This is a genomic window from Centipeda infelix ATCC 43532 (assembly GCF_000234095.1).
Lineage (GTDB): Bacteria > Bacillota > Negativicutes > Selenomonadales > Selenomonadaceae > Centipeda > Centipeda infelix.
Window position 1 is genome coordinate 469,960 of record NZ_JH376800.1, and the last position, 57,671, is coordinate 527,630.

Annotated in this window: 55 protein-coding genes, 1 tRNA gene, 1 pseudogene and 1 CRISPR repeat array (1 of these 58 running past the window's edge); of the genes and pseudogenes, 54 read left to right on the forward strand and 3 right to left on the reverse strand. The window is 55.9% G+C overall.

The annotated features are described in order from the left end of the window. The 16 genes from rsmB to HMPREF9334_RS11015 form a co-directional block, all read left to right on the forward strand. Positions 1–1,039: the 3' portion of a 16S rRNA (cytosine(967)-C(5))-methyltransferase RsmB gene (gene rsmB / locus HMPREF9334_RS10945; protein WP_006693532.1), read on the forward strand. 308 nt of this gene lie to the left of the window's left edge; only the last 1,039 of its 1,347 coding nucleotides appear in the window; the start codon falls outside the window, past its left edge; its stop codon occupies positions 1,037–1,039. Then, a complete protein-coding gene (rlmN, locus tag HMPREF9334_RS10950) occupies positions 1,036–2,076 on the forward strand; it encodes a dual-specificity RNA methyltransferase RlmN (RefSeq protein ID WP_006693533.1) in 1,041 nt (346 codons plus the stop codon). The genes rsmB and rlmN overlap by 4 nt, the downstream gene beginning before the upstream one ends. 76 nt (positions 2,077–2,152) lie before the next feature. Next, positions 2,153–2,899 carry an FHA domain-containing protein gene (locus HMPREF9334_RS10955; protein ID WP_006693534.1) on the forward strand — a complete coding sequence of 249 codons (747 nt, stop codon included), beginning with the start codon at positions 2,153–2,155 and terminating at the stop codon, positions 2,897–2,899. Then, entirely contained in the window at positions 2,899–3,342 is a 444-nt protein-coding gene (locus HMPREF9334_RS10960; protein WP_006693535.1) for an FHA domain-containing protein, read from the forward strand. The genes HMPREF9334_RS10955 and HMPREF9334_RS10960 overlap by 1 nt, the downstream gene beginning before the upstream one ends. Before the next feature lie 4 nt (positions 3,343–3,346). Further along, positions 3,347–4,060 (forward strand): Stp1/IreP family PP2C-type Ser/Thr phosphatase, encoded by a 714-nt coding sequence (locus tag HMPREF9334_RS10965; RefSeq protein WP_006693536.1) that lies wholly within the window; start codon positions 3,347–3,349, stop codon positions 4,058–4,060. Next, complete coding sequence (locus tag HMPREF9334_RS10970; RefSeq protein WP_006693537.1) at positions 4,057–5,328, forward strand: FtsW/RodA/SpoVE family cell cycle protein; 1,272 nt, start codon at positions 4,057–4,059, stop codon at positions 5,326–5,328. Before HMPREF9334_RS10965 ends, HMPREF9334_RS10970 begins: the two co-directional genes overlap by 4 nt. Then, a complete protein-coding gene (locus HMPREF9334_RS10975) occupies positions 5,321–6,730 on the forward strand; it encodes a peptidoglycan D,D-transpeptidase FtsI family protein (RefSeq protein WP_006693538.1) in 1,410 nt (469 codons plus the stop codon). Before HMPREF9334_RS10970 ends, HMPREF9334_RS10975 begins: the two co-directional genes overlap by 8 nt. Positions 6,731–6,798: 68 nt before the next feature. Then, on the forward strand, positions 6,799–8,553 hold the full coding sequence (gene pknB, locus HMPREF9334_RS10980) for a Stk1 family PASTA domain-containing Ser/Thr kinase (protein ID WP_039957543.1): 1,755 nt from the start codon (positions 6,799–6,801) through the stop codon (positions 8,551–8,553). Between the two features lie 10 nt (positions 8,554–8,563). Further along, the gene (rsgA, locus tag HMPREF9334_RS10985) at positions 8,564–9,436 is read left to right on the forward strand and encodes a ribosome small subunit-dependent GTPase A (RefSeq protein WP_006693540.1); all 873 of its coding nucleotides are present in this window, start codon (positions 8,564–8,566) and stop codon (positions 9,434–9,436) included. A 9-nt stretch (positions 9,437–9,445) separates the two neighbouring features. Then, positions 9,446–10,159 carry a ribulose-phosphate 3-epimerase gene (rpe, locus tag HMPREF9334_RS10990; protein ID WP_006693541.1) on the forward strand — a complete coding sequence of 238 codons (714 nt, stop codon included), beginning with the start codon at positions 9,446–9,448 and terminating at the stop codon, positions 10,157–10,159. A gap of 11 nt (positions 10,160–10,170) precedes the next feature. Continuing rightward, positions 10,171–10,857 carry a 7-cyano-7-deazaguanine synthase QueC gene (gene queC / locus HMPREF9334_RS10995; protein ID WP_006693542.1) on the forward strand — a complete coding sequence of 229 codons (687 nt, stop codon included), beginning with the start codon at positions 10,171–10,173 and terminating at the stop codon, positions 10,855–10,857. Continuing rightward, positions 10,857–11,648 (forward strand): GTP cyclohydrolase FolE2, encoded by a 792-nt coding sequence (gene folE2, locus HMPREF9334_RS11000; RefSeq protein ID WP_006693543.1) that lies wholly within the window; start codon positions 10,857–10,859, stop codon positions 11,646–11,648. The genes queC and folE2 overlap by 1 nt, the downstream gene beginning before the upstream one ends. Before the next feature lie 23 nt (positions 11,649–11,671). Next, positions 11,672–12,652 carry a lysylphosphatidylglycerol synthase transmembrane domain-containing protein gene (locus tag HMPREF9334_RS11005; protein WP_006693544.1) on the forward strand — a complete coding sequence of 327 codons (981 nt, stop codon included), beginning with the start codon at positions 11,672–11,674 and terminating at the stop codon, positions 12,650–12,652. A gap of 203 nt (positions 12,653–12,855) precedes the next feature. After that, entirely contained in the window at positions 12,856–14,961 is a 2,106-nt protein-coding gene (locus HMPREF9334_RS11010; protein WP_006693545.1) for a TonB-dependent receptor, read from the forward strand. 85 nt (positions 14,962–15,046) lie between these two features. After that, on the forward strand, positions 15,047–15,262 hold the full coding sequence (locus HMPREF9334_RS12735; RefSeq protein WP_245535268.1) for a hypothetical protein: 216 nt from the start codon (positions 15,047–15,049) through the stop codon (positions 15,260–15,262). Positions 15,263–15,279: 17 nt separating this feature from the next. After that, the gene (locus HMPREF9334_RS11015) at positions 15,280–16,794 is read left to right on the forward strand and encodes an ABC transporter ATP-binding protein/permease (protein WP_342626175.1); all 1,515 of its coding nucleotides are present in this window, start codon (positions 15,280–15,282) and stop codon (positions 16,792–16,794) included. Positions 16,795–16,830: 36 nt separating this feature from the next. Here HMPREF9334_RS11015 and HMPREF9334_RS11020 read toward each other — a convergent pair whose 3' ends face one another. Then, positions 16,831–17,052 (reverse strand): hypothetical protein, encoded by a 222-nt coding sequence (locus HMPREF9334_RS11020; RefSeq protein WP_006693547.1) that lies wholly within the window; start codon positions 17,050–17,052, stop codon positions 16,831–16,833. 229 nt (positions 17,053–17,281) lie between these two features. On the opposite strand from HMPREF9334_RS11020, the gene HMPREF9334_RS11025 reads away from it, so the two are divergent. The 8 genes from HMPREF9334_RS11025 (at position 17,282) to HMPREF9334_RS11060 (ending at position 26,352) form a co-directional block, all read left to right on the forward strand. Then, positions 17,282–17,734 (forward strand): CtsR family transcriptional regulator, encoded by a 453-nt coding sequence (locus HMPREF9334_RS11025; protein WP_006693548.1) that lies wholly within the window; start codon positions 17,282–17,284, stop codon positions 17,732–17,734. A gap of 50 nt (positions 17,735–17,784) precedes the next feature. Then, positions 17,785–18,315 carry a UvrB/UvrC motif-containing protein gene (locus HMPREF9334_RS11030; RefSeq protein ID WP_006693549.1) on the forward strand — a complete coding sequence of 177 codons (531 nt, stop codon included), beginning with the start codon at positions 17,785–17,787 and terminating at the stop codon, positions 18,313–18,315. Beyond that, positions 18,305–19,375: an ATP--guanido phosphotransferase gene (locus tag HMPREF9334_RS11035; RefSeq protein WP_006693550.1), complete on the forward strand. Its 1,071-nt coding sequence runs from the start codon at positions 18,305–18,307 to the stop codon at positions 19,373–19,375. The genes HMPREF9334_RS11030 and HMPREF9334_RS11035 overlap by 11 nt, the downstream gene beginning before the upstream one ends. Positions 19,376–19,388: 13 nt before the next feature. Next, the gene (locus HMPREF9334_RS11040; RefSeq protein ID WP_006693551.1) at positions 19,389–21,893 is read left to right on the forward strand and encodes an ATP-dependent Clp protease ATP-binding subunit; all 2,505 of its coding nucleotides are present in this window, start codon (positions 19,389–19,391) and stop codon (positions 21,891–21,893) included. 170 nt (positions 21,894–22,063) lie between these two features. Beyond that, positions 22,064–23,440 (forward strand): DNA repair protein RadA, encoded by a 1,377-nt coding sequence (gene radA, locus HMPREF9334_RS11045; RefSeq protein WP_006693552.1) that lies wholly within the window; start codon positions 22,064–22,066, stop codon positions 23,438–23,440. A gap of 48 nt (positions 23,441–23,488) precedes the next feature. After that, positions 23,489–25,237: a flagellar hook-length control protein FliK gene (locus HMPREF9334_RS11050; protein WP_006693553.1), complete on the forward strand. Its 1,749-nt coding sequence runs from the start codon at positions 23,489–23,491 to the stop codon at positions 25,235–25,237. A 20-nt stretch (positions 25,238–25,257) separates the two neighbouring features. Continuing rightward, on the forward strand, positions 25,258–25,803 hold the full coding sequence (locus HMPREF9334_RS11055; protein WP_006693554.1) for a flagellar hook assembly protein FlgD: 546 nt from the start codon (positions 25,258–25,260) through the stop codon (positions 25,801–25,803). 135 nt (positions 25,804–25,938) lie between these two features. Continuing rightward, positions 25,939–26,352 carry a hypothetical protein gene (locus tag HMPREF9334_RS11060; protein WP_245535257.1) on the forward strand — a complete coding sequence of 138 codons (414 nt, stop codon included), beginning with the start codon at positions 25,939–25,941 and terminating at the stop codon, positions 26,350–26,352. 59 nt (positions 26,353–26,411) lie between these two features. Here the strand turns inward: HMPREF9334_RS11060 and HMPREF9334_RS11065 are convergent, their stop codons facing one another. Then, complete coding sequence (locus HMPREF9334_RS11065; protein ID WP_006693556.1) at positions 26,412–27,314, reverse strand: LysR family transcriptional regulator; 903 nt, start codon at positions 27,312–27,314, stop codon at positions 26,412–26,414. Positions 27,315–27,564: 250 nt separating this feature from the next. On the opposite strand from HMPREF9334_RS11065, the gene HMPREF9334_RS11070 reads away from it, so the two are divergent. The 14 genes from HMPREF9334_RS11070 to ahbB all read left to right on the forward strand — a co-directional run bounded on the left by HMPREF9334_RS11070 (position 27,565) and on the right by ahbB (position 40,044). After that, positions 27,565–28,131, forward strand: a complete 567-nt coding sequence (locus HMPREF9334_RS11070) for a hypothetical protein (protein WP_006693557.1) — start codon at positions 27,565–27,567, stop codon at positions 28,129–28,131. 144 nt (positions 28,132–28,275) lie between these two features. Continuing rightward, positions 28,276–28,366 (forward strand) — tRNA-Ser (locus HMPREF9334_RS11075). A gap of 51 nt (positions 28,367–28,417) precedes the next feature. Continuing rightward, on the forward strand, positions 28,418–29,752 hold the full coding sequence (locus HMPREF9334_RS11080) for an NCS2 family permease (protein WP_006693558.1): 1,335 nt from the start codon (positions 28,418–28,420) through the stop codon (positions 29,750–29,752). A gap of 21 nt (positions 29,753–29,773) precedes the next feature. Then, positions 29,774–30,685: a ComEC/Rec2 family competence protein gene (locus HMPREF9334_RS11085; RefSeq protein ID WP_006693559.1), complete on the forward strand. Its 912-nt coding sequence runs from the start codon at positions 29,774–29,776 to the stop codon at positions 30,683–30,685. Next, the gene (locus HMPREF9334_RS11090; protein ID WP_006693560.1) at positions 30,682–30,882 is read left to right on the forward strand and encodes a DUF3006 domain-containing protein; all 201 of its coding nucleotides are present in this window, start codon (positions 30,682–30,684) and stop codon (positions 30,880–30,882) included. The genes HMPREF9334_RS11085 and HMPREF9334_RS11090 overlap by 4 nt, the downstream gene beginning before the upstream one ends. Before the next feature lie 10 nt (positions 30,883–30,892). Next, positions 30,893–31,963, forward strand: a complete 1,071-nt coding sequence (locus HMPREF9334_RS11095; RefSeq protein ID WP_006693561.1) for an N-acetylmuramoyl-L-alanine amidase family protein — start codon at positions 30,893–30,895, stop codon at positions 31,961–31,963. 17 nt (positions 31,964–31,980) lie between these two features. Then, on the forward strand, positions 31,981–32,562 hold the full coding sequence (locus tag HMPREF9334_RS11100; RefSeq protein ID WP_006693562.1) for a GerMN domain-containing protein: 582 nt from the start codon (positions 31,981–31,983) through the stop codon (positions 32,560–32,562). A gap of 148 nt (positions 32,563–32,710) precedes the next feature. Next, on the forward strand, positions 32,711–34,000 hold the full coding sequence (tig, locus tag HMPREF9334_RS11105) for a trigger factor (protein WP_006693563.1): 1,290 nt from the start codon (positions 32,711–32,713) through the stop codon (positions 33,998–34,000). Positions 34,001–34,023: 23 nt separating this feature from the next. Next, a complete protein-coding gene (gene clpP, locus HMPREF9334_RS11110) occupies positions 34,024–34,635 on the forward strand; it encodes an ATP-dependent Clp endopeptidase proteolytic subunit ClpP (protein ID WP_006693564.1) in 612 nt (203 codons plus the stop codon). A 14-nt stretch (positions 34,636–34,649) separates the two neighbouring features. Continuing rightward, positions 34,650–35,915 carry an ATP-dependent Clp protease ATP-binding subunit ClpX gene (clpX, locus tag HMPREF9334_RS11115; protein ID WP_006693565.1) on the forward strand — a complete coding sequence of 422 codons (1,266 nt, stop codon included), beginning with the start codon at positions 34,650–34,652 and terminating at the stop codon, positions 35,913–35,915. Between the two features lie 92 nt (positions 35,916–36,007). After that, positions 36,008–38,323, forward strand: coding sequence for an endopeptidase La (lon, locus tag HMPREF9334_RS11120; protein ID WP_006693566.1), 2,316 nt, complete (start codon positions 36,008–36,010; stop codon positions 38,321–38,323). Between the two features lie 11 nt (positions 38,324–38,334). Further along, entirely contained in the window at positions 38,335–38,958 is a 624-nt protein-coding gene (yihA, locus tag HMPREF9334_RS11125) for a ribosome biogenesis GTP-binding protein YihA/YsxC (RefSeq protein ID WP_006693567.1), read from the forward strand. 117 nt (positions 38,959–39,075) lie between these two features. Further along, positions 39,076–39,534: a siroheme decarboxylase subunit alpha gene (gene ahbA / locus HMPREF9334_RS11130; protein ID WP_039957548.1), complete on the forward strand. Its 459-nt coding sequence runs from the start codon at positions 39,076–39,078 to the stop codon at positions 39,532–39,534. 21 nt (positions 39,535–39,555) lie between these two features. Next, entirely contained in the window at positions 39,556–40,044 is a 489-nt protein-coding gene (ahbB, locus tag HMPREF9334_RS11135) for a siroheme decarboxylase subunit beta (RefSeq protein ID WP_006693569.1), read from the forward strand. Positions 40,045–40,353: 309 nt separating this feature from the next. On the opposite strand, the gene HMPREF9334_RS11140 is transcribed toward ahbB, so the two are convergent. Continuing rightward, positions 40,354–41,514, reverse strand: coding sequence for an FprA family A-type flavoprotein (locus tag HMPREF9334_RS11140; protein WP_006693570.1), 1,161 nt, complete (start codon positions 41,512–41,514; stop codon positions 40,354–40,356). Between the two features lie 247 nt (positions 41,515–41,761). Here HMPREF9334_RS11140 and HMPREF9334_RS11145 point away from each other — a divergent pair, with 247 nt between their 5' ends. From HMPREF9334_RS11145 to rpsF, 16 genes and pseudogenes are all read left to right on the forward strand, one after another. After that, entirely contained in the window at positions 41,762–42,301 is a 540-nt protein-coding gene (locus HMPREF9334_RS11145; protein WP_006693571.1) for a 3'-5' exonuclease, read from the forward strand. 44 nt (positions 42,302–42,345) lie between these two features. Continuing rightward, complete coding sequence (locus HMPREF9334_RS12740; protein ID WP_071985998.1) at positions 42,346–42,471, forward strand: secretion protein HlyD; 126 nt, start codon at positions 42,346–42,348, stop codon at positions 42,469–42,471. A 43-nt stretch (positions 42,472–42,514) separates the two neighbouring features. Then, positions 42,515–42,793 carry a hypothetical protein gene (locus HMPREF9334_RS11150; RefSeq protein ID WP_006693572.1) on the forward strand — a complete coding sequence of 93 codons (279 nt, stop codon included), beginning with the start codon at positions 42,515–42,517 and terminating at the stop codon, positions 42,791–42,793. A gap of 71 nt (positions 42,794–42,864) precedes the next feature. After that, on the forward strand, positions 42,865–43,746 hold the full coding sequence (glyQ, locus tag HMPREF9334_RS11155; protein WP_006693573.1) for a glycine--tRNA ligase subunit alpha: 882 nt from the start codon (positions 42,865–42,867) through the stop codon (positions 43,744–43,746). Beyond that, a complete protein-coding gene (glyS, locus tag HMPREF9334_RS11160; protein ID WP_006693574.1) occupies positions 43,743–45,794 on the forward strand; it encodes a glycine--tRNA ligase subunit beta in 2,052 nt (683 codons plus the stop codon). The genes glyQ and glyS overlap by 4 nt, the downstream gene beginning before the upstream one ends. A 177-nt stretch (positions 45,795–45,971) precedes the next feature. After that, positions 45,972–48,386: a CRISPR-associated helicase/endonuclease Cas3 gene (locus HMPREF9334_RS11165; RefSeq protein ID WP_006693575.1), complete on the forward strand. Its 2,415-nt coding sequence runs from the start codon at positions 45,972–45,974 to the stop codon at positions 48,384–48,386. 12 nt (positions 48,387–48,398) lie between these two features. Further along, a complete protein-coding gene (gene cas5c / locus HMPREF9334_RS11170) occupies positions 48,399–49,121 on the forward strand; it encodes a type I-C CRISPR-associated protein Cas5c (RefSeq protein ID WP_006693576.1) in 723 nt (240 codons plus the stop codon). Beyond that, positions 49,118–50,989, forward strand: coding sequence for a type I-C CRISPR-associated protein Cas8c/Csd1 (cas8c, locus tag HMPREF9334_RS11175; protein WP_006693577.1), 1,872 nt, complete (start codon positions 49,118–49,120; stop codon positions 50,987–50,989). The genes cas5c and cas8c overlap by 4 nt, the downstream gene beginning before the upstream one ends. Continuing rightward, entirely contained in the window at positions 50,989–51,966 is a 978-nt protein-coding gene (gene cas7c, locus HMPREF9334_RS11180; RefSeq protein WP_039957551.1) for a type I-C CRISPR-associated protein Cas7/Csd2, read from the forward strand. The genes cas8c and cas7c overlap by 1 nt, the downstream gene beginning before the upstream one ends. Position 51,967: 1 nt before the next feature. Then, entirely contained in the window at positions 51,968–52,627 is a 660-nt protein-coding gene (gene cas4, locus HMPREF9334_RS11185) for a CRISPR-associated protein Cas4 (protein ID WP_006693579.1), read from the forward strand. Further along, positions 52,624–53,652: a type I-C CRISPR-associated endonuclease Cas1c gene (gene cas1c, locus HMPREF9334_RS11190; protein WP_006693580.1), complete on the forward strand. Its 1,029-nt coding sequence runs from the start codon at positions 52,624–52,626 to the stop codon at positions 53,650–53,652. The genes cas4 and cas1c overlap by 4 nt, the downstream gene beginning before the upstream one ends. Before the next feature lie 9 nt (positions 53,653–53,661). Beyond that, positions 53,662–53,952, forward strand: coding sequence for a CRISPR-associated endonuclease Cas2 (gene cas2 / locus HMPREF9334_RS11195; RefSeq protein ID WP_006693581.1), 291 nt, complete (start codon positions 53,662–53,664; stop codon positions 53,950–53,952). Positions 53,953–54,123: 171 nt separating this feature from the next. Further along, positions 54,124–54,692: direct repeats of the CRISPR family, unit length 33 nt; unit sequence GTCGCGCCCCGCACGGGGCGCGTGGATTGAAAC. 9 nt (positions 54,693–54,701) lie between these two features. Continuing rightward, positions 54,702–55,662 (forward strand): annotated as a pseudogene (locus HMPREF9334_RS12895) (glycine--tRNA ligase subunit beta); the annotation flags it as partial. A 237-nt stretch (positions 55,663–55,899) separates the two neighbouring features. Continuing rightward, on the forward strand, positions 55,900–56,604 hold the full coding sequence (locus HMPREF9334_RS11210; RefSeq protein WP_006693584.1) for an energy transducer TonB: 705 nt from the start codon (positions 55,900–55,902) through the stop codon (positions 56,602–56,604). A 67-nt stretch (positions 56,605–56,671) separates the two neighbouring features. Further along, complete coding sequence (locus tag HMPREF9334_RS11215; protein ID WP_006693585.1) at positions 56,672–57,238, forward strand: TonB-dependent receptor plug domain-containing protein; 567 nt, start codon at positions 56,672–56,674, stop codon at positions 57,236–57,238. A 107-nt stretch (positions 57,239–57,345) separates the two neighbouring features. Further along, positions 57,346–57,639, forward strand: coding sequence for a 30S ribosomal protein S6 (rpsF, locus tag HMPREF9334_RS11220; protein ID WP_006693586.1), 294 nt, complete (start codon positions 57,346–57,348; stop codon positions 57,637–57,639). Positions 57,640–57,671: the final 32 nt, after the last annotated feature.

The window sequence follows — 57,671 nt, forward strand, 5'->3', positions numbered from 1 at the left end:
TGCTGCGTGCAATACGGCGGTGGAGCTGGCAAAAAAACATGGGCGCAGGGGGGCGGACGCGTTCGTCAACGGGGTTCTCCGCGCAGCACTGCGCGAGCCGGAGCGTGCGGCATTCCCCGAGGGGCGGGATGCGTACGCACTTGCCCTGCGTACATGGCATCCGAAGTGGATGGTGGAACGATGGATGCGTACTTATGGATACGAGCGGACGGAGGAGCTCTGTCGCTGCAACAATACGAGTGCGCCGCTCTCCGTGCGCGTGAACACACTGCGTACGAATCGGGATGCTCTGATGGAGCAGCTCACGGCGGCGGGGGCGCAGGTGCGTGCCTCTGCATGGGTGCCGGATGGCATTGTGCTCGCCGCGCATGGTGCACTCGATGAGCTTGCACCTCTGCGCGAGGGGCTGGCACAGGTACAGGACGAGAGTTCGATGCTTGTCGCGCATATACTTGGCGCAGAGCCGGGCATGACGGTGATCGATGCCTGTGCCGCACCCGGCGGCAAGACGACACACATTGCACAGCGCATGGAAAATCGCGGGCGCATCCTCGCGTTTGACATCTACGAGGAGAAGATGCGCCGCATCGAGCGCAACGCGAAGCGTCTCGGTATTTCCATGATCGAGACGCAGATGCGCGACGCACGCGAGATCGGTGCGGCATATGCGGAACAGGCGGATCGTGTGCTCGTCGATGCGCCCTGTTCGGGGCTCGGCGTTCTCAGGCGTAAGCCCGACGCACGCTGGAAGAAAAGCGTACGGGATGCAAAGACGCTGCCGTCTCTGCAGCGCGACATCCTAGCGAGCGCGGCACGGGCGGTGAAACACGGCGGAATACTGGTCTACAGCACCTGTACCATGGAGGAGTGCGAAAATGCCGCCGTCGTCCGCGCCTTTTTGGAGACGCACGCAGATTTTGCGCTTGAGGAGACGGGGGCGTTTCTTCCGATGCAGAAAACGACGGAGCGCATGGTACAGATCATGCCCGAGACGGACGGCCCTGACGGCTTCTTTATCGCACGCATGAGGCGACTATGAATATCTTTGGATGGACAAAGGAACGGCTTGCCGAAGCCCTCAAAGAGCATGACATTCCCCGTTTCCGCGCAGATCAGATTATTCGATGGATGTATCAGCGCGGTGCGGTTTCTTTTCATGCGATGGATAATTTGTCTAAGTCTCTGCGTGCACAGCTCGCGGAACAGTTCTCCATCGAACGACCAAAGGTTGTCTCGCGTCTCCACTCCGCTGACGGTGCGACGATCAAGCTGCTCTATGAGTTCGCGGACGGACAGACGGCGGAGACGGTGCTGATGCGCCATTCGTACGGCAACAGCGTCTGTGTTTCGACACAGGCGGGCTGCCGCATGGGCTGCGCATTTTGCGCGTCAACACTGCACGGGCTGCAGCGCAATCTGACGGCGGGGGAGATCGCGGCGCAGGTGATCGGTATTGCGGACTTCCTGCGGCAGGAGGGGGCGCGTGTCGATACGATTGTCGTCATGGGCTCGGGCGAACCGCTCGAGAACTACGACAATGTGATTGCGGCACTGCGTCTTCTGCACGAGGACTATACCATCGGACTGAGCTATCGCAGTGTGACGCTCTCGACCTCGGGCATTGTACCCGGCATCGAGCGGCTGGCGGAGGAGGGCATCCCCATCTCGCTCTCCATCTCCCTGCACGCGCCGACGGATGCACTGCGCTCTGAGATCATGCCCGTCAATCGTATGTACCCGCTTGCGGATGTACTGCGTGCAGCCTGTATGTATGCGGAGCGGACGAAGCGGCGCGTCACCTACGAGTACATTCTGATCCGTGATCTAAATGACGGCGTACGTGAGGCGGAGCAGCTTGCAAAACTCCTGCGGGGACAGCTTGCAAGCGTGAATCTCATCCCCATCAATCCCGTTGCGGAGCGCAATCTCTTTCGCCCCGACAAGGCAGTCATCCGTCGTTTTCAAAAAACTTTGGAAGAGCGGCACATCACAGCGACGCTGCGGCGCGAGATGGGAACGGACATCCAGGCGGCGTGCGGACAGCTGCGCAACCGTCTCATGGAAGCGGGACTATAAAAATTTGTACTTTTATGGTATGATATAGAAGTTCGCGAAAACGATTTAGTTTGTAACCAAAGGAGAGTATTGCACGATGATGGATCGCGTGGAATCTTTTCTGGGAGATCATATCGAAGGTTTTTTCAACCGTAAGTTCAGCAGTCATCTCGAGCCGGTTGAGCTCATCAAGGGGCTTGAGAAGGAGGCAAAGAGGCAGGGCGCGGGCAAGGGCCTCGCGAACTCCTATGTCATCTCGCTCGGGACGGAGGATTACCAACGGCTCTGCTCGCATCGTGTGGCGGATGAGCTGGGGGTGGCACTCAAGAAATACATCATCCGTTCGGATCTCACGATGGACGGTAAACTCAGCATCTGCTTCGCACTGGATGAACGTCTGCGCGCGGGCTCTTATCATATGGAGGCACGGATGCAGCACGCGTGCGTTCCCGTGCCGGAGACACCGGTCTCCCATGATACGATGGCGCAGACGATCGTGCTTGAACGTCCGTCGCTGATGGATGCGCGCTGTCTGAACCTCCCTCCTGTGCATGAAATCGCGACGCTCACAGTGCTCAGCGGTGCTGATGAGGGGATTGCCATGTGCCTCGGTGAGCGCAAGATCTATATGGGACGTATGGCGCAGAACGAGTTTATCCTGACGGATACGAATGTCTCGCGCGTTCATGCGTGGATTGCGTACGAGCAGCACCGCCATGTACTCTACGATGCCGAGAGCCGTAACGGCAGCTTTGTGAACGGCGTGCGTATCACGGCGCAGCGGCTGCGTGACGGCGACGAGATTCGTCTCGGTACGACTGCTCTGCGCTACGGGGTGCTCTGATGCCTGCACTTGCATTGAAAGTCCTGCGCGTGCTGCTCGAATACGGTGCGCTTCTCTGGCTCGCCTACGTTGTCGTGCGGCTCGGGCGTATGATGTTCGGCACGCTGCATGCGGATCTCAGGGCGGCGGCACGTCCGCCGCAGCCGTCTGCCGGAGCGGCGTCTCTCGTCGCCGTTGCAGGCGAGGGGCTGGTCGGCCGGCGTTTTCCTGTGGGGCATGGGCTTTCCATCGGACGCAGTGCAGACAACGATATTGTACTTGCGGATAATTTTGTATCTCATCATCATCTATCCATCTATCAGAGAGAAGATGCGTATATTGCGGAGGATCTGGACAGCCGCAACCACACCTATCTGAACGATGGGATTCTGACGGGGCGGGCGTATCTGCGCGCGGGCGATGTCCTGCGGATCGGCGCCGTTGCCCTGCGTTTTGAGAGGTAAGCACATGATAGAGGTTTCGAGTGCGTCGGATATCGGACGCGTGCGGACATCGAACGAGGACAGCTACGGCGTATTTTCTCCTGCCGTCTACGTTGTCGCCGACGGACTTGGCGGTCATGCGGCGGGGGAGGTGGCGAGCCGCATGGTGGTCGCCGCTGTGCACGATATGGCAAACGAAGGGGCACCGATGGATACGGCGGCACTGAAATCCGCTGTCCTGCGTGCGAATGCACAGGTGCTCTCTGCTGCTGCGGGCAATTCTTTGTACGAGGGGATGGGCTCGACGGCGACTGTCCTCCACATCGATGAGAGCGCGGGCACGGCGTACTATGCACACGTTGGGGACAGCCGTCTCTATCTTCTGCGGCGCGGTGCCTTTCGGCAGGTCTCACGCGACCACTCCTATGTGGAGGAACTTGTCGCACGAGGGGAACTGAGCGAGGAGGAGGCGCAGCACCATCCGCGCAAAAATCTCCTCCTGCGCGCTGTCGGTATTGAGGAGCATCTCCATGTGGACGGGGACTCCTTCCCGCTTGAGACGGGCGATCGTCTTCTCCTCGCGACGGACGGGCTGACGAATATGGTGGATGACGATGCGCTTGCCTCCCTGCTCGGGGGTGAATTCTCCGATGTCGCAAAGCGCATGGCGGAGCGGGCGCTTGCAGGGGGCGGCAGTGACAATATCACGGCGATTGCAATCGCATACGAAATGCCATGACCGGCGGATTGAAATTTGCGCCCGTGGGGATTCTCGTCTGTGCGCTTGGTATTCTGTTTCTAAAACAGGGGGCGGGGCAGCCTGGTTGGTCGTTTGACTGGCATACGCAGCTCGCGTATCTGCCGTGGCTCGTACTCCTCCTCTGTGCGGGTGCAGCAAGCTATGTGCTCGCTGCACGCTGCAAGCTGGACTGTGTTCCGCTCGCGCTTGCCTATGTGCTGCTCGCCGTCGGGCTTGCTGAAATTGCGCGGCTGAAACCGGATCTTTTTGTGCCGCAGCTGCGGTGGGCATGTGTCGGCATTGCTGCTTGGGCACTCGTCCTGCTCCTCTGGACGCGCCTTCGGCGGATGCTCGACTATCCCTATGTACTTGGGCTTACGACAACAGTGATCCTAGTGCTTCCGCTGATTTTCGGCGTGAGCATCGGCGGCAATAAGAACTGGATCGCGTTCGGTTCCTTTTCGATGCAGCCATCGGAGTTTGGCAAGATTCTGCTCATTTTCTTCCTTGCGGCGTATCTTGCCGACCATCTCGCTGTGTTGACTCTCCCCGCACGCCGTTTCCTCTTTCTTCATCTGCCGCCCGTGCGCTTCATCGCACCGCTCGTCGCACTCTGGGGGCTCGCCGTGCTCATGTTCGTCATCGCGCGTGACCTTGGCTCTGCACTGCTTTTTTTCGGGATGGCGGTGCTCATGACCTATATGGGGACAGGGCGTAAATCTTACGTCTTCCTTGCAGGGCTGTTCATCGTCATTGCAGCGGCACTCAGCTATGCGCTCTTCGGTCACGTTCGCGTGCGCTTTGACATCTGGCTGCATCCGTGGGCAGATCCGAACGGCATGTCCTATCAGGTCGTGCAGTCGCTCTTTGCGATTGGTTCGGGCGGCATCTGGGGCACGGGCTTTGCCGAGGGGCATCCGCTGCTCATTCCCGAGGTGCATACGGACTTCATCTTTGCGGCGATTGCCGAGGAGTTCGGACTGATCGGAGGCGTGCTTGTACTCATGGTTTACGCGCTGATCTTCTGGCGGGGGAGCCGTATTGCGATGGGGTTGCCACGCGTGCAGGAGTCGCTGCTCGCCGCGGGCTGCGCCGCGAGCCTTCTCCTGCAGGCGTTCATCATCACGGCAGGCGTGACGAAACTCTTGCCGCTCACGGGGATTACACTGCCGTTTGTCAGCTACGGCGGCAGCTCGATGGCGGCGAGTTTTATCCTGGTCGGCATCTTGACGGCACTCTCGGGGGAGGTTAAGGCAGCGGATGACTGATCGGAAAATCCGAAAACATATTGCTGTTGCGGCATCCTTCCTGCTCGTACTCATTGGTGTTCAGATCCTCTACCTTGCGAAGCTGAGTGTTTGGGACGGCGATGAGCTTGCCGCGCACCCGCTCAATACGCGGTCGACACTCATGGAAAAGGACATCGTGCGCGGGCGCATCCTCGATCATGGGGGACGCGTACTCGCCGAGAGTGCGGCAGATGGCGTGCGCTCCTATCCCTATGGCAGGATTCTCGCGCCAGTGACGGGCTATCAGACGGAGCGTTATGGTGCGACGGGCGTGGAGCAGATCGCGGGTTCGGCGCTCAGCGGTGTCACAACGGATGCTGCGCACATGGGGCCTCTGCGCACCCTTCTGCGTGCGGATGCGGGCTATGATGTCCGCTTGACCGTCGACGCAGAGCTGTCGGAGACGGCATGGCATGCGCTCGGGGCACGGCGTGGTGCAGTGGTCGTCATGAATGCGGAGACGGGAGCGATACTCACGATGGTGAGCGCGCCCTCGTTCGATCCTGCCACGGCGGGGCAAAACTGGGACGAACTCACAGCGCGTGCAGACAGTCCGCTGCTGAACCGTGCGACGCACGGGCTCTATCCGCCGGGCTCGACGTTTAAGACATTGATCGCGGATGCCGCGCTCGAGGCGGGCGTGACCAATCCCGATGAGGTGTTCAACTGTACGGGGGAACTTGCCATTGGTACGGACTACGTCCTGCATGAAAGTCATGGAGAGGTGCATGGCAAACTTCACCTTGCAGATGCACTGCGTGAGTCCTGCAACGTCACCTTTGCGACCCTTGCTCTGCGCCTCGGTGCACGAGGCCTGTCATCCGCATGCGAGCGTTTCGGCATCGGGGCGGAACTCACCGCCCCCGAGATTCCGATGGCGGTGGCGCATGTGCCGGAGCTGAAGAACCTCAGTGACGGAGAACTTGCACAGATCGGCATCGGTCAGGGGGCACTCCTCGTGACACCCTTGCAGATGGCACTCGTTGCGGACGCCTTCGCGAACGGTGGGCGTGTGATGCAGCCGTACGTCGTAGATGCCGTGCTGACGAAGGACGGGATGCCTCTTTACGAGGCAAGTCCCACCACATGGCGAACAGCGACAACGGTGGAACGTGCGGCAGTCATCGATGGCTATATGGCGGATGTCGTTGCAGCGGGGACGGGTACAGCGGCAGAGGTCGCGGGTGTGCGCGTCACGGGCAAGACAGGGACCGCAGAGAATACGAGCGGCACGGATCATGCGTGGTTCATCGGCTCGGCGGAGCGCGGCGGACAAAAAATTGTCATGGCGGTCATCGTGGAAGAGGGCGGCTTTGGCGGACGCGCTGCGGCAGGGATTGCACGCGCGGTGATACAGACATATTTTGAAGGACTGCGATGAAATGCAGGATAGTCTTTCTGAGATAGAGACCTCGGCAGTGCATGGCAGAGGCGTTAGGAGGAACGAACATGGTTGAGCGTGTCTTGGATGGACGCTACGCGCTGGAAATGCTTGTGGGCAGCGGCGGCATGGCCGATGTCTATCGGGCAAAGGATCAGCTCTTGGAGCGCACCGTCGCCGTCAAGATTCTCCATCAGCAGTATGAGAACGACACGGAGTTTATCGCGCGGTTTCAGCGCGAGGCGAAGGCGGCCGCGCGCATCACGCATCCAAACATTGTCAACGTGTTTGATGTCGGTATTGCCGAGGGGCGGCACTACATCGTCATGGAGTACGTTCCGGGACGCACGCTGAAGGAGCGGATCAAGGAGGAGGGGCCGGTGCCCGCCGCGCAGGCACTGGAGATCGCGCGTCAGATCGCGGGGGCACTCGCACAGGCACACGCAAACAACCTCGTGCACTGTGACATCAAGCCGCACAACATCCTCGTCATGCCCGACGGCAACGTGAAGGTCGCGGACTTCGGCATTGCACGCGCCGTCACAGAGTCCACGATGACCTACAACGACAATATCATGGGCTCGGTGCATTACTTCTCCCCCGAGCAGGCACGCGGGACGATCATCACGCCAAAGTCGGATGTCTATTCCCTCGGCGTCGTCCTCTACGAGATGCTGACGGGATGTATTCCGTTCGACGGCAATACCGCGGTGAGCATCGCGCGAAAGCATCTGGAGGAGGAGGCTCCGTCCGTGCGCTCCATTGTTCCCAACATCCCGCCCGTCGTGGAAGCTCTCGTGACGCGTATGATGGCAAAAGAGCCCGCGCTGCGTCCCGACAGCCGTCTGCTCGTGCAGGATATCACACGCACGGAGCAGATGATGCGCGGCGATACGGCTGCGATGCCCGCATTCGATCCCGATGCGACACGCGTGCTCTCGCCCGTGGAGGCACAGGAGATCAGTGCAATCGCCGAGACGGAGGAGGAAGAAGCGCCGGCCGTGGAGGAGAAGTCCTTCTTCCGCACGAAGAAATTTAAGTTTGGCCTTGTGCTCATCCTCATGCTCGGCTTCTTTACGGGATTTTTTCTGAGCTTTGGCAAGTTTTGGAGCTCGGTGGAGATCACCGTACCCGATGTGACGGGCAAGCAGCTCACACTCGCGCGTCAGATCCTCGAGGATCAGCATCTGCGCGTCACCGTTGCGGAGACCTATGACGCATCCGTTCCTGTGGGCGTTGTCGTCTCGCAGACACCGGAGGCGGGGACAACGGTCAAGGAGGAGCGCACGATCACCATCTACGTCAGCAAGGGCGGCGAGGAGTTGGAGATGCCGAATCTGCGTGGCCTGAAACAGGCGGATGCAGTTGCGAAACTGCAGCAGATGGGACTGCGGCTCGGCTCTGCTTACGAGACGTTCTCTGATGAGGACAGCGGTACCGTCATCTCACAGGATCCGCGCAGCGGCACGCGCATTACTAAGGGGCAGTCGGTGGACATCACCGTCAGCAAGGGGCAGAAGGTCAAAAAGGTCACGGTTCCCAATGTGAAGGGCGTTCCTTCCGACCGTGCGCACACGATGCTCGAGGGCAGCGGCTTGAAGGTGGGCGGCAGTACTGAGGAGGCAAGTACACAGGCGGCGGGAACGGTTGTCAGCCAGTCTCCTGCAGCGGGCACCGAGGTCGATAGCGGCACTGCTGTGCAGCTTGTCCTATCGAGCGGCAGCAAGTCCTCTGGTGCAAAGGATGACGCGAAGGGCGGCGGTACGAAGAAGAACGATAAAGATCCCGCCGGCCGACGGATCCAGACGGAAAAGACGGAATAGGGAGTGCATGGTGGCAGAGCGCGGACGTATCCTGAAGGTCTACAACAATGTGCTCCATGTCGCGGCAGAGGATGCGGTCATCCTCTGCAAACTGCGCGGCAGGGTCAAGAAGGGGCGCAGCGATATGGGGCTTGTCCCCGGCGATCTCGTTGCCTTGGAACGCATATCGCCCGAGGAGGGCGTGATCGAGCGCATCGAGGAGCGTACGAACCTGCTGCAGCGTCCGCGCGTGGCGAATCTGACGCAGATCGTCATCACCGTCGCGGCGGCATCGCCCGACCCGCATCCGCTCGTCGTGAGCCGCTTCCTCGTGCTCGCAGAGCTCTCGGGGGTGAAAAAAATCATCCTCTGTGTGAACAAGATGGATCTTTGCACGGGCGATCCTGCGACGTTTCTTGCGGAATACGAGGCGGCGGGCTATCCCGTCCTACGCGTCTCGGCGGAGCAGGGGACAGGGCTTGCGGAACTGCGCGAACGCCTTGCGGGTGAGATCACCGTTCTCACGGGACCGTCGGGCGCTGGGAAGTCCTCTCTGCTGAACGCGCTTGATCCGTCGCTTGCCCTCGTGACGGGGGCGGTCAGCGAGAAGATCGGGCGTGGGCGGCACACGACGCGGCGTGCGGAACTGCTGCCCTTTATGGGGGGCTATGTGGTCGACACGCCGGGCTTTACGCAGCAGGAACTCACGGAGCTTGGGCCCGAGGATTTGACGCATTGCTTTCCGGATTTTGCCCATTATACAGGCTGCCGCTTTTCCCCGTGCAGCCACAGTCACGAGCCGGACTGCGCCGTCAAGGCGGCGGTGGAGGCAGAGGCACTCTCACGCGAGCGGTACGATGCCTACATCGCACTGCTCAATGAACTCAGAACAAAGAAGAAATAGGAGAACCCAATGGCACACGAACATGAACACGAGTACGAAGAGGAAATGATGGAAGAAGAGCACGTTCACATCGAGCGTCCGACCATCATTGCGCCGTCCATTCTTTCGGCGGACTTTGCAAACCTCGGCGCGGATGTGCGCCGCGTGGAGGAGGCAGGTGCGGAGTACATCCACATCGACGTGATGGATGGGACGTTTGTGCCGAACATCACCCTGGGACCCTGCGTTGTGGAGAGCCTGCGCAAGGTGTCAAAGGCGGTCTTTGACGTGCACCTCATGGTTGAGCATCCCGAGACACATATCGAGCCATTTGCAAAGGCGGGAGCGGACATCATTACCTTTCATGTTGAGGCGACGCGCCATGCCCACCGTGTCATTCAGCAGATCAAGGCGGCGGGCTGCAAGGCGGGCATTGCACTCAATCCCGGCACGTCGATCTATACCCTTGAGGAGCTGATCGACGATGTGGATATGGTGCTTCTCATGACAGTCAACCCCGGCTTTGGCGGGCAGAAGTTCATTGAGAACACGCTCGGAAAGATTCACGCGCTCTATCATACGGTTATGGACAACGAACTGGATGTTGACATCGAGGTCGACGGCGGCATCAATGCGGAGACGGCAGAGTCCGTGCGCTCGGCGGGGGCAAATGTGCTCGTTGCGGGCTCGTATATCTACGGCGCGCAGGACGTTGCCGCAGCCATTGCCTCGCTGCGCGGATGAGAGGTCACAATATGGGGGAAAAGGCGGTAATCCTGCTCTCGGGCGGGCTTGACAGCTGTACCTGTATGGCGGTCGCACAGGCGGCGGGCTATGAGCTCTATCCGATCAGCTTCAACTATCATCAACGCTACGACCGCGAGGTAGACTGTGCGAAGCGCATTGCCGCACATTTTCACGCGGCGGAGCATCTCATCATCGAGACGAATATGGATGCGGTCGGCGGCTCTGCGGTCACGGACAAGAGCATTGACGTACCCGATGGGGACGCAGACCGCACGGATATTCCCGTGACCTATGTGCCCGCGCGCAACCTCATCTTCCTCAGCTATGCCCTTGGGTTTGCGGAGCGCGTAGGGGCGGCACATCTCTACATCGGGGTGAACTCCGTCGACTACTCGGGCTATCCTGACTGTCGTCCGGAATTCATTGCGGCGTTCCAGACGGCGGCGGATGCCGCAACGGCAGCCGCGACCGAGCGTGGACGGCGCATCGTCGTTGAAACCCCGCTCCAACATCTCTCGAAGGGCGAGATCATCCGTCTCGGCACGCAGCTCGGCGCGCCCTATGAGCTGACGACGAGCTGCTATCGGGGCGGGGCGGAGGCATGCGGCGTCTGCGACAGCTGTCTCCTGCGTCTGCGCGGCTTTGCCGAGGCGGGGCGGCGTGATCCGATCCCGTATGCAGCAGGAGCACGATGATGCTGGACGTACAGAACCGTGAGGACGAGCGCGGCATTGCAATTCAGCGCGTCGGTGTCAAGGAAGTACGTCTGCCCTTCCTCATCAAGAAACAGGCGGGCGGCTATCAGCAGGTGCTCGCACGCATTGCATTCACCGTGTCCCTGCCGATGGAGTTCAAGGGGACGCACATGAGCCGTTTCCTCGAAATCCTCCTGCCGTGGAGCGAGAAGCCGCTCGCCGAGGAGGAGATGGACGCGATGCTCACGGAGGCACTGGATCGTCTCCACGCCGAGGCGGCAGAAGTTTCGCTCACGTTTACCTATTTTCTCGAAAAAAAAGCACCTGTCAGCGGACGTGCGTCTCTGCTCGACGTGGATGCCTCCTTTACGGGGCGCAAGCGGCGCGGAGAACCGATGCAGTTTGAGCTTGGACTCTCCATGCCGTTCACCTCGCTCTGCCCCTGCAGCAAGGAGATCTCTGCGTACGGAGCGCACAATCAGCGTTCCACAGCACGCGTGCGGCTCCGCTATCACGAGGGCGTGCCGTGCATCTACATCGAGGAACTGGCAGAACTGCTCGAGCGGCAGGGCTCTGCGCCCATCTATCCGCTGCTCAAGCGTGCGGATGAGAAGCATGTCACCGAGGCTGCGTACGAGAATCCGAAATTCGTCGAGGACATTTTGCGCGACACGATCCTCGCCCTGCGTGCGCTGCCGGGGCTTGCATATTTCTCACTGGAATGCGAAAATGAGGAGTCCATCCACAGCCACAATGCCTTTGCGGCACATGAAGAGTATTTGTCTGAGTAGAAGAAGGGGGGAGAGCGTAGAGCATGAGTAAATTTGCGCGACGCTTTCTCCTTCTCTTTGTGCTTGTCGTGGGTATCTCCTTTGCCGTCATCTACACGACGGTGGATATCAATACACTTCATAACCTGACTCGTTTTCATTCGTGGTCACTTCTCCTTGCACTCCTTGCCGTCGGGCTTGGGATGTTCTTTGACGGCAGCCGCCTCATGCACCTCGTCAAAATCTCCAATGAAAAAATCACCTTGTACCAAGCGGTACAGGTGATCTTCGGCAATTATTTCCTCGCACTCCTTACACCGGGGGCAACGGGCGGCGCAGTCGCACAGGTCATGTTCCTGCGCCATGCGGGTGTACCTACAGGCAAGGCTGCGGTGCTCGTCATCGTGCGGACACTGCTCTCAATCTTCTTTCTTGCACTCTGTATGCCGTTTATCTTTCTGCACGATGAGGGCATCGTCCCCGGTGTGTCGAACGATATTTTGATGGCGGTGACACTCGCGGCATTTCTTGGCATCGTATTCATCGTTGTGGGGGCGCGGCGCGGCTTTCTCGACTACATTGTCGTCTGGATTGCACGCCGTCTGCGGGACAAGAAGCGGCATCAGCTCTTTGGTCTCTACCGCGACACGAAGAGCGCGATCTCGCTCTTGCTCGGTGCGCCGCGTCAGATGCTCGTCGTCTTTGCCGAGTCGGGGCTGAACCTCCTCTGTATCTACGCCGTCGTTCCGTGCCTCCTGCTCGGGCTCGGCGTGACCGATGCGGACTGGTACACCGTCATGGGGCGTATGATTTTCCTCAATATGCTCCTTTACTTCAGTCCGACACCGGGCGGCTCCGGCATTGCTGAGGGCGGATTCGTCTTGCTCTTTGCGGCAACCGTTCCCGCAGGTACGGTCGGCATCGTCGCCGTCTGCTGGCGGCTCATCGCCGAATACCTCCCGTTCCTCATCGGTTTCTACTATACCGTCACCGTCTTCGGACGCGAGTTCCTGCGGCGGTATTGATAAATAAAGTTGCTCCTGCACCGTTTTGAACGGTGTTTTTTATTGATAAAGATTTTCATTCGGCGTATAATCCTGCCCACATCTAATGATGGATGTGTAAGTTTTTTGCTATGGAAAGCGAGGAAACAAATGGGAAAACGATTTAAGAATGTCCTCGGGGGGGGACACTCGCGCTCGCCAGTGCGGTCATTCTACCGTCGGGAGTGTTTGCTGCTGATACGACGCAGGAGGATGCGATTCAGACCTACGAACTGGGCGAGGTCGAGATTGTCGGACACCATGCGGAGGAACCGGCAACGCAGCAGGAAGAACCGGCGGTCGCATACGCAGGTGGGCAGGTCGCGCGCAAGTCGCAGCTCGGGGTACTCGGCGAGCGCGATTTTATGGAGACTCCGTTCAATGTGCTGAGCTTCACGGAGGAGCACATTCAGAATCGACAGGCGCAGACCATACAGGATCTTGTCGCAGATGATCCTGCGGTACAGGAGGCATCTGGTTCGTCTGCGACAAATCTCTGGACGGTACGCGGTATGGAGCTGCAGGGTGGCGATATTGCTTTTAACGGGCTATATAATATCGCACCTAGTAATACGAACAGTCTCAATGCGGTGGAGCGTGTGGATGTGCTCAAGGGACCGGGCGCACTCCTTTACGGCATGGCACCGAACGGTGGTGTTGGCGGTTCGATCAATCTTGTACCGAAGCGCGCGAAGGATGAGCCAACGCGTCGTTTTGCGCTCTCCTATGGGAACGGCAGCCAGTTCGGGCAGAGTGTGGATGTCGGCGAGCGCTTTGGTAAGAATAAAGAATATGGCGTTCGTATTAATATTGTGCATCGCAACGGAGCGACCGCGTTTGATCGTGAGAAACAGGAGACAACGGGGGCAGCGATCGCTCTTGATATGCGCAGAAACAAATTGCGTGCCTCACTTGATGCGGGCTATCTGCATCGGGAATTTAAGAATGCGACGACTTCGCTGCGCATGTCAAACGCGATGATTGCGGCGTTCGGATCAATTCCGAAGGCCCCATCCTCCAAGCTCAACCTAGGGGAAAACGGAACATTCCTCGACGCAAAGGAGCGGTATGGCCTCCTTCGCGTAGATTATGATTTCAACGAGAACTGGTCGGCGTACGCGGCGGCAGGTCTGCGCCACAGCGAGCAGGACTACGCCTACAATGTATTTCGTCTGACGGCGTTGGACGGAACGGCGCGTGTCATCAACTATGCATATCCCAAAGAGAGCAGGGCGAACACGCAGGAAATCGGAACAAAGGGCAAATTTCAGACAGGTGACCTCGCCCATGAGATGACTGTAGCTCTTAACCGTACACATTGGACGGCATACACGAATACAAAGACGCTCAACGCCTATAATACGAACTTCTATAACATTGTATGGCAGGGGGTACAGGGCTATACGGGATTGTCCTTGCCAAAGACAGGAGAATCTACGCTCTCGGGGCTTGCTATTACTGATGTAATCACTGTACCGAATGAGAAGTGGCAATTCATTCTTGGAGCGCGTTATCAGAAGATCAAGACGGAAAGTTTCAGTCGTACAACGGGACTGCGAACGGCTTCGTATAATGAAGCTGCTTGGAGTCCTGCCTATGCCATTCTTTTCAAGGCGACGCCGACGGCATCTCTCTATGCGACCTATATGCAGGGATTGCAGGAGGGAGGGACTGCAGACCGCTGGTCACTTAATGCCGGCGAGGTCTTCGCACCGATCAAGACAAAGTCCACGGAGATGGGCGTTAAGTTCGATCTGGGCAAATTTGCGACTGCGCTCAGTGTCTATGAGATGCAGAAACCGACGACAATCGATGACTATGTTGCGCCAGGCAGGTATTATCAGCGTCAAGTGGACTACAAGAGTCGGGGACTTGAGATTTCCTTCTTCGGTGAGCCACACACTGGAACGCGTCTGCTCGGTGGCTTGACATGGATCGACGCACGCTATGCACCGGAGAACTACAAGGGCAATACCATTGAGGGGGTTGCGAACAAGAAATTTGTTCTGAGTGTGGAGCAGGATATTCATAGTGTTCCTGGTCTTTCGCTATCGACACGCTTCCTCTACACGGGCGCGGCATATTATGATCCGAACAACTCCCTGCGCATGGCACCATGGTTCCGTATGGATCTTGGGGCGCGCTATGCGTTCCACATGGGTGATACGCCCGTTACCGTTCGTCTCGATGTGAACAATCTGCTTGACCGCCGCTATTGGCAGGCGAGCAGCTACCGCGCGAACCTTGGTGCGCCAAGGAACTTTGTTCTCTCCGTGACGGCGGAGTTCTAAGAATTTGATCAATGAGCATATGGCTCAAAAGAACCACGCAGCTGCGTGGTTCTTTTCGTGCCTGTTATCATAGGGGAGTGATGGAGTGACACGCTATAACCGTGCCTTTTTCCGCGACGTGTGGAGTCTCATGCGCGGGTTCTGGCGGCCGCGCACGCGCTGGACAATGTTTCTGCTTGCCGCTGCAATTCTCGGCTTGCAGGCATACTATGTGTCTGTCATGGTGGACTACAACGCATGGCAGAAAATGTTCTACGATACCATTCAGGAGATGGATTCGGACAGCTTTTTTTCTATCTGAAATACTGGCCGATGTATATGGTGGCATTCATTGCGATGGAGGTCGGGCGAAACTACCTCATGCAGTATCTCGAAATCAAGTGGCGCACATGGCTCGTCGATGATTTTGTGCGCCGCTGGCTCTCGGGGCGCACTTACTATCTCATGCAGATTGATGAGGAACTGAGTGTCGAGGGGAAAAGCGCCGTCGACAACCCAGACCAGCGCATTACGGACGATGTGAGGCTCTTCGTCTCGTATTTTCTGAATCTGACACTTGGCATCTTCAATGCCGCTCTGCGCATTTCGTCCTTTGGTGCGGTGCTCTGGGGGCTGTCTGGGGTGCTTGACATTCCTCTTTTCGGTGAGACGTTTGCTCTGCCCGGCTATATGGTGTGGCTCGCCATCGCCTATGCTCTCCTCGGCACAGGGGCGACGCTCTGGGCGGGGCGCCCGATCGTGCGTCTCAGCAACCGCCAGCAGGAGTATGAGGCAGACCTGCGCTTCGGTCTTGCGCGTCTGCGCGAGCATTTCGAGAGCATTGCGTTCTATGGCGGGGAACAGCGTGAGACGGTGGGGGCTCTTGACCGATTCAATGATGTGCGGCGAAATTTCTTCAGCCTCATGCTGCATCGCGTCCAACTTACATGGGTGACCGAGCTGCATTGGCGCATCGGTTTCCTCTTTCCCTATATGGTCGCTGTACCGCGTATCTTCGCGGGGGAGATGCAGTTCGGCGGGCTCATGCAGACCGCAGTCGCCTTCCAACAGGTTGTGAACTCGCTTTCCTTTCTCGTCATACGATATTATTCGCCGACGGAGGCATCCATCGCGCAGTTCCAGACGGTCGTACATCGTCTCACGGACTTTCGCAATCACATGGAGCAAGTCGAGCGTACGATGTCTGCATCGGATGTGCAGCATACGAAGAATGGAAATGTGCTTGCGGTGGATGGGCTCACGGTGTGTCAGCCCGATGGTCGTGTCCTGACACACCAGCTCTCGTTTACACTGGCACGCGGGGAACATCTCTTTATCGAGGGTGCGTCCGGGATCGGCAAGAGTACGCTTCTGCGTGCAATTGCAGGCATCTGGCCGTACGGTTCGGGGACAATCACGATGCCGAAGAACGCGAATATGCTCTTCCTCCCGCAGAAATCCTATCTGCCAATGGGGACACTACGTGCGGCACTCCTATATCCTGCGGCTGTGAGTGCGGCAGATACGCCTGTGATTGAAAATGCTTTGCGCAGGGCGAACCTTGCGGCATTCATCTCACGCCTCGATCAGGAGGAAAACTGGGCGCAGGTGCTCTCACTCGGGGAACAGCAGCGTCTTGCTTTTGCAAAGGCGTTGCTCCTGAGACCGCAATGGATCTTCCTCGACGAGGCAACTTCCGCGCTCGACGAGGAGAATGAGGATCGTATGTATCAACTGCTTCAGACGGAATGCTCTGACGCAGCAGTCGTCAGTATTGCGCATCGACGGCGTGTAGGTGCCTATCACGAACGCAAACTTTTGCTTTCGGCGGGTGGAGGTTGGCATCTGGAATAGCAAAGAGCCACCAGTCAAACTGGTGGCTCTTTGCTGCTACGGACAGCACACGCCGCACGGTTCGTATCCATCGGCAATAGCTGCCTCGCGTGAGCTGTAGGGAACGAAGTGCGGCGCGTCGGGATGTTTGATCGTTCGGCAGGTCGCGTAGTGGAATTTGCCCGACTTCGTGTTGGCGAGATAGTCTGTTGCGAGCGCGGGTGTCGCTGCAGAGAGTGTAACGGCGGCAAGCGTCGCGAGTGCAATTTTCCTAAGCATATGTATTCTCCTTCTTTCTATTGATATACGATTATGCCTTAAAAGTTATCAAGCTGCAAGTATAGCGCATATCATTCAGCTAAAAATTATACGAAAATGTCATCATATAGGAAAACATTAGATCGTAAAAATTTATTTTCTCCTTGATATAATTGGTACTTGCTAAAAGTCAAAAAAACAAATATAATAGAGAAAAGCACAATTAAGAAGTACCAAAGAAGGTGATACGATGAGCAACATTGCCGATATGATCGAGTCTTATATCCTACGTCAGCTTGCCACCCGACAGGATGGACAGGTGGAGCTGCGGCGAACGGATATTGCGGATGAGATTTCATGCGCACCATCGCAGATCAGCTATGTGCTCTCCACGCGTTTTACGCAGGATAAGGGATTCGTGGTGGAGTCGCGGCGCGGCCTTGGCGGCTTTATCCGTATTGTGCAGGTCCCACTGCGCGATCTCGTCTATCAGGATATGCTGTCAAAGATCGATGAGAACACCGATATGGAGACGGTGCAGTCGATGGTGCGTTACCTCGCGCAGCATGGGATGGTGGAGACGCGTGAGGCGGCACTCCTCATGCAGATGGTAACAGGGCTCTTTCGTTCCGAGACGCTTGCGGCAAAGGAGCGAGTCCAGATGCTGAAAACAATGATATTGACACTGGAGAATTTTAGATAGCTATTCGATATATATAAACAGGAAAATCCAATTACACGGAAGGAAATATAATGATTTGTGAGGAATGCGGCCGCAACGATGCGATTGTGCACATTGTGCAGATCGGTCCCGATGGTCGGAGTGAGAAAAATATCTGTATGAGCTGTGCGGCACGCTATGGGGCATCGATTTTTCGCGCACAGCAGGAGAACGTATCGGCAGAGGATTTCCTCAAGGGCATCTTCGGCAGCAATCAACAGGAGAGCACTGCCGAGGAGGATGCACCACACATCACCTGTCCGAACTGTGGCATGAAGTTTCAGGATTTCCCGCAGACGGGGCAGATTGGCTGCTCGGTCTGCTATGAGACGTTCCATTATGAGCTCACACCGCTCCTGCGGCGCATTCATGGTTCGAGTGTCCATCGCGGCAAGATTCCGCGCCGTTCGGGGTCTTCCATCATCCTCCGTCAGGAGGCGGAGCAGCTGCGTACCCGTTTGAAAGAGGCGGTGGCGCGCGAGGAATACGAGAAGGCGGCAGAATATCGGGATCGGATTCGCAGTCTGGAACGTCAGATGGAGGAGCAGACATATGGCAGTTGACGAGCTCCTGCAGAGCAGCCGACTCTCATGGTTCGGTACGAAGGGAAAGGATACCGATGTTGTGCTCTCGAGCCGTGTGCGCCTCGCACGCAATTTGGTGGGGGTGCCGTTTCCTGGGCGTGCCGATCTCGGACAGTTGGCAGAGATTGTGCAGCAGCTCGGCGATGCCTTTGCAGACATTGACAAGGAGCTTGGTCAGCCGTTTGACAGGATCGAACTCGACCGTTTGAGCACACTTGAGCGCGCGGTCCTGATCGAGAAACGTCTCGTCAGTGAGAAATTTGCCGAGGCACAGCCGCACCGCGTGGCATACATCAGTGCGGATACACGTGTCAGCATCCTAGTCAATGAGGACGATCATCTGCATATACAGTCCATGACCCCGGGGCTCTCCCTTTCTCAGGCGTTTGAGACGGCATCGCGTGTGGACGACTACACTGAGGCGCGGTTGGATCTCGCGTTTGATGAGACGATGGGGTATCTGACGGCATATCCGACCAACCTCGGGACGGGACTGCGTGCCTCTGCCATTCTCCACTTGCCGGGACTGGTCTACACACGCAATATCGAAAACATTGTCAATACATCTCCGCAGCTTGGACTTGCCGTGCACCCGCTTGAGGGGATTGGCGAGGGGGCGCATCTCTACAAGGTATCCAATCAACTCACGCTCGGATACTCCGAAGCGGAAATGATTGAGAACATCCAGACGGCTGTGGGAGAGATCGCAGCACATGAGCGACGTGCCCGCAAGGCTTTGTCCTGTCTAGGGAAGGAGGGCGTCGAGGACGGCGTATGGCGTGCCTTTGGCATCCTGTCCTACGCCCGTGCGCTGACGGAGCAGGAACTGTTTGCACTCGTCTCACGTGTGCGCTACGGTATCGATCAGGGGATCATCAAAGAGGTGACTTCGGACTGCTATGCGGAGCTCCTCGTCGCTACACGCGACGGGTATCTGCGGTATCTGGCAGAAAACGAAAATTTATCCACGGGGGAAATCAGCACCATGCGCGCCTCGCGCGTGCGTGCAATCTTACAAAAATATCGAATACAGGGATGAGGAGGGGGACAGCTTGAACTACCGTCAATTTTTCACACAGACGGCGATTAAAGCCGTAGAGTTTTCACAATACATCGCGCAGCGGCGCGGCAAGGGGTATATCGGAACCGGTCAGCTTCTGCTGGGGATTCTGCACATGCGCGATACCATTGCGGCACAGGTTCTGGATAAATTTGGCGTAGACTATGACAGTGCGGAGCAGGTAATTCGCGGCTCGGACGGTTTTCAGGATGTTCTGTCCCCCGCCGAGGATGTCCCATATTATACGCGCCGTGCCCAGCGTGTCATGCAGGGGGCGATTGATACCGCACGCGAAGAGCGTTCCTTTGTGACGACAGAGCACATCCTGCTCAGTCTCCTTACGGAGGCTGACGGGACGGCAGTCCATACAATTGAGGAGATGGATGTTGACATCGAGGCACTGCAGAGCGAGGTGCTCGAGCGCATGAGCGATGCGGAGGAGTCGAAGGGGAAGTCTGCACGCCGAAAGCCCGCCAAGGGGGAGGGAAAGGGGCTGCCCGCTTCGCTCAAGAGGTTTGGCCGTGATCTGACGGGTGCTGCCCGCAGCGGTGACCTCGACCCTGTCATCGGGCGGGGGCAGGAGATTGACCGTGTCATCCAGATCCTCGCACGGCGTACAAAGAATAACCCGCTCCTTCTTGGAGAGGCGGGGGTTGGGAAGACGGCCATTGCCGAGGGGCTGGCGCAGCGCATCGCAGACGGTGAGGTGCCGTTCCTGCTTGAGGATAGGCGTGTTGTCACGCTCTCGATGACGTCACTGGTTGCAGGGACGAAGTATCGTGGTGAGTTCGAGGAGCGGCTCAAGAATGTCGTGGATGAGGTCATCAAGGCGAAGAACATTATTCTCTTTATCGATGAGATCCATACGCTCATCCGTGCCGGTGGTGCGGAGGGCTCGCTTGATGCTGCCAATATCCTGAAGCCTGCACTTGCACGCGGGGAAATGCAGATTATCGGTGCAACAACGAGCAGCGAGTACAAGAAACACTTTGCGAAAGACAGCGCCCTTGCGCGCCGTTTCCAGACTGTTTTGGTGGAAGAGCCAAGGGAAGAGGATGCAGAGCAGATTCTCTTTGGGTTGCGTAGCAAATATGAGGAGTTCCATCACGCACACATCGAAGATGCTGCTGTTCGGGCAGCGGTGCGCCTTTCGAAGCGTTACATTACGGACCGCTGTCTGCCGGATAAGGCGATTGACCTCATGGATGAGGCGGGTTCGCGCGTGCGTATGCGGAATATCGGCGATACCGATCAGCTCGCAGGGCTGCGCATGGAGATTGCGGAGATTGTGAAGGAGAAGGACGCAGCGATCAGCGGGCAGGACTATGAGAAGGCGGCACAGCTGCGCGACCGTGAGCAGGAACTGCGTGCGCGGCTTGAGGCATCGCGGCGCGGTGAGGATCGACGAGCAGAGATTTTGGTGACAGAGAATGATATCGCCGATGTCGTGGCGCAGTGGACGGGCATTCCCGTGCAGCGCATTGCGGCGAAGGAGTCCGACCGTCTGCTCGCGCTCGAAAAGCAGATCAGTCGCCGTGTAATCGGTCAGGACGAGGCGGTGCGTGCCGTCTCAAAGGCGGTACGCCGTGCGCGTGCAGGGGTTAAAGACCCACGCCGCCCGATCGGCTCCTTCCTCTTTCTCGGCTCGACGGGAGTCGGTAAGACGGAGCTTGCTCGTGCTCTTGCCGAATCCGTGTTTGGAACGGAGGAGGCAATCATCCGCTTCGATATGTCCGAGTATATGGAGAAGCACACGACGGCACGTCTTGTTGGCGCGCCTCCGGGCTATGTCGGCTACGAAGAGGGCGGTCAGCTCACGGATGCCGTACGCAAGAAGCCGTTTTCCATTGTCCTTTTTGACGAGGTGGAGAAGGCGCACCCCGACGTCTTCCATATGCTCCTGCAGGTGCTTGAGGATGGACGCCTCACAGATGGGCAGGGGATGGTTACGGATTTTCGCAACACGATCATCATCATGACCTCGAATGCAGGCGCAAATCATCTGCGCTCAACGACCGGCTCGATTGGATTTTCCATCGGGCAGCAGGCGAAGGGCACCGATGAGGAGCGTGCGAAAAAGCGTGTCATGGAGGAGGTCAAAAAGCTCTTCCGCCCCGAGTTCCTGAACCGCGTGGATGATATGATTGTCTTCAACGCACTTGGTGAGACGGAGCTGACGAAGATTGTCGACATCCTTTTGCGTGATGTAAAGGCGCGCCTTGCCGAGCAGGAGATCAACATCGAGATCAGTCCATCGGCGAAGCGCGTGCTCATCTCGAAGGGGACGGATGTCAAATTCGGTGCGCGTCCGTTGCGCCGTGCGATTCAGAAGAACATTGAGGACGAGCTTGCAGAGCGGATCCTTGCACGCGACTTCACGGCGGGCGATATCATCTCCGTGCGCAAGGCGGGCGATGGCCTCGACTTTGTAAAAAAGGATACGAGCCGCAACAAGCGCGTAAAGCGAGAGAAGCAGGCATCCTATCATGAAGTCTGAGCGGCCCCGCAATGTGCTTGCCCCACCGACACGCACCGGGCGTGCGGCGGATTTCCTCCTCAACCTGAGCTGGTCACTGTACTGGCTTGTATGCTCCGCTGTGCGTGCTCTGAAATATTGGAAACGGAAGGGACTGTCGTAAGCAGTCCCTTTTATTTGCAGGAGATTCTATGGCAAAGAAGAAAAAGACCGCATATGTCTGTCAGAACTGCGGCTACGATACCTTTAAGTGGATGGGGAAATGCCCCGGATGCGGGGCGTGGAACTCACTCGTGGAGGAGATTGTAACGCCGCCGACGGAGGAACGTCATGGTGTCGGCACGCTCTCATCGGAGCCGCCGCAGCCCATCGGCAGTATTGCTGTTGAGGATCTGCCGCGCTTTTCGACCGGCTCGGGCGAACTCGACCGCGTGCTTGGCGGCGGGGTCATTCCCGGCTCGATGGTACTCATCGTCGGCGATCCCGGCGTCGGCAAATCCAGCCTCACGCTGCGTGTCTCAGCGGATATTGCGCGTGCGGGACATCGCGTGCTCTATGTAACAGGCGAGGAGAGCGCGCGCCAAATCCGTATGCGCGCGGATCGTCTGCGGGCGATCGCGGATGATCTTCTTGTTGTCAGCGAGACGAATCTTGACGCGATCTGTGCGCATGTGGAGCGGGAGCAGCCCGCGCTCTTTATCATCGACTCGATCCAGACGATGTACCGCCCCGACATCGAGAGTGCGCCCGGCAGCGTCTCGCAGGTACGCGAGTGCGCCATGGAGCTGATGCGTATCGCGAAAAATGCGGGCATCGCCGTCTTCGTCATCGGCCATGTGACAAAGGAGGGCAGTCTCGCAGGACCGCGCGTCCTTGAGCACATCGTCGACACCGTGCTCTACTTTGAGGGTGAGCGCAACGCCGAGTACCGCGTCCTGCGTGCGGTGAAGAACCGCTTCGGCAGCACGAATGAACTCGGGCTTTTCGAGATGTGCGATGTCGGACTGGTCGACGTTCCCGATGCATCGAAACTCTTTCTATCGGAGCGTGCGATGGAGAGCGGTTCGATCATCGTGCCGACGGTCGAGGGAACGCGTCCTCTGCTCGTTGAGGTGCAGGCGCTTGTCGCCCCGACGCCGTACCAGCCGCCGCGCCGCACGGCGGACTCCGTGGATGTGAAGCGCATACAGCTCCTCCTTGCCGTGCTCGAAAAACGTGTGAAACTGCCGATCGGCTCGGCGGATGTCTATGTGAAAGTGGCGGGCGGCATTCGTCTTGACGAACCTGCTGCCGATCTCGCACTCAGCGTTGCGATGGCATCCAGCTTTGCGAATCGTCTGCCGCGGCCGCACATGGTTGTCTGCGGCGAGGTCGGACTCTCGGGCGAAGTGCGTGCCGTATCCCAGGCGGAACTGCGCGTCGCCGAGGCGCGGCGGCTCGGGTTCAAATCAGTGCTCCTTCCGATGAAGAACTATCGCCAGCTCGTGGGGAAATTCACAGACATGGAGCTTCTCGGTGCAGAGACCATCGGTGATGCATTGAAATGCGCTATGCCAAAAAATATTTAAGAAACAGCGGATGCTTTCCGATAAACAAGTAGAAGAGGTGATGTGTAGATGAATGCAAATAATCTCATGGCGGTATCTCCGACCGATGGGATCTCTGCAGGAACGGGTGTGCCGAAGGGGTGCAGCGGATCCGTGGAGAATCGTGCGCAAACAGCCTCAGGGAAGAATTCGTTCAGCGATACATTTGGCGCACTGCAAAAGGGAATGGGTGCAGACGCGGCAAAGACCGAGATGCGTGAAGCTCCTGTAAAGACGGCACAGACGAAGGTGCCGCAGACGGGAAGCACCGTACCGTCGCAGGACACACAGGATGTGACGGCGAAAACGCCGAAAGTTGTTGACCCGCAGACGAACGGTACAGAGAAAAAAATGCCGACTGCGGACGATACCGCGGTGCAAAACAAGGTTGCAGCAGCTCTTGCGGCACTTGTGAACACGGATGCGGCACTTCCAAATACGGACGTGAACGAGGGGCTTGATGCCGCACTCACAGAGATCTTGGAACGCTACGGACTGACGGCAGACCAGCTCAGCGACACGAAGCTGAAAAATGCCGTGCAGAACCTACTGCAGACTCTGCCCGAAGATGCTGCGAAGAGCCGCAATCTCCTTCTCGCACTGGAGGGACAGCCGCTCACGCAGGAGAATGCAGCATCGACGCTCGACGCGCTGGCGCAGAAGATCGGTGCGGAGGGGCTTCCTACTCCGGTGCAGAACGCTGATGCGCCCATTTTGCGCCTGGCGGCGTTGGACACACCGCTGTCCACACAGCTGCGTGCGGCGGTCAACACCGAAGTGTCCGCGGCGGGGGAAAATATGCCTGCTATTACGGCAGATACCTACCCTGTGCCTCCCGTTGCAGAGAATACGACACAGCGCAGCATCGTAAATACGTCGTTACTCGCGGCGGAGCAAAACACACAGATGACGGCAGAGACGGTTGCAGCACCGCTCCTGCGGGCACAGGCAGAGCCTGCGTCGTCGGGGACACGGTCGGCAGCAGACCTTGTCGGCAATCAGCTGACCGTTGATGCGGATGTGGATGCGGCCAACCCGCTGACCGTACTTGCTCAGCGTACGATGCGCCATGATACAATGCAGGGCGATTCGACGGGGCAGCAGAGCAGTGCACAGGGGGAGCAGCAGCCACCGGCAAACGGGCAGCAGGATGTGCGTATGGCATCAAGCATGACCTTTGAGATTCCCTCGCGTACAACAGAGACGGTTCCGCAGCCTGCACAGCCCATTGCGGCACAGACGGGAACGAGCCCCCTTCCCATGCAGGATGTCAATGCTCCTGCACCGGCACAGGAGGCACAGCGTCCGCAGCCGGACTATGAAATCCCGCGTCAGATTGTCGAGCAGGCGCGCCTCCTACGCACGCTCAATGATACGCAGATGGTCATTCGTCTGCGCCCTGAACACCTCGGGGAACTCACTCTGCGTGTCTCGGTTGGTTCGAACGGTGCGGTACAGGCATCCTTCCACAGCGACAATGCTCAGGTACGCAATGTGATCGAGAACTCCCTTGTCCAGCTTCGACAAGAACTGAACAATCAGGGACTCAAGATCGACCGCGTCGGTGTCTACGCAGGACTGGCAGACGGCCAAATGCCGCAGGGACAGGGGCAGGAGGCGTGGCAGCAAAGCAGCAACCGGCAGGGTGGAGCACAGCAGGTCTACGCGAGCGGCGATGCCGATGACTATCTCGATGAGGTCGAGGGTCTCACATCCGCAGTGGCGCAGGAGAGGACTGACGGCTCGGTCGGAACCGATGGTGTAGACTATCGCGTATAACGCGTTGAGGAGGAAATATCGTGGCAAGTTCAAACCCCTTGAATACAATTAATGTCGGCGGCGTTGTGCAGAAGCTGTCCGACTACGAGGCAGCACAAAATCAGGCAAAAGCGAAGGACAAGAAGAATGACGCGCTCGGCAAGGATGCTTTCCTGAAGCTGCTCGTCACCCAGATGAGGTATCAGGATCCGCTTGATCCGCAGGACAACAGCGAATACCTCTCGCAGCTCGCCCAGTTCTCCGCACTCGAGCAGATGACGAACGTCTCCAAGGGTCTTGAGAATGTATCGAAGATCGTCGACAACATCAACTCTTCCGTTCTCATCGGACAGCTGAGCAATATGATTGGACAGCCTGTCCAGTGGACCACTGTGGTAAAGGGTGAAGATGGAAAACCCGTGAAGGACAGTGACGGAAAGGTCAAGACGCAGAGCTATGAGGGCAAGATCATCGGTGTCAGCATCACCGACGGTCAACCGAGCGTCATTGCCGACGTGAACGGCAAGACACATCAGGTTCAGGTATCCGAGATTGTGCGTGTCGGTCGTCTCAAGGCAGGATCCTAAACAAACGGATAGAAATGAGATACCGCCGAAGGATGATTTCGGCGGTATTTTACGCTTGCATAAAATATATTCATCCATTATAATATAGGAACAACACCCCAAGGGACAGTGGGGAATGAAATGGAGGGAACCATTATGGCAATACCGGCACTCAGAAGCGGTGGCTTCGGTACCAGCCTCTTTCAACGTGCGAACCGCGAGGCGCGGCGCATCGGCGGGCAGGTGACCCATGAAAAGATGCAGGAGGTTGCATCTGTTATTGGTGGATCAAATTTCGGTACCGGCACAAAGCTTGGTAAGGGGCAGTTCCATCAGACGCAGAACCGTGTCGCGCAGGACGGGGCGCAGAGCACGTCGCGTGCGGTGCAGAAGTCTGAGGAGTACATGGATCCGAGGCGTCTCGGAACGAGCAAATTCCAGCGCACGAACCGCGAGGCACAGCAGATCGGCGGACAGGTGACGCATGAGCTTATGCAGCAGGTCAAGCAGGCGTATGCAACCAGTCATCCGGTACAGAATATCGGCAAGAATGTGGACATTGCGGCATAACGAGTCCGCATATGAAATAACCCGTGAAGATTCAATAGAGAGAGTCTTCACGGGCTGTTTTAATTTATGGGAGAAACTTCCTCCGCATTGTCGAAGCGACGGATCAGGAATTGCTGGAAGCAGATCGCTGCAGGAGGCAGTTGTCGCTGTGTGTTCCATGCGACACCGACGGCACGCTTGCAGATCGGGAACGAGACGGGGATGTAGCGCAGCTCCGGATGCTCGACCCCCGCGAGTTTCGGGAGGAGGCTCACGCCAAGCCCCGCCGCGACGAGACCCGACATCGTTGACACATCGTCGCCCTCGAACGTGATTTCAGGGTGAATGCCCGCGAGGTCAAAGAATTGATCGACGAGGATGCGCAGACTGTAGCTGCTCTTCATTGCAATCAGCGGTTCATCCACCAGTTCATTCAGATTGATTTTCTTCCGCTCGGCAAACGGGTGTCCGAGTGGGACGGTGACAAAGAGTTCCTCCGACCAGAGATAGACCCATGCGCTGTACTCCGTCGTTGGGATGGTGGAGCAGAGACAGAGATCCGTCTCCCCGGCAGCAACCTGCTGCGCGAGCGTTGCTGAATCCTGCTGGTTCAGTTGGATGCGGATATCGGGATAGAGTGCGCGAAAGTCCTGCAGGATATGCGGCAGGACGTAGCTGCCGAGCGAGTGGATGAACGAGAGTTTGAACTCGGTTGAGACCTCTGCCCCTGCATTACTCGCCTCCTCGCGGGCACTGTCCACCTCACGCAGAATGCGATCCACGCGGCGCAGCAGACGTTCGCCTTCCGGTGTCAGTTCGATTTCACCCTCACTGCGTTTGAACAGCGAGACCTCCAGATCCTTTTCGAGTTTCGCCATCGAGCGGCTGAGTGCGGGCTGGGTCACATCGAGCATCCGCGCAGCACGCGTAAAGTGGCGGATATTAGCCATAACTTGAAAGTATTTTAATTGTGCAAGTTCCATTCAGTCATTCCTTTCTGGTATTCTATTATATCTGTAGAAAGAACAATATACAATGAAGAAGGCGCAACTTTCTATATAAGTTTTTCATATATCCTATTACTGATTGGTATATGGTGTACTTGTAAAGGGGGCTCATGCAGAGAGGACTCAATCTGCATGAAAATCACAAGGTTAATTTTTTTTGTGAAAAACGATATATTTAATAGAGCAAAAATACAACTTGTTATATAAAAATGAAAGGAAGAGGATCATGAGAATCGAGCAAACGTCAGCGGATGTTCTTGGACGGATGAATCAGACGCAAGGTGCAAAGAAACATAATGCGGGCGACTTTGCGTCGGTGCTTTCATCGGTTCAGTCCGAGCAGACGAAGAAGGCGGCGGAGAAAGAACCGAAGGTCGGGAATCCTCTCGGCATTCCCGACGAAGAGTATCGGTGGTATTTCAGCGGTCTGCGTTATGATGCCGATCACGTTGCATATTTTCCGCCGCATGACGCTCCGATCGAGCAGCAGCGCGCTTGGTATGAAGCTGTCAAAGGCTTGTCTCATTTGGAGATGCAGTCGTTCATGTCGGATCTTTCCTTGGCTTTGCGCGGTGAAAGAGATCACCTCAGCTATGATGAGATGACCGAAAAAATCCAAAAGCTCGGCTATCACGGTGTACTGGAAGCGGTCTACAAATGGGAGAAACAGGTGGAACATGACAGTGCCGGCGTTACTGATGAACAAAGCTTTGAGATCATCAAGCGCCATGTTCGTCTGTGTGAGAATCTTCTCGATGAATGGCTCAAAGGAGAGAAGAAGGAGGACAAGTGAGGCAAGGGTATTGACGTGGGAACGATTACGTCTGCGCAATACGATGAAGGGGCACGGAAGGCAGCCCCTTCATTTTTTTTCTTGACAACTTCGATATGTTCTGTTAATATATCCCATGTCGTTGATGAAGCGAAAAAAGAATATGGAGTGGTACTCAAGAGGCTGAAGAGGACGGTTTGCTAAATCGTTAGAGTGGGTAACCGCTGCGAGAGTTCGAATCTCTCCCACTCCGCCATTTTTGTTCTAAGCCTTATCGGGCTTTTTTTGTTTTTAAGGAGATGTTTACATGGAGATGCAGGGCACGCCGCCGTCCTTTATCGAGCGGTATTTCAAGATACGGGAGAAGGGCTCGTCCGTCCGCACGGAACTCATTGCGGGGCTGACGACCTTTATTGCAATGGCATACATTCTCTTCGTCAACCCGAATATTCTTGCCGATGCGGGGATTCCGAAGGATGCGGCGATTGCCTCGACGATCTGGATTGCGGCACTCGCCTCGATTGCGATGGGCGTCTTTGCGAACTATCCCGTCGCACTTGCGCCCGGCATGGGGCTCAATGCATTCTTTGCCTACTATGTCTGCGGCGTTCTCGGATTGCACTGGACGGTCGCGCTCGGTGCGGTTTTCTTCTCGGGCGTGCTCTTTCTCATTCTGACGGTCGGCGGGATTCGGCAGGCGATCATCAATGCCGTTCCGCGCGATCTGAAACTCGCAATTAGCGTCGGTATCGGACTTTTCATTGCATTCATCGGGCTCAAGGGCACCGGACTGATTGTCGAGAACTCCGCGACGTATGTTTCGCTCGGTCATGTGACCGCACCGACGACGCTGCTCTCGCTGTTCGGTCTGCTCTTTACGGCGGCACTCATGGCACGCAATGTGCACGGCTCGATCCTCATCGGCATCTTTGTCACGACGGTGCTTGCGATGGTGCTCGGCATGACGCCCGCACCGCAGGGGCTTGGCGATATTGTCAGCACGTCGCTGCCGCACATGGGCGAGACGTTCGGACAGCTCGATCTGGCGGGTGCGTGGAACTACGGTCTCGTCTCGATCATCTTCACGTTTACAGTGGTGGAGCTCTTCGATAATATGGGGACGCTGATCGGTCTGACGACGAAGGCGAAGATGGTGAAACCTGACGGACATATCGAAAACATCGACAAGGCTCTGACGACGGACGCGGTCGGTACGATGGTGTCTGCGGTGTTCGGTACGTCCACGGTTACGTCCTACATCGAGAGTGCGGCAGGCATTGCCGCCGGCGGCCGCACGGGGCTTACGGCACTCGCGGCGGGTGTACTCTTCCTCGCCGCTCTCCTCTTTACGCCGCTGATCGGGCTTGTGCCAGCATTTGCGACGGCTCCCGCGCTCATCCTCGTCGGAGCACTGCTCATGTCCGAGGTCGGCAAGATTGACTTCTCGGACTTCACGAATGCACTTCCCGCATTCCTCACAATCATCATGATGCCGCTCACGTCGAGCATTGCGAACGGTTTCGCCTTCGGCTTTATCAGCTACACGGTGATGAAGCTCTTCGCGGGACAGTATAAGCAGATCAGTTGGATCATGTATCTGGTCTCGATCGCGTTCCTCATCAATCTGGCACTGCGCTCCTAACGCGCGGGGAGGGGCTTGCAAATGAAACGATGGATTGCATCCGTCCTTGCGGGCACAGTGCTCCTCGCAGCACAGCTTTTCGCGGGCTGCACGGCTGCACCTGCCTCCGATGCGTCCAAGCATGCGGCGCAGGGGGAGATCACGGTCAAGGTGCTCAATATTGGGCAGGGCGACTCCATTCTCATCCAGACGGGGGAGAAGACGGTGCTCGTCGATACGAGTGATGTGGACGAGCGCGACAAGCTGCGTGCGGAGCTGAAAAAGGCGGATGTCAAGAAAATTGACACAATCATCCTCACGCATCCGCACGCCGATCACATCGGCGGTATGGATGTCCTGCTCGACGAGTACACGGTCGGTATGGTCTATGACAACGGTATGCCCTCGACCTCGAAGCTCTACCTCGGCTATGTGAAAAAGCTCAAGGAGAAGAAGATCGAGCGCAAGGGGCTCGTCGCGGGCGATCGTGTCGATCTCGGCGGCGGTGCCGTGTTCGAGGTGCTTGGCCCCTCGGCGGAGCTGGTCAAGGCGGGCTCGGTCAAGGGCTATAAGCACGATCCGAACAACGAGTCCGTGGTTGGGAGGCTGGTCTTTGGCGATTTCTCGATGATGCTCACGGGCGATGCGGAAAAGAAGGAGGAGAAGGAAATCCTCGCATCGGGTGGCGCACAGATAAAGAGCACGATTCTGAAATCCGGCCATCATGGCAGCAAGACCTCCTCCTCGGCGGACTTCCTGCGTGCGGTTCAGCCGGAGGCGGCACTCATCTCCTGTGGGGTGAACAACGACTACGGGCATCCGCATAAGGAGACGATGAAGAAGTACCACGCACTGAACATCCCGATCTATGTGACAGCAGGGAACGGGACGATCACGGTGACGAGTGACGGAAAGACCTACAAGATTGTACCCGAACGGGGGGAGAAACAATGATCTCTGCATATCTCGACCGCTTTGAAGGAAAATACGCAGTGCTTCTGCTCGGTGATGCGATGGAAAAGGTGAACTTCCCGAAGAATTTTCTTCCTGCGGATGTTTCCGAGGGGGACTATCTGACGATCTCCATGGAGCGCGACGCAGCAGCCACGGAGGCTGCCGAAGCAGAGGCTCTGGAATTGCTGAACAAATAAGGAGGTGTTATTGGCATTGATACGGTGGAATCAACACGTATGGACAAGGACGCTGCTCACAGTGGCAGCGCTTTTTGTCTGTTTTTGCACGCTTTTTATGAGCGGTACGGGCGAGGCAAAGGGCAAGACGTTCCGTCTCTTGAGCATGGAAAGTCATGCGGTGGAGATTGACGGCCGTGCCGCTGTCCGCATTCAGATTGGTGTGAACCGTGCGGGGGTATCCGATGCACTCACTGCCCAGACACAAGAGGGAAATGCGCTGACCATCGCACTCGAAAATGTGAAGCTTGATAAAAAGTTCCCGCAGGAATATGTACCAAGTGGTGAGATGACGGAAAAAATCTCTGTTACAATGGAAGACAAGCACAATGCTGTGCTCCACATTGCGTCAGCACTTCTCTTTACACACGAAGATGCCTATCGCGTCTACACAATGCCTGCCGAGGCACACGGCAAGGTGAAGGAGTATCTCGTCATTGACATCATTGCACCACGCTCGAAGCCCAGTTCCGCACGCGGGCATACAGTAGTCATCGATCCGGGACACGGGGGCAGCGATTCGGGGGCGATCGGATATACCGGTGTACCTGAGAAGGTAGTTGCCCTTGCAGTGTCGAAACGCATGGAGGTATTGCTGCGTGCGGCGGGCGCACACGTCATCATGACGCGGACGGAGGATACTGACGTTTCCTACGCTGGCAATACGTCATCAGGGGAACTGCAGGCGCGCGTGGATGTCAGTTTGGAGCACCCCGAGGCGGAGCTCTTCCTCTCGGTACACTGCAATTCGTTTACAAATCCCGATGCGCACGGCATGGAGACGTACTACTACCCCAAGACGGATGCGGATGAGCATTTTGCGACGCTTCTCAATGAGGAACTCGCGGCGGCGGGCGGTCTCTACAATCGCGGGGTCAAATACGCAAAGTTCTACGTTCTGCGCCACACCGAAATCCCTGCCTCCCTCGTGGAGCTCGGTTTTCTCTCAAATCCGCACGAGGAGGAACTGTTGGCGGACACCGACTATCAGGAGAAGCTGGCAGAGGCACTCGTCCGTGCGATCGAGCGATATTTTGAATAGAGGGGAGCGGACACGCAATGTTGATACAGATGAAACGCATGACATCCATCGCTGCCGTACTCGCTGCCGCAGCGATGCTCGCCCTTGCGGCGGGCTGCGGGGATGAACAGAAGCCGGTACAGGCGGATAGTCCCGCGCAGACGGCACAGACGAAGGATACGGAGAAACCTGCACAAGAGAAGCCAAAGGAAATGCAGGTGAATGTCTACTATCCGAGAAACGACGGCACGGGGCTCATCGCGGTCAGCCGTAAGGTGAACACAGAGAAGGACGACAAGTATACGGCGGCGATGAAGTCCCTCCTCACGGGAACGAAGGAGAAGGGACAGACGAATGTCATCCCGAAAAAGGCAAAGCTGCGCAGCGTCACGGTAAAGGACGGCGTTGCAACCGTGGACTTCTCGAAGGAATTGGAGCAGAATTTCAGCGGCGGATCGACGGGCGAGGAAATGCTCATCGGTTCCATCGTGAACACACTGACGGATTTCCCCGAGGTTCAGAAAGTACAGATCCTCATTGAGGGCGCGTCTGTGGAGACCCTGTCGGGGCATATGGATCTCTCCGAGCCGCTCACGCGCATGACGGAGCTGCTCAATTGACCCAGCGAATCCCTCGCTTGTCATTTTGGTGTTTTTGTGATACGATACAGATAGAATCGCGGACGTTGCGCTCTTTGCATGTCCGCATATCGGGAAGCGCGTAGATACGTTGTTTCCGTAGGAAAATAGCAGGAGGTTGTTTCATACAATGAAGGTTACGGCAGAGCATGGTGAGAACCGCGAGGTCACTCTGACGATTGAAGTTGAGCAGGCAAAACTGGAGAAGGCGACGGACGGCGCAGCAAAGCGCATTGCGGGGCGTGTGAACATCCCCGGTTTCCGCAAGGGCAAGGCACCGCGTAAGATCGTCGAGAACTTCGTCGGCAAGGATGCAATTTTGCAGGAAGCGTTTGAGGGCGTTGCCCAGCAGGCGTTCGAGGATGCTCTGACGGAGCAGAACATGGAGCCTGTGACGCGCCCCGAGATCGACATCGTGACCCTTGAGGAGGGCAAGGATGTCGTCTTTACAGCGAAGTTCACGCAGCGTCCTGAGGTCACGCTCGGTCAGTACAAGGGGCTGACGGTGGAAAAGCCCGAGGTCACTGTGTCCGAGGAAGACATCGACCGACAGATCGAGGGCATGCGTCAGCATCAGGGCACGCTCGTGGATGCACCTGCAGATGCCGAGGTCAAGAAGGATGATTTCATCACGCTTGATTTCGAGGGCTTTGTCGACGGCACGGCATTCGAGGGCGGCAAGGGCGAGGACTACCCGCTCCAGATCGGCTCCGGCAGCTTCATTCCCGGCTTCGAGGATCAGCTCATTGGTGCGAAGATCGGCGAGGAGCGTGAGGTCAATGTCACGTTCCCCGAGGAGTATCACGCAGAGAACCTCAAGGGCAAGCCGGCCATGTTCAAATGCACGGTGCGCAGCATCAAGTCGCGTGAGCTGCCCGAGCTGAACGACGAGTTCGCGCAGAAGGCGAGCAAGTTCGAGACGCTCGCAGAGCTGCGTGAGGACATCCGCAAGAACCTTCAGGAGGGCGCGGAGCGTCAGGCTGAGACAGAGCGCCGCACGAAGGCGATCGATATGGCGACGGAGAACTGCACGATGGAGATTCCGCCGGTCATGGTCGAGAACCGCATCACGGCGATGATTCAGGAGATGGCGATGCGTCTCGAGCAGCAGGGAATGAGCCTCGAGCAGTATCTCCAGTACGCGGGCCTCGATATGGCGCGCATCCGCGATGAGTACCGTGAGACGGCGGAGAAGAACGTCCGCACGGATCTCATGCTTGAGGAGGTCGCAAAGGCTGAGGGAATCAAGGTCGAGGGAAGGGATCTCGATCAGGAAGTCTATGCGATGGCACTGTCCTACGGTGCGACACCGAAGCAGGTCCAGAAGATCATCAAGGAGCAGGGACGTGTCAGTGACCTTGCCGCGACGGTTCTGCGCAAGAAGACGGCGCAGTTCATCGTGGACAATATCACGGCATAAGACATCCCCTGTGGGGAGGAACTATGAGTTATTATGTACCGATGGTGGTGGAGAACTCGAGCCGCGGGGAGCGTGCCTATGACATATATTCCCGCCTGCTCAAGGAACGCATCATCTTTTTAGGTGGACCGATTGACGACAGTGTGGCAAATGTCGTTGTGGCACAGCTGCTCTTTCTCGAGTCCGAGGATCCGGACAAGGACATCCACCTCTACATCAACAGCCCGGGCGGTGTCGTGACGGCAGGGCTTGCCATCTACGACACGATGCAGTACATCAAGCCGGATGTCTCGACCATCTGCATCGGGCAGGCGGCGAGTATGGGCTCCATTCTGCTGACGGCAGGTGCAGCGGGGAAACGCTACGCATTGCCGCACGCACGCATCATGATCCATCAGCCGCTCGGCGGTGCACAGGGACAGTCGACCGATATCCAGATCCAGGCGAAGGAGATCCTGCGCCTGCGTGAGGTCGGCAACAATATTCTCGCGCATCATACGGGGCAGGATCCCGAGAAGATCAACGTCGATACAGAGCGAGACAACTTTATGTCGGCAGAGGAAGCCAGGGCATATGGGCTGATCGACGAGGTTGTTACCCGTCCCAAGGCTGCCTCCACAGAGAACAAAGGCTGAGGGGGTGTGACGCGATGAAATTTGGAGAGGAAGACAAGGGGCAGCTTAAGTGCTCGTTCTGCGGCAAGACGCAGGAGCAGGTGCGAAAGCTCGTAGCAGGACCCGGTGTCTATATCTGCGATGAATGTATTGAGCTCTGCAATGAGATCATAGCGGAGGAGTTCAGCGATGATGCTGAAGTCGGACTCAAGGATGTTCCGAAACCGAAGGAAATCCGCCACATTCTTGACCAATATGTCATCGGACAGGACGAGGCGAAGAAGTCTCTGTCGGTTGCCGTCTACAACCACTACAAGCGCATCAATGTAGGCCAGGGGAAAAACGAGGATGTGGAGCTGAAGAAGTCGAACATCCTCATGATTGGCCCCACGGGCAGCGGCAAAACCCTGCTCGCACAGACGCTTGCACGCATTCTGAACGTTCCGTTCGCGATTGCGGACGCGACCTCCCTTACGGAGGCGGGCTACGTCGGTGAGGATGTCGAGAACATTCTGCTCAAGCTGATTCAGGCTGCGGACTATGATATCGAGAAGGCGCAGCGCGGCATCATCTACATCGACGAGATCGACAAGATTGCGCGCAAGTCGGAGAATCCCTCTATCACGCGTGACGTTTCGGGCGAGGGGGTTCAGCAGGCTCTGCTCAAGATCCTCGAGGGGACGACAGCATCCGTGCCCCCACAGGGCGGGCGCAAACATCCGCAGCAGGAGCTGCTGCAGATCGATACGACCAATATCCTCTTCATTTGCGGCGGCGCGTTCGACGGGATCGAGGAGATCATCGAGTCGCGTCTCGGAAAAAAACAGATGGGCTTTGGCGCGGAGGTACGCTCCAAGAAGCGTGTATCCGTCGGTGAATCGCTCAGCAAAGTGATTTCCGAGGATTTGATGAAAAACGGTTTGATTCCCGAGTTCATTGGGCGTCTGCCCGTTGTTGTGACGCTCAACTCGCTCGATGAGAATGCGCTTGTGCAGATCCTGACCGAGCCGAAGAACGCACTTGTCAAGCAGTTCCAGAAGCTCTTGGAGCTGGACGGTGTGCGTCTCGCGTTCGATGACGAGGCTCTGCATCTCATTGCAAAGGAAGCCCTCACGCACAAGACCGGCGCACGCGGATTGCGTTCCATTATCGAGGGCATCATGCGCAACGTCATGTATGAAGTGCCGTCGATTCAAGGCGTGACGGCGTGTCAGGTCACGAAGGATGTCGTCGCGAACCGCAGCGACCCCATCCTGACCATTGATGGCACGGGTGCACAAAAGATGGCAGCTGCAAACTAACACGATAATTTACGAAAGGGGCTCTGCACTGCGGTGCTCCTTTTTTCATACGAGAATATTCTCTTTAGTATAGATAGGTGGAAGGAAATACGATGTCCGAGAAACAAACCCTCCCGCTGCTCCCGCTGCGCGGTCTGGTGGTCTATCCGCATATGATGGTCAATCTCGATGTGGGGCGTGACCGTTCGGTTGCCGCCATTGAGCGTGCGATTGCGGGGGACAGCCGCATTCTCGTCGTGGCGCAGCGTGATCCGGAGTGTGATGACCCGACAACGGATGACCTCTATGATGTTGGTGCTGTGGCGGAGATTCGCCAGTTCCTGCGGATGCCCGAGGGGGTTCTGCGCATCCTTGTCGATGGGCAGAAACGTGCAGAGATCCTTACCATCCGTGAGGGGGAGAAGTATGCCGAGGCGGATGTGCACGAGATCGAGGAACACGAGGATGTACCTCTGAGCAAGGATATGGAGGCTCTGGTACACGGGGTTACGAGCAAGTTCGAGGAATGGGTGAAGCTCTCACATAAGATCCCCCCTGAGGCACTTGTCTCCATCTCCATCATGGAGGACATGGGACGCCTTGCGGATATCATCGCGAGCCATCTGAGCCTGAAACATGAGGTGCGGCAGGAAATCCTTGCCGCAATCGATGTGCGCGCACGTCTTGAACGCCTCTATCAGGCACTCGTGCACGAACTCGACATCATGGGGATCGAGAGCGAGATCAACCGCCGCGTTCGCAAGCAGATGGACAAGGTGCAGCGGGATTTCTACCTGCGCGAGCAGATCAAGGCAATCCGCAAAGAGCTCGGTGACGATGCAGACAAGGCGGCAGAGGTGGATCGTTACCGTGAGGCACTGGCGGCAAAGGAGTATCCCGAAGCTGTACGCGAAACCATCGAGCGCGAGATTCACCGCCTCGACATGAGTCCTACGATGAGTGCGGAGGTTGGTGTCATCCGCAACTATCTCGACACCCTCACCGAACTCCCGTGGAACGAGACGACGGAGGAACACGTCGATATGGCAGAGGCACAGACCGTGCTTGAGCATGACCACTATGGTCTTGAGAAGATCAAGGAGCGCATCCTCGACTATCTCGCCGTGCGCCGTCTCGCCCCCGAGCAGAGCGCACCGATCCTCTGCCTCGTGGGTGCGCCCGGTGTCGGCAAGACCTCGCTCGGCGCGTCGATTGCGCGTGCAATGGGACGCAAGTTCATCCGCATCTCGCTCGGCGGCATCCGCGACGAGGCGGAGATCCGCGGGCATCGCCGTACCTATGTCGGTGCAATGCCGGGGCGCGTCATCGAGGGCATTCGCCGCGCGGGGACGAAGAACCCTGTATTTTTGCTGGATGAGGTCGACAAAATCGCAATAGACTTCCACGGCGATCCGTCGGCGGCACTGCTTGAGGTGCTTGATCCTGCGCAGAACTGCACATTCAGCGACCATTTCGTCGAGCTGCCGTTTGACCTCTCACGCGTCTTCTGGATTGTGACGGCGAACAATCCGGCGAAGATTCCTGCGCCCCTGCGCGACCGTATGGAGATCCTGAACCTATCGAGCTATACCGAACTTGAGAAAATCGAGATTGCACGCCGTCATCTCCTGCCACGCCAACGTACGCAGAACGGACTGAAGGCGAAGGACATCCGTATCAGTGCGAGTGTCTGGCCTGAGATTATCCGCTCCTATACGCGTGAGGCAGGCGTGCGCGAGCTCGAGCGCGTCATCGGGCAGCTCTGTCGCAAGGCGGCACGGCGCATTGTCGCGGATGAGAAGCCGCCGATTGCCGTGACGAAGGCGAATCTCGCGGACTTCCTTGAGCGTCCGAAGTATCACGCAGCAAAGCAGGAGAAGAAGCCGCTCGTCGGCGTTGTGACGGGACTTGCGTGGACGGAGGTCGGCGGCGACGTGCTGCGCACCGAGGTCAATATCCTGCGCGGCAAGGGCAAGCTCATCCTCACGGGACAGCTCGGCGAGGTCATGCAGGAGTCGGCGCAGGCGGCGCTCTCCTATGTGCGCAGCCGTGCGGGCGCCCTCCATCTCGCCGAGGATTTTTATGAAAAGGATGACATCCACATCCACCTGCCCGAGGGCGCGATCCCGAAGGACGGTCCCTCGGCGGGGATCACCATGGCAACGGCGATGATCTCCGCACTCACGGGGCGCAAGGTGCGCTCTGATGTCGCCATGACGGGGGAGATCACCCTGCGCGGCAACGTCCTGCCCATCGGCGGGCTCAAGGAAAAGACCCTTGCCGCGTACCGCGAGGGGGTCAAGACCATTGTTCTGCCGGAGGAGAATGCGCGTGACATCGAGGACATCCCCGATGTCGTGCGCTCCTCCCTTGAGTTTGTGCCCGTCGCCCACATGGACGAGGTGCTGCGGGTTGCGTTGTATAATTAGGAGGTGTGGACGTGTCTGAAGCGGTTGTTATCACCAAGGCAACCTATCTTGCTTCCGCCGTGCGGCGCGACCAGTATCCCGAGGAGCTGCGTCCTGCCGTCGCCTTTATTGGGCGCTCGAACGTCGGAAAATCCTCACTCATCAACTCCCTCACGCGCATTCGGCAGCTTGCTCGTGTCTCCTCGAAACCTGGCAAGACGCAGACCATCAATTTCTACGAACTGCTTCTAAAGATCGATGGGGGAGAGGATCGTCACCCCGTCCACCTCGTCGACCTGCCGGGCTACGGCTATGCCAAGACCTCGCGTGAGAGCAGAAAGGTCTGGGCAAAATTTATCGAGGAATATTTTTTGCACGCCGAGGAACTGCGCTTTGTCTGTCTTCTGCTCGACATTCGGCACACACCGATGGAGTCCGACCGCCGTATGTTCGACTGGCTCGTGGAGCATGACATCCCTGTGCTTGTCATCGCCACGAAGGCGGACAAGATCGGAAAGAACGCACGCCGCACGCAGATTGCGGCGATGCAGAAGGCACTCGGCGTACCCGAGCTCACGATTCTTCCCTATGCCTCTCCAAAAAATGAAGGGCGTTCAGAATTACTTGACGTGATGAAGGAATATCTGGTAGAATAGGCACAGAAAGAAATGAAGCAGATTCATCTTTTGTGTCCGAATATCCGCCCATGAGCACGGCAGATGCACGATCGGCAGAGAGATGGGCTGCCTGTGTGTATTATGGGGGAGTTCCAGATGACTGTACTCACGGATTTTGACAAGCGGCTGCTGAATCTCCTGCAGGGCAACCTGCCGGTGTGTTCACGGCCGTTTGCGCGTTTGGGTGAAATGCTTGAGACGACGGAGGAGCATGTGCTCAGCCGTTTGGATGATCTGAAACGCGAGGGGTATCTGCGCCGCATTGGCACGTTCTTCAACTCCGAGCAGCTCGGCTATCACGGCACGCTGATTGCCCTGCGCGTTGCGGAGGAGCACATCGCCGATGTCGCGGCAGCGATCAATCGCTATGCGGGGGCGACGCACAACTATGAGCGCGAGGGGAAATACAACCTCTGGTTTACCCTCCTGACGCCGTCGCGTCATGCGGAGGAGAAGATACTCGCCGATGTCACCGCCCTGCCGGGTGTGGAGCGTCTGATGAGTCTCAAGTCGAATAAACGCTATAAGATCAACGTACAGTTCAAGCTGAACTGAGCGGATAGGGAAGGCCAATCTATGACAGAAGAAATAGAGCTCAGCGAACTCGATCGCAAGATCGTCCGTCTCCTGCAAGGAGAGTTTCCGCTCGTTGCAGAGCCGTACAAAGCGCTCGCTGCAGAGATCGGTATTACCGAGGAACAGCTTCTTGCCCGTATTGCCGCCATGCGCGAGGAGAAGAAGATCCGCAAGATGGGGGCTGTCCTGCGCCATCGCGAGGTGGGCTTTACCGCGAACTGCCTCTGCGTCTGGAATGTACCCGATGAACGCGTAGACGAGGTTGCGCGGCGCATGGCGGAGCATCCGCGTGTCTCGCATTGCTATGACCGCAATCGCGAAGCTGACTGGAAGTACAATCTCTACACCATGATCCACGGCTATAGCCGCGAGGAGTGTGAGAACATCGCCGCCGAGCTCACCATCGCCACCGGTATCGACGACCGCCGTATGCTCTACACCAAGAGAGAGTGGAAGAAAACGTCGATGAAGTACTTTACAGAGGAATAGTCCTGCTGCACATGAAAGAGGCTGCTTCACGAAATTTTTTCGTGAAGCAGCCTCTTTTCGTGCCCCTTCCACCGCTTTGCGGTCCCCCTTCCCCTAGCGGTCAACGTCAACCAATCACACCTCGCTATCGCTTGTGTTCTTGGGCCGTTTTCCCATACGACCTGTTGCCCAATTAGCTTCGTCCTACGGACTTGCTTCTTGGACAGGTCAGTAATACGGGGAAGGCTTAGAATAACGGCATATTAGCTTCCCCCATCGCAACGGGGGAAGTGGCGAGTGCAGCGAGCCGATAGGGGCGATCAGATTTACTCACAGTGCCAAAATCTGGTCGCGCAGTCCTGCGAGCTGCTCGGCGGAGGGGACGTAGAGCATACGCACCTTGTCCATGACAATCTCGCAGCCACCCGCTTTGAGCTCGTCCTCGATCTGCTGGATGCTCTGCCCGCCCCAGCCGTAGGAGCCGAATGCAAACGCCTTGCGCCCCTTCGGCGCGAGCCCCTTCATGTAGCAGAGGAATCCTGCGATGGTGGGGAGCATCTGGTTGTTGAGCGTCGGCGAGCCGACGGCGAGGTAGCGGCTCGTGAGTACGTCCGTCATGATGTCGGCGTGTGTGTTCTTCTGGATGTCGTAGTAGCCGACAGAGAAGCCCTTGTCGATGAATGCCTCGGCGATGGTGTGCGCCATTTTCTCCGTGGAGTGCCACATGCTGTCAAAGACCACGACGGCACGATCCTCGGTCTCGCCGAGCGACCACTTGTTGTAGAGGTCGATGATCTCGGGGATGTGCGAACGCCAGATAATGCCGTGTCCCGTGGCGATCATCTCGATGTCGAGCTTGTGGACTTCCTTGAGTGCCGTCTGTGCCTGCTTCGCATACAGGAAGAGAATGTTTGCGTAGTATTTCTTTGCCTCCTCGATGACGATCGAGAGGTCATTGTCGTCGTCATAGCGTTTGCCGGAGGCGAGATGCTGACCGAACGCATCGTTCGAGAAGAGGATCTTTTCCTCGGGGCAGTACGTTACCATGCTGTCGGGCCAGTGGAGCATCGGGGTCGGAACGAATGCAAGGGTGCGTTTGCCGATGGAGAGGGTATCGCCCGCCTTGACCGTCTCATAGGGCAGTTCCCCGTAGTAGGCGCGCAGCCCCTTGAGCCCGTTCGGCGCACTCGTGACGACCTTCGCATTCGGCGCAAGGGAGGAGATGAGCGGAACACCGAATGAATGATCCGGCTCGACGTGGTTTGAGATGATGTAGTCGATTTTCGACGGCTCAATGACAGAGGAAATACGCGAGAGCATTTCCTCCTCGAAGCCATGCTTCACCGTATCGATGAGTGTGATCTTGTCATCGATGATGAGATAGGCGTTGTAGGTGGAACCACGCTGGGTGTCGTAGCCGTGAAAGCTGCGCATGGACCAGTCGATGACTCCGACCCAGTAGATGCCGTCACGGATTTTGATAGCGTTCATGAAAAGCTCCTTTCATCGATAGAATCATATATGCGATTTATAGCTTATATCTATAAATAAGAACTATATTTATAGAAGTATTCTAGCTTAATTCCAAACCTTTTGCAACAGAAAATTCGATGTGTAGGAAGTACGAATAGACAGAATAGAGGCGATTTCTTGACAGATGATATGCCATGCGATATAATATTAATGACGAAAGCCACGTAGAAATCAGGAGAAAACGACTAGAAGAGGAAGGACTTTCATGCTAGAAAAAATTCTGGTCTTTGATACCGAGACAACGGGTTTTCGCAGTGACGATGAAGTACTGACCCTTGCTGTTGTGGATGGCAGGGGGGCAACCATGGTAGATGGGATGTATGCACCCGTACGTAAAAGTGCATGGCCGGATGCCGAGAAGATCAATCGTATCTCTCCCGCGATGGTAGCGGACTGTCCGCCGATTCGCACACAGCAGGCTGAACTTGAGCGACTGTTCAACGATCCGGACACGCTGCTTGTTGGCTACAACATTGAGTTCGACATTCGCCTTTTGGCGCAGTCGGGTATCCGCATTACGAATCCGAACCGTCACGATGTCATGCTTGCGTTTTCGGAGTTTCGCAAAGTACCCGATGCGCGGCGTGGCGGCTATCGCTGGTGGAAGCTGACGGAGTGCGCGGACTACTACCGCTACGACTGGGGCACGACCAAAGCGCACGGCGCACTTGCCGATACGCTTGCGACGCTCTACTGCTATCAAAAGATGCAGCAGCCGGTGTATGAGGAGCAAAGTCTGTTCTGATTTAAGGAATCGCTGATAAAATGAAGTCCGTCAGATTGGCGTAGATTTTTCGTCCGAACAAGGAGACAAACCGGACGCATAGCAAGGGCTATGTGGAGGATTTGTCGACACAGTGCGGGCAAAAAAGATACGTCAAGATGGCGTGGCTGAATTTATCAGTGCTTCCTTAATTACGGCATATCATACAGCCGTGAGGAAAGGAGGGGACGCATTATGCCAAAGAAGAAAAAATATGAACAAAGAGACCCAAGTCCCGTGGAGTCGATCCGCGAGCGAAAGCAGCGGGAACTGGAACGGCGGCTTGCGCGCGTTCGCAAAAAGCGCGCCTCCTATCAGCGCAAAATCATTGGTACGGCAGTCGTTTTCTTTATCATTCTGATTATTGTGTGTGCACTCCTGCCGGGGGAGGATACATCGGGGAATAAGTGGGAAAAGCCGGTGAACTCGCGTCAGGCGAAAATCTTGCAGAGTTTGCAGGATAATTTTAAGTAGGTACTTGCCATTTTCCAAAAACCGCGTATTCTATAGAGTGACGCGGTTTTTTTGATGAAGGAGTTGTTTGCATGAAATTCCAGGAGGTCATCCTCGCATTGCAGGAGTTCTGGTCGGGGCAGGGCTGTATCCTCGCCCAGCCGTATGATGTGGAGAAGGGCGCGGGCACGATGAGCCCGTGGACATTCCTGCGTGTGCTCGGACCTGAGCCGTGGAACGTTGCCTATGTGGAGCCGTCGCGCCGCCCTGCGGATGGACGCTATGGGGACAATCCAAACCGTCTCTATCAGCACCACCAGTTCCAGGTCATCATGAAGCCCTCGCCGGACAACATTCAGGAGCTCTATCTTGAGAGCCTTGCACGTCTCGGGATTCGCGCCGAGGAACATGACATCCGTTTCGTTGAGGACAACTGGGAGTCGCCGACGCTCGGTGCGTGGGGGCTCGGCTGGGAGGTTTGGCTCGACGGCATGGAGATCACGCAGTTTACTTATTTCCAGCAGGTTGGCAGTCAGGATGTAAAGCCTGTCTCCGTTGAGATCACCTACGGTCTTGAGCGGCTTGCCATGTATATTCAGGGCGTGGAGAACGTTTACGACATTGCATGGACGGACGATGTGACCTATGGCGATGTGTTCCATCAGAACGAATTCGAGCAATCGACCTATGCGTTTGATCTCTCGGATGAGGCACTGCTCTTTGACCTCTTTGACAAATATGAGGCGGAGGCTGTGCGCGTGATCGGCGCGGGTCATGTGCATCCTGCGCATGACTATGTGCTGAAATGTTCGCATACGTTCAACCTGCTCGATGCGCGCGGCGCGATCAGCGTCTCACAGCGCACGGCGTTCATCGGGCGCGTCCGCAAGCTCGCACGCCTGTGTGCGGAGGCATATCTTGCACAGCGTGAGGCTCTCGGCTATCCAATGCTGAAGAAGGAGGGGAAGGCATGAGTAAGGATCTGTTGCTTGAGATCGGGACGGAGGAAGTTCCCGCGCACGTTATGCCGCACCTCCTCGTTGATCTGAAACGTCTCGCAGGGGACATGTTCGCGGAGCGTCGTCTCGCCTACGAGAGTCTGCGCACGATCGGCACACCGCGCCGTGCGGCACTTCTCGTGACGGGGCTCGCCGAGCGACAGGAGGATGTCAGCACGGAGACGCGCGGCCCCTCGGTCGCCATTGCCTTCGATGCGGAGGGAAATCCGACGAAGGCAGGCGCGGGGTTTGCGCGCGGGCAGGGGGTCGAGCCCTCCGAGCTCATTCAGCGGGACGGCTATGTCTATGCCGCTGTGCACGAAAAGGGCGCGGAGACGGCGCAGCTGCTTGCGGAACTCCTGCCGGAGCTGATTCGTGCGATCCCCCTGCCGAACAGTATGCGCTGGGGCGATCTGGACTTTCGCTTCATCCGACCGATTCGTTGGATTGTCGCGCTCTACGGGACGGAGGTTGTTCCCTTTACGATCGCGAATGTCACGAGTGGGAACACGTCACGCGGACATCGGACGCTTGCCCCGCAGGATTTTGTCATCGCGTCGCCCGCAGACTATGAGGCGGCGTGTGAAAAGGCATATATTATCGTCGACCAAGAGCGTCGGCGTACCATGATTACGGAGCAGATCAATGAAGTGGCAAAGTCGTGCGGCGGGACGGCGGAGATTACGCCCGACCTCCTAGAGGAAGTTCTTTATCTTGTTGAGTACCCGACGGCGCTCAGCGGCACATTCGAGGAGAAATATCTCGCGCTGCCCGCCGAGACGGTCATCACGCCCATGCGTGACCATCAGCGCTACTTCCCCGTCAAGGCGGCGGACGGCAGCCTCCTGCCCGTATTCATCACCGTGCGCAACGGCGGCAGAGAGCATCTGAACGTGGTCGCGCACGGCAATGAGCGCGTCCTGCGCGCACGCCTTGCAGATGCCCAGTTCTTCTTTGACGAGGATCGCAAGAAGTCGCTCGCAGAGCACCGCGAGAAGCTGAAGACCGTTGTGTTCCAGCAGGGACTTGGCTCGATGTACGAGAAGACCGAGCGTCTGATGGGGCTTGTTACGGCAATCGTCGAGGAGCTTGCTCCGGACGAAGCTGCGTATGAGGCGATGGAGCCGGATGCACGCCGCGCAGCGGAGCTGTCGAAGGCGGATCTCGTGACAGGCATGGTCACGGAGTTCACGGAGCTGCAGGGCATTATGGGGCGCGAGTATGCGCTCCTTGACGGCGAGAAGCCGGAGGTCGCGCGCGCGATTGACGAGCAGTACATGCCGCGCTTTGCGGGGGACGAGCTGCCGCAGAGCGATCTCGGCTTTGCGCTCAGCGTTGCGGACAAGATCGACAACATCGTCGGCACATTCAGCCGCGGCAAGATCCCGACCGGCTCGCAGGATCCGTTTGCCCTGCGCCGTCAGGCACTCGGGCTCGTGCTCATGCTGATCGAGCACGAGAGCGGGCTGCTGCTCTCCGATCTCGTTGAGGAGGCATCCGATCTCTATGATCTCGATGTGTCTCTGTGTCAGAAAATGCAGGTCTATGTTGCAGATTTCATCCGTCTGCGCCTCAAAAATGTGCTCACGGAGCGCGGCGTGCGCTATGATGTGCAGGAGGCGGTGCTCACGGATGTGGACTTCGTTGCAGACGTGCCCGTGCGCGCCGCCTATGTGGAGCGCTTGCTTGCATCGGACGGAGCGGATGCACTCGTGCAGTCCTTTGTCCGCGTCGGCAATATCGCGCGCATGACAGAGACCGGGATTGTCGATCCGGCACTCTTTGTGGCGCAGGAGGAGGGAGCACTCCACTCCTCATACGAGCGTGCAGTTGTGGCACGCTCCGAGGGGGCGGATACGCTTCCGGCAGAGCAGGAACTTGCGCGGGCAATCGATGCATTCTTTGATGCCGTCATGGTTATGGACAAGGATGAGCGTATCAAGAAAAATCGTCTGACGCTCCTTAAGGTGATTGACAACTATCTGCTCTATACGGCAGACTACAGCAAGATCGTATTGAACTGACGGCAAACAGAATTTGCTCTGACAAAGTTCTTCTGTTGTAAATTTTTACAGCAGAGGAACTTTTTATTTGCATTTTTTTATGATTTAGCTTTCACATGAAAAGAAATATAAAGGATACATAAAAATGACAGGAAATTTAGAAAATGTGAAGAATTATATCAGCGGAGTGTGATCGAGATGAAAGAATATCTTGCACATATACGGCGTGATGAATCCGCCGTGCAGACGATTCGTGTGCATCTCCTGCGTGTAGGGGATCTGATGGCTTCGTATGCTGAAAAAATGGAGCTGTCCGCGACGGCACGCCTTATTGGCGTTCTTCATGATCTTGGGAAGTGTTCCCGTGAATTTGCGGACTATCTCGATTACTGCCGCAAGCACCCGGGCGACTACAGCCGCAAGGGAGCGGTCGACCACTCATCGACGGGCGGGCAGCTGCTTCAGAGGAAATACAGTGTCTTGGGAGAGGCTGAATGTCTGACCGCCCGGATGGCGGCACTGGTCATCTTCTCACACCATGCGGGTCTGCTGAACTATCTCGGTGAAGATGGTACATCGGATTTTCTGCGGCGTATGGAGAAAAAGGATGTCCCGCAGGTTCATCTGTCCTACTATTATGAACATGTAATTTCAGAAAATGCACTTGATGTGTTATTCAAGAAGGCGGTGCATGAGTTCTCTGTACTCGATGAAAGAATCGCGGCATGTACCGATATGGGGAGCGAGGCGTATCATTTTGCATGGGGCATGGTGCATAAGTTGCTCCTCAGTATGCTGGTCGATGCGGACCGTCTTGACAGTGCGGAGTTTGAGATGGGGGAGTCGCTGACAACTGAATGGGATACGGCTGCACTCTGGACGGACTTTTCACAGAAGCTGGAACAGAAAATTGCGCGATTCTCCATACCGACCGAACCAAAGGCTCGGGAGATTGCCAAACTCCGCCAAAGAATCAGCGATGATTGTCTCAAGGCGGCCGACGAGCCGCCCGGCATCTATCGTCTCTGCGTTCCGACGGGTGGAGGAAAGACGCTCGCAAGCATGCGGTTTGCCCTACGTCATGCCCAAAAATACGATAAGAAACGAATCATTGTCGTCATACCATATACCTCAATCATCGATCAGAACGTCAGAGAGATTCGCGATGTGTTCCACATGGATGCAGCGATACTGGAACATCATTCGAATGTCATTGAGGAGGAGGTCAGTGAGGATACGGAGTGCATGGATTTCAGACGTGTTCTGACGGATCGTTGGGATGTTCCTATCATATTTACAACGCAGGTACAGTTCCTCAATGTCGTGTTTGCGGGCGGGAACACGCCTCTTCGGAGACTGCATGCGTTGGAGGACAGCATTATCATATTTGATGAGATTCAGACACTTCCCGTGCGCTGTACTTATCTATTTAATGCCGCATTGAATTATCTCAAGAACTTTATGAATGTCACCGCTGTTCTCTGCACGGCGACACAGCCGCCGCTTGCGCATCTGGATATCCCTCTGGAGATGAGCCTACGGTCGGAGATGACGGGGGATGTTGCGGATTTGTTCGACGGATTCCGCCGGGTACAAATTGAAAACATCTGCGTCGACGGCGGCGTGTCCGTTCATGAAATCGCAGCTGAGATTGTGCAGAGTGCGGAGGAGCTTGGGGATGTGCTCTGCATCGTGAACCTCACGGCACAGGCACGCGCACTTTACGAGACGGTGGCAGGATTGGCACAGATGGCGGAGCATGATATATGTGTTCTACATCTCAGTACGAAGATGTGTCCCGCGCACCGCAAGACAATTTTGAAGCTTGTACGGGAGGAGCTTGCTGTTCGCAGACAGCATCCCGAGCGGCGGTTGATCTGTATCAGTACTCAGTTGATTGAAGCGGGAGTTGACGTATCCTTTCCTGTGGTCTATCGCGCACTTGCGGGATTCTCTTCCATCGCACAGGCAGCAGGACGCTGCAACCGCCACGGTGAAATGGAGTATGGGCTTGTCCGCCTATTTACATTGGAAAATGAGAACCTCAGTCGCTTGGAGGATATACGGCAGGGGAAGAAGATCGCGAGCGATATACTGTATAAAACGTCGGCGGATGAAATTCTCACACCGCAGACGATGGAGACGTATTTTCACAGATTTTATAAAGGGCGTACGGCGCGTGATATGCGTTTCCCAATGAAGGACAGCAATACCATATTTGATCTACTCTCGGCGAATGAGGCGGGCTTGCAGGAAGCAGCCGAGAACGGAGAGCAGCCGGATCTCTGGTTCACGCACGCATTTTGCGATGCGGGTCGCGCCTTTACGGTGATTGATTCGCATACGGAGCCGGTACTTGTTCCCTATGCAGGAGGAAAGGAGCTGATCGTAGAATTCAATGATATACAGTTCGATAAGCTGCGAATTAGCAAAAAGATGAATGCGGTGCAGCAGTATATGGTTAATTTGTTTTCCTATGAGCTCCAAAAACTCGTCCTGCTCGGCGGTATCTGGAGAACGGAGAGCGGAGTGATGGCTCTGCGGGAGGAATACTACAATGAGTCATTTGGTGTCCGGACAGAGGATCAGGGCAATGCATACTGCATGGTTTAGGGAGGTGAATATATGAGAAATTCGATTGAATTTCAAGTCTATGGGAGAATGGCGCTTTTTACCGATCCGATCACAAAGGTTGGTGGTGAACGTTCCTCCTACTCTGTGCCGACCTATCAGGCACTCAAGGGGATTACAGAAAGTATTTATTGGAAACCTACGTTCTATTGGGTCGTTGATGAAGTTCGTGTCATGAATCGAATAGCGACACAGTCGCGCGGCGTGAAGCCAATGAAATATGGCGGCGGTGGAAATGATCTCTCCATCTATAAATACCTGAGCGATGTTTGTTATCAGGTGCGTGCGCATTTCGAGTTCAATCTATACCGTAAGGAACTTGCAGAGGACAGGGATGAACATAAGCACCACAATATTGCAAAGCGTATGGTAGAGCGCGGCGGACGACGTGACATCTTTCTCGGCACGCGGGAATGTCAGGGCTATGTTGAGCCTGTGCGTTATGGCGAGGGAAAAGGATACTATGATGACAGCGGCGAGATGCCGCTCGGCACAATGTTTCACGGATTTAACTATGTCGATGAAACGGGGGGCAGTATGCTGCAGGTCCGTCTCTGGCAGCCGGTGATGGAGCATGGCGTCATTCGTTTCCCGCAGCCTGAGGAATGCACGCTCGTACGTGATATCCGCAAGGTGGAGAGCAAGCTCTTTGACAAGAACAGCGTTACTTTTGCAGAAAAGGAATATGTTTTATTGGGAGAGGAGGGAAGTTTATGAGTTGGATGGAACAGTTGGTACAGACGTATGATGAAAATGAACGCTTTGCTGGCAGGGATGGTATCGATGGCATGAGAGCCATGCTCCCTTTGGTCGGTCATATCATCCAGAATGCTCAAATCGAAATAACATTGAGTGCAGATGGGGAGCTCATTCAGGCAGAGATGATTCCAAAGGAACAACAGCGCACACTTATCCCCTGTACGCCTGACTCAGCATCACGCACTTCAAGTCCTTCACCGCACCCTTTGCATGATAACCTTTCCTATATTGCACGAGATTATTATGAGTATGTGAAGAAAAGGCCGAAAGGGCAGAAAAAACCTTATCCCATGTATAAGGAGCTCCTCGGTTCTTGGGTAGCGGCGGATGCAAATCCAAAAGTGCAGGCCGTCTATTTCTATATCAGTAACCATGATGTTCTTCATGATTTGATTGAAAAAAATGTACTTACTGGAGATGACAGAAATATTTCAAAATCTATGGTGCGCTTCCGTGTCGTTATTGATGGTGATGACTGCTCGGAACTGTGGAGAGATATACAAATTCAAAAATCGTATCAGAAATTCTTTCGGCAGAAGCTTTCTCAAACAAAAGGACAACTTTGTTATGCTACGGGGAAAATGCTCCTATCCACAGAAAAGCATGGCAAGGGAATACGCTTTCCGGGAGATGGAGCAAAAATTATTTCGTCAAATGACAAAGAGGGACTGACCTTTCGTGGACGATTTATCAATGGAGATGAATGTATCTCCATCGGTTATGAGACTTCGCAGAAAGCAATGAATGCGCTTACGTGGCTAGTTCAGAATCAAGGATACAAAGCTAGAAAAACCAGTAGGGAAGGCCGTGTGTTTCTTGCATGGGGACGTTGCGGGACTTTTGTCCCGTCTGTTTTTGACGATACAGCACATCTGACGCGCAGGAGGAGGCCTGCGGAGGTGGCACGACCATCGTCGATGAAAGGGTGGGCGGAATCCCTGACGCATGCACTTATGGGTTATTGCCACGAATTCAAGCAAGCAAAAATGAGTCAGGTTAACGTCATGATTCTTGATGCCGCGACGAAGGGACGGCTTTCCATTTGCTACTATAGCGAGATGGCGGGTGAGGACTTCATCGAGCGGATCGAACGATGGCACAGCCTTGGTCGTTGGCGTCAGCATGGATATGATCGGGAGAAAGATGAGACATTTGTCTACTTTGGAGTGCCAACACCGGAGATGCTTGTCAAGGCTTGTCATGGGGAAAAAGTGGGCGATTCACAGATGGATCAGGCAGTGGAACGAATCTTTTATGCAATCCTGCAGGGAAAACCGTTGCCTGTGGACATGGAACGTATAGTGATGAGACGTGCCGTAAAGAGGTCTGTCTGTGACAGCTACTATGATTGGAACCGACAGATTATAGAGCCAGCATGTTCCATTATAGCGCGTCGTCTCAATCATACAGAGGAGGTATATACTGTGGCACTTGATGAAACAAAGACAGATCGATCATATTTGTTTGGTAGGTTGATAGCGGTGGCAGATCAGATGGAAAGGCTGACATTTTCTCCGGAAGAAAAGGGGAGTCGCACAACAAATGCAATGCGCTATATGGAAATTTTTTCCTCCCGTCCTAACGCCACATGGATGACTCTTCAGAAGAAGCTTCTTCCCTATCAGAGAAAACGAGAAATGTATGGGGGAAAGGAACGTAAACTCATCAGTAAGATTGGCAGTATGTTTAACGATGATGATTTTCTCTCGGATCGCCCGTTAGATGGAAAATTCCTACTTGGTTACTACTGTCAGCAGTATGCGATGGAGCAGAAGAGGGAAGAGAATCGTAAGAAGAAAGAGTTCTCAACAGAGGAGGATGTATGATGGCTGCACTGACGAAAAAAATTGATTTTGTCGGATTTATTACGGTAGAGCGCTCCAATCCAAATGGTGATCCACTGAATGGGAATCAACCACGTACGGATTACAGTGGATTTGGTGAAATTTCAGATGTCTGCCTTAAGCGAAAGATGCGTAACCGTTTGCAGGACGCAAGAGAAAAGATTCTTGTGCAGTCCGATGAGCGTGTTGATGACGGCTATGATAGTATTCGTACTCGAGTAAAAGAGCATCCTATAGTAGGTCAATTGTTGGTTCGACTTGAATCAGATAAGGGGAAGGGGGAAGATAAAGAACAGAATGGCTCAGATAAGCGTTTGATACGATTAGAATTTGCAAAAGAGGCATGTAAGGCATGGATGGATGTGCGGACTTTTGGTCAAGTATTTGCCTTTAAAAAGAGTAAAAAAGGAAAATCTGCAGAGGATGATAGTGAATCAACTCAGACAGATGCTGTCTCTGTCGGCGTGAGGGGACCCGTGACACTTCATACGGCAGTCAGTCTCGATCCTGTCACCATCACGGGTATACAGATCACGAAGAGCGTCAACAATGAGCCGGGCGATAAGAAAGGCTCGGATACGATGGGCATGAAGTATCGCGTCGACTTTGGTGTCTATAAATTCCAAGGCAGCATCAATGTACAGCTCGCAGAGAAGACCGGTTTCAGTGAAGAGGATGCAGTAAAGGTCAAGGAGGCACTCCGCACCATTTTTGAGAACGATGCCTCCTCCGCCCGTCCTGAGGGAAGCATGGAACTGAGCCATTTTTATTGGGTCGAGCATTCGAATAAGACGGGCAGTGCACCGAGTGCGAAGGTGCATCGCAGTATTTCGGCACAGAAAAAGGTGGACGTAGAAACACCGACAAGTCTGGGGGACTACATCATCGACGATAGTGCGCTCTATGCCATCGACGGCATTCGTATTGAGAAATACGTCGAGGGAAGTTTGGTCGATTGATATGGGGTATGCTGAAGCAGAGTACCTTATGCTCTCGGAGATTCAGCATTATGTTTTCTGCCCGCGTCAGTGGGGGTTGATTCATCTCGAGCAGCATTGGCAGGAAAATGTTCTGACAGTTGAGGGAAATGCCCTGCACGAAAAAGCGCATGATGAGACGCTGAGGGAAAAGCGCGGTAATAAGATCATTGTGCGAGGAATGCGCGTCGCATCAACCCGACTTGGAATCTCCGGAGCGTGTGATGTGGTGGAGTTCCATGCGAATACATCGGGTGTACGCATTCCCTCTTACGAGGGATGCTACTGCGTTGTTCCAATCGAGTACAAGCGTGGAAAGCCCAAAGAGGGGGAGGAGGACGTCCTTCAGCTGACTCTTCAGGCACTCTGCCTTGAGGATATGCTCATGGCAGATATTCCCTATGGATATCTCTACTATGGGGAAATACGCCGTCGTGTCAAGGTGGAGTTCTCAGATGAACTAAAACAGCGGATTCCTGTTCTGGTACAGGAAATGCGTCAGTATATCCAAAGAGGGAATACACCTTTTGTCAAGCGGCGTAAGGGGTGCGTAAACTGTTCGCTGAATCAGGTCTGTATGCCGAAGCTGAATCGGCTCGGTTCTGCGAGGAAGTATCTTGAGAGGAGGCTCGCGGAAGAATGAAACCTCTTTTGAATACGCTCTTTGTCAATCAAGACGAGGCATATCTTGCACTCGATGGGGGGAACATCGTAGTCATCCGCGAGGAGCGGGAGCTCGCACGTTTTCCACTTCATAATTTTGAGCAGATTACAACGTTTGGCTATACAGGTGCAAGTCCGGCCCTTATGCGAAAATGTGCCGAGGAAAATATTGCGCTGACATTTATGACGCCAGAGGGGCACTTTCAGGCGCGTGTTATCGGCAAGATGAACGGCAACGTCCTCCTGCGCAGGGAACAGTATCGACGTGCGGATGATGAAGATGCAAGTCTTGTGCTTGCAAAAAACTTTATTCTTGGCAAGATTTACAATGCACGCTGGACAATCGAGCGGACACGAAGAGACCATGCTATGCGGATTGACGGGGAGAAACTTCAGAGCATTAGCGAATTTCTGCGGACATCCTGTCATGAGGTCATGCATACTGCTAATTTGGAGGAGTTGCGCGGTGTCGAAGGAAAGGCTGCAGTCAGCTATTTCTCTGTGTTCGACGATATGATCCTCAAGCAAAAAGAAGATTTTTTCTTCACAGAACGCAATCGGAGACCACCGCTCGACAACATGAACTGTCTGCTTTCCTTCTTCTACGCGCTCTTAATGAATGATGTAGGGGCTGCACTTGAGGGGGTGGGGCTGGATTCATATGTCGGCTTTTTGCATCGTGATCGTCCTGGCAGACAGTCGCTTGCTCTTGATCTGATGGAGGAACTACGCCCAATCGCAGATCGCACAGCGTTTTCTATGGTCAACACAAAAAAGATCAGCAGAAAAGACTTTTGCATGGAGGAAAGCGGTGCTGTTCGGCTGACCGATGACGGGCGTAAGAAGATTTTGGAAGCGTGGCATACACACAAAGAAGGGGACATAACCCATCCTTTCATGGAGGAAAAAATCAAATGGGGGCTTGTACCTCATGTGCAGGCGCTGCTTTTTGCTCGTCACCTACGCGGCGATCTCGATGCATACCCGCCATTTTTGTGGAAATAGGGGCTTGCCATGTATGTTTTAATCACCTATGATATTAGTACCATTGATGCCGACGGACGTCGGCGCCTACGGCAGGTTGCACGCAAATGTCGTGCCTACGGACAACGTGTGCAGAACTCTGTTTTTGAGTGCAAGGTCGACCCGACCCAGTGTAAGAAATTGGAGCTTGCGCTGCTTGAGATCATCGACTTGCAGACCGACAGCCTTCGATTTTATTATCTTGGCAAAGATATAGGACCAAAAGTGACGCACTATGGTGTCAAAGAGTCCTATGACATGGAGGCTGCTATCATCATATGAGCACTTGGAAGAGTGCGAAGGTGAAGTGAACAGAAAATCAAGTGTAAAAATGTAGGTACGTGAATCACGCTAAAGGAGGGGCGTGGGGCATGTGCACCGAGAAAATCATATTCATGGCGGGTAACACCCATGAATATGTGGCAAAAGAGGGAAATTGTGACTTCTTTTGCCGTCGCGCCCCGCACGGGGCGCGTGGATTGAAACGCAGACCCGTCACCGCTCGCAGCAGAGGAAGACAGTCGCGCCCCGCACGGGGCGCGTGGATTGAAACATGAAAGTTATCTACTAACTATACTATAACGCTGTCGCGCCCCGCACGGGGCGCGTGGATTGAAACCCTTAGTAAAGGAGAATATAGAATGAAAATCAAGTCGCGCCCCGCACGGGGCGCGTGGATTGAAACTTGTAGGAATGTGTAAGGATTCCTTTAGGACTGTGTCGCGCCCCGCACGGGGCGCGTGGATTGAAACATCGTCGCGCCGAACTCCATGACACGCCCCAGTGGTCGCGCCCCGCACGGGGCGCGTGGATTGAAACCAGCAGCTCCATATCCTCCTCGTCCTCGAGTTCGCCGTCGCGCCCCGCACGGGGCGCGTGGATTGAAACACAATGATATCCGCAAGGAGACTATTTGGCATTGGTCGCGCCCCGCACGGGGCGCGTGGATTGAAACGCTACGATCCTCGGGACGGCGGCAAGTGTCTACGGTCGCGCCCCGCACGGGGCGCGTGGATTGAAACAAGATGAATCAGGAGCGTGTCAGCACGGAGATGCGTGGGACATCGCTCGCCATTGCCTTTGATGCGGAGGGAAATCCGACGAAGGCAGGCGCGGGGTTTGCGCGCGGGCAGGGGGTCGAGCCCTCCGAGCTCATTCAGCGGGACGGCTATGTCTATGCCGTTGTGCACGAAAAGGGCGCGGAGACGGCGCAGCTGCTTGCGGAACTCCTGCCGGAGCTGATTCGTGCGATCCCCCTGCCGAACAGTATGCGCTGGGGCGATCTGGACTTCCGCTTCATCCGACCGATTCGTTGGATCGTCGCACTCTACGGGACGGAGGTTGTATCCTTTACGCTTGCAAATGTCACGAGTGGGAACACGTCACGCGGACATCGGACGCTGTCTCCACAGGACTTCATTATTTTTTCGCCCGCAGACTATGAGGCGGCGTGTGAAAAGGCATATATTATTGTCGATCAAGAGCGTTGGCGTGCCATGATAACGGAACAGATTGCAGAGACGGCGAAGGCTGCGGGCGGCAGAGCTGTCGAAGGCAGATCTCGTGACGGGCATGGTGACAGAGTTTACGGAGCTGTAGGGGATCATGGGTGGTGAGGATGCGGCTCTCGACGGAGAAAAGCTCGCCGTCGCGTGTGCTATCGACGAGCAGTATATGCCGCGCTTTGCGGGGGACGAACTGCCGCAGTCGGCACTCGGCTTTGCACTCAGCGTTGCGGATAAGATCGACAACATCGTCGGCACGTTCAGCCGCGGAAAGATCCCGACGGGCTCGCAGGATCCCTTTGCCCTGCGCCGTCAGGCACTCGGGCTCGTCCTCATGCTGATTGAGAACGAAAGCGATCTCCTGTTCTCCGATCTTGTCGATGAGGCGTGCAATCTCTATGCGTTTGACGAGATGGCGCGTGAGAAGATGCAGACCGATGTCGCAGATTTCATCCGTCTGTGCCTCAAGAACGCCCTTACGGAGCGCGTGCGTGCAAATCGCCTGAGCCTTCTCAAAGCCGTTGATAACTATCTCCTCCAGACGGCAGACTACAGCAAGATCGTACTGAACTGAGCAAAGACATAATGGTGGACGATGTACGGATTCGGAGATGAATCTCGTGCAGTCGTCCACCTTTTTTTGTTTTCCCTCTAGTCAAAGTCATTGCTTTATGTTAATATGTGAAAGCTAAAAAATGATAGGGGTTATCATTGTAGACATATGATGTTTATGGGGGGTGAAAATTTGGATGTTACGGTGAAGGAAAAGTATCTGTCGTGGGGGGCATCGTTCGGAATACATTTTTGCATTCTGATTGCAGCTGCGGCGATGGGGCTTTTCTCGATGGCGACGGAGCCGGAGAAGCGCCCGATAGACGTTGAGATCTACGATGCGTCTGCGCCGGAGAGTGCCCCCGAGCCTGCGGCAGAGGCGGCTGCGCCGATGCCGAGCATCGACGATATCCCGCTTGAGCCTCCGAAGAAGGAGCAGCCGCAAGAGCAGCAGGAGCAGCCGAAGGAGACACCGAAGACTGCCGCGACAAATTCGAGCACTGCACCGAGTACCTCTGAGGGAAAGAGTGAGAAGCCAAGTGCTGCACCCTCGGAAAGTACGGGCGGCGGCGAGAGTACAGGACGCGATGCCGCAGCGGCGCAGCGACCGAGCGTCCCTCCGAAGCTCATCTCGGGTTCTGCACCTGCCTATCCGAAGGAGCTCGATCGTAAGGGGATCACGGGGACGGTCGGGCTTGCCATCGTAGTCGGGGCAAACGGCGGCGTACAGAGCGTCGATGTTACGAGCTCCTCGGGGCATGCAGAGCTCGATCAGGCGGCGATTACGGCGGCGTACACCTATAGCTTTGAGCCGGCACGCAACATCTACGATGAGCCGGTCGCGTGCCGCGTAAACCGTTCGTTCTCATTCTCGTAAGAGAACACAAGGAATTTGGGAAGTGGGATGACATGGAGGTTTTTAAGTGAAGTACGAATAGAAGAAGTTGAAGAGCCGTATCGGGATTGCCCTTACAGCGGCGGCTGTCACAGCACTGCCGATGACGGCATTCGCGGCGGAGGATACGGCGATGGACTCCTACGATCTCGACACCGTCGAGGTCGTAGGGCAGCGTCCCGTCTCGCAGCCCGTGGAGCCGGTAGAAGAAACGCCGAATGTCTATGCGGGCGGACAGATTGCACGTCAGAGCCATCTCGGCGTGCTCGGTGAGCGTGACTTTATGGAAGTTCCATTCAACGTCACGACGTTTAATAACGAACTCATCGAGAATCAGCAGGCGAACTCGGTCGTTGATGTTATTGTCAACGACCCGTCCGTCGCAGACCTTACGCTTTCTACAGTTTCACAGGCATGGATGATTCGCGGCTTCAAGGCACAACAGCAGGATACCCAGCTTAATGGTCTCTATGGTGTTGCACCGCGGTTTTATGGTGGAACGGAGTATGTTGCAGTGGATGAGGGAGATCGCGTAAGCGGTGGAAGGGGCGCAAGGAGGCTGAAGAAAATTTTTTGGAAATCTTACCGCTCTCTTGCACACATCCTTCAAACGTGATATACTATCCCTTGTCGCGCGAGCGTGTGCGTCTTTCGTGCGCGTTCGCATAGAATTAACTCTGCCGCTCTCAAGGGGCGGTCATAGACCGAAGAGGAGGTGATTTCGTGAGATTGTACGAAGTCATATTTATTGTGAAGCCGATGGAGGAAGAAGCGACAAACGCCGTCATCGAGAAGTTCACGAAGCTCATTCAGGCAAACGGCGGTAAGATCGAGAAAGAGGACCGCTGGGGCAAGAAGCGCCTCGCCTATGAGATCAAGGATCACAGTGAAGGATACTATGTTCTGCTGTACGTCAATGCAGAGCCCGCCTGCGTCGCTGAGTGCGACCGCGTGATGAAGATCACGGACGAGCTTTTGAAGCACATGATCGTCCGTGCGGACGGTGTCGAGGAGTAATCGACTGACGGGAATCCATGCAGGAGAGAGAA

Coding starts and splice junctions, on each gene's coding strand:
- HMPREF9334_RS11085 (WP_006693559.1), top strand. CDS start 29,774: ATGAAACGATGGATTGCATCCGTCCTTGCGGGCACAGTGCTCCTCGCA.
- HMPREF9334_RS11210 (WP_006693584.1), top strand. CDS start 55,900: ATGTTTATGGGGGGTGAAAATTTGGATGTTACGGTGAAGGAAAAGTAT.
- HMPREF9334_RS11005 (WP_006693544.1), top strand. CDS start 11,672: ATGAGTAAATTTGCGCGACGCTTTCTCCTTCTCTTTGTGCTTGTCGTG.
- cas5c (WP_006693576.1), top strand. CDS start 48,399: ATGAGAAATTCGATTGAATTTCAAGTCTATGGGAGAATGGCGCTTTTT.
- HMPREF9334_RS11165 (WP_006693575.1), top strand. CDS start 45,972: ATGAAAGAATATCTTGCACATATACGGCGTGATGAATCCGCCGTGCAG.
- HMPREF9334_RS11020 (WP_006693547.1), bottom strand. CDS start 17,052: ATGCTTAGGAAAATTGCACTCGCGACGCTTGCCGCCGTTACACTCTCT.
- cas7c (WP_039957551.1), top strand. CDS start 50,989: ATGGCTGCACTGACGAAAAAAATTGATTTTGTCGGATTTATTACGGTA.
- glyS (WP_006693574.1), top strand. CDS start 43,743: ATGAGTAAGGATCTGTTGCTTGAGATCGGGACGGAGGAAGTTCCCGCG.
- HMPREF9334_RS10955 (WP_006693534.1), top strand. CDS start 2,153: ATGATGGATCGCGTGGAATCTTTTCTGGGAGATCATATCGAAGGTTTT.
- cas2 (WP_006693581.1), top strand. CDS start 53,662: ATGTATGTTTTAATCACCTATGATATTAGTACCATTGATGCCGACGGA.
- rlmN (WP_006693533.1), top strand. CDS start 1,036: ATGAATATCTTTGGATGGACAAAGGAACGGCTTGCCGAAGCCCTCAAA.
- HMPREF9334_RS11015 (WP_342626175.1), top strand. CDS start 15,280: ATGGTGGCATTCATTGCGATGGAGGTCGGGCGAAACTACCTCATGCAG.
- clpP (WP_006693564.1), top strand. CDS start 34,024: ATGAGTTATTATGTACCGATGGTGGTGGAGAACTCGAGCCGCGGGGAG.
- folE2 (WP_006693543.1), top strand. CDS start 10,857: ATGCTGGACGTACAGAACCGTGAGGACGAGCGCGGCATTGCAATTCAG.
- rpe (WP_006693541.1), top strand. CDS start 9,446: ATGGCACACGAACATGAACACGAGTACGAAGAGGAAATGATGGAAGAA.
- glyQ (WP_006693573.1), top strand. CDS start 42,865: ATGAAATTCCAGGAGGTCATCCTCGCATTGCAGGAGTTCTGGTCGGGG.
- queC (WP_006693542.1), top strand. CDS start 10,171: ATGGGGGAAAAGGCGGTAATCCTGCTCTCGGGCGGGCTTGACAGCTGT.
- HMPREF9334_RS11145 (WP_006693571.1), top strand. CDS start 41,762: ATGCTAGAAAAAATTCTGGTCTTTGATACCGAGACAACGGGTTTTCGC.
- HMPREF9334_RS11100 (WP_006693562.1), top strand. CDS start 31,981: ATGTTGATACAGATGAAACGCATGACATCCATCGCTGCCGTACTCGCT.
- ahbA (WP_039957548.1), top strand. CDS start 39,076: ATGACTGTACTCACGGATTTTGACAAGCGGCTGCTGAATCTCCTGCAG.
- HMPREF9334_RS11140 (WP_006693570.1), bottom strand. CDS start 41,514: ATGAACGCTATCAAAATCCGTGACGGCATCTACTGGGTCGGAGTCATC.
- HMPREF9334_RS11030 (WP_006693549.1), top strand. CDS start 17,785: ATGATTTGTGAGGAATGCGGCCGCAACGATGCGATTGTGCACATTGTG.
- HMPREF9334_RS11050 (WP_006693553.1), top strand. CDS start 23,489: ATGAATGCAAATAATCTCATGGCGGTATCTCCGACCGATGGGATCTCT.
- cas1c (WP_006693580.1), top strand. CDS start 52,624: ATGAAACCTCTTTTGAATACGCTCTTTGTCAATCAAGACGAGGCATAT.
- HMPREF9334_RS11025 (WP_006693548.1), top strand. CDS start 17,282: ATGAGCAACATTGCCGATATGATCGAGTCTTATATCCTACGTCAGCTT.
- HMPREF9334_RS11090 (WP_006693560.1), top strand. CDS start 30,682: ATGATCTCTGCATATCTCGACCGCTTTGAAGGAAAATACGCAGTGCTT.
- tig (WP_006693563.1), top strand. CDS start 32,711: ATGAAGGTTACGGCAGAGCATGGTGAGAACCGCGAGGTCACTCTGACG.
- clpX (WP_006693565.1), top strand. CDS start 34,650: ATGAAATTTGGAGAGGAAGACAAGGGGCAGCTTAAGTGCTCGTTCTGC.
- HMPREF9334_RS11060 (WP_245535257.1), top strand. CDS start 25,939: ATGGCAATACCGGCACTCAGAAGCGGTGGCTTCGGTACCAGCCTCTTT.
- pknB (WP_039957543.1), top strand. CDS start 6,799: ATGGTTGAGCGTGTCTTGGATGGACGCTACGCGCTGGAAATGCTTGTG.
- HMPREF9334_RS11065 (WP_006693556.1), bottom strand. CDS start 27,314: ATGGAACTTGCACAATTAAAATACTTTCAAGTTATGGCTAATATCCGC.
- ahbB (WP_006693569.1), top strand. CDS start 39,556: ATGACAGAAGAAATAGAGCTCAGCGAACTCGATCGCAAGATCGTCCGT.
- HMPREF9334_RS11150 (WP_006693572.1), top strand. CDS start 42,515: ATGCCAAAGAAGAAAAAATATGAACAAAGAGACCCAAGTCCCGTGGAG.
- HMPREF9334_RS11035 (WP_006693550.1), top strand. CDS start 18,305: ATGGCAGTTGACGAGCTCCTGCAGAGCAGCCGACTCTCATGGTTCGGT.
- HMPREF9334_RS10975 (WP_006693538.1), top strand. CDS start 5,321: ATGACTGATCGGAAAATCCGAAAACATATTGCTGTTGCGGCATCCTTC.
- HMPREF9334_RS10970 (WP_006693537.1), top strand. CDS start 4,057: ATGACCGGCGGATTGAAATTTGCGCCCGTGGGGATTCTCGTCTGTGCG.
- HMPREF9334_RS10960 (WP_006693535.1), top strand. CDS start 2,899: ATGCCTGCACTTGCATTGAAAGTCCTGCGCGTGCTGCTCGAATACGGT.
- cas8c (WP_006693577.1), top strand. CDS start 49,118: ATGAGTTGGATGGAACAGTTGGTACAGACGTATGATGAAAATGAACGC.
- radA (WP_006693552.1), top strand. CDS start 22,064: ATGGCAAAGAAGAAAAAGACCGCATATGTCTGTCAGAACTGCGGCTAC.
- HMPREF9334_RS11070 (WP_006693557.1), top strand. CDS start 27,565: ATGAGAATCGAGCAAACGTCAGCGGATGTTCTTGGACGGATGAATCAG.
- cas4 (WP_006693579.1), top strand. CDS start 51,968: ATGGGGTATGCTGAAGCAGAGTACCTTATGCTCTCGGAGATTCAGCAT.
- HMPREF9334_RS11080 (WP_006693558.1), top strand. CDS start 28,418: ATGGAGATGCAGGGCACGCCGCCGTCCTTTATCGAGCGGTATTTCAAG.
- HMPREF9334_RS10965 (WP_006693536.1), top strand. CDS start 3,347: ATGATAGAGGTTTCGAGTGCGTCGGATATCGGACGCGTGCGGACATCG.
- lon (WP_006693566.1), top strand. CDS start 36,008: ATGTCCGAGAAACAAACCCTCCCGCTGCTCCCGCTGCGCGGTCTGGTG.